The organism is Acidicapsa dinghuensis, from assembly GCF_025685685.1.
GTDB lineage: Bacteria > Acidobacteriota > Terriglobia > Terriglobales > Acidobacteriaceae > Acidicapsa > Acidicapsa dinghuensis.
In genome coordinates this window covers 576,716-634,386 of sequence record NZ_JAGSYH010000001.1, presented here as the reverse complement: position 1 = coordinate 634,386, position 57,671 = coordinate 576,716, and the positions used below count along the sequence as shown (strand labels likewise).

At 57.0% G+C, this 57,671-nt stretch carries 40 protein-coding genes and 1 tRNA gene (2 of these 41 running past the window's edge); 23 read left to right on the top strand and 18 right to left on the bottom strand.

The genetic code is table 11. The features are described 5' to 3' along the window. From lptF to OHL22_RS02440, 6 genes are all read right to left on the bottom strand, one after another. On the bottom strand, positions 1-1,507 hold the 5' portion of the coding sequence (gene lptF, locus OHL22_RS02465; protein WP_263332826.1) for an LPS export ABC transporter permease LptF. It extends 872 nt beyond the left edge of the window; 1,507 of the gene's 2,379 nt are visible here — the first part of the coding sequence; the start codon lies at positions 1,505-1,507; its stop codon lies off the left edge, out of view. Positions 1,508-1,590: 83 nt separating this feature from the next. Next, positions 1,591-3,996 carry a heavy metal translocating P-type ATPase gene (locus OHL22_RS02460; protein WP_263332824.1) on the bottom strand — a complete coding sequence of 802 codons (2,406 nt, stop codon included), beginning with the start codon at positions 3,994-3,996 and terminating at the stop codon, positions 1,591-1,593. After that, on the bottom strand, positions 3,997-4,203 hold the full coding sequence (locus tag OHL22_RS02455; RefSeq protein ID WP_263332822.1) for a heavy-metal-associated domain-containing protein: 207 nt from the start codon (positions 4,201-4,203) through the stop codon (positions 3,997-3,999). A gap of 67 nt (positions 4,204-4,270) precedes the next feature. Continuing rightward, entirely contained in the window at positions 4,271-5,323 is a 1,053-nt protein-coding gene (locus OHL22_RS02450) for a GGDEF domain-containing protein (RefSeq protein WP_263332821.1), read from the bottom strand. Between the two features lie 436 nt (positions 5,324-5,759). Further along, on the bottom strand, positions 5,760-6,632 hold the full coding sequence (locus OHL22_RS02445) for a menaquinone biosynthesis family protein (protein ID WP_263332819.1): 873 nt from the start codon (positions 6,630-6,632) through the stop codon (positions 5,760-5,762). A 92-nt stretch (positions 6,633-6,724) separates the two neighbouring features. Next, positions 6,725-7,312: a biotin transporter BioY gene (locus tag OHL22_RS02440; protein ID WP_263332817.1), complete on the bottom strand. Its 588-nt coding sequence runs from the start codon at positions 7,310-7,312 to the stop codon at positions 6,725-6,727. Between the two features lie 412 nt (positions 7,313-7,724). Between OHL22_RS02440 and OHL22_RS02435 the strand changes: the two genes are divergently transcribed. Together OHL22_RS02435 and OHL22_RS02430 are read left to right on the top strand one after the other, a co-directional pair. Then, positions 7,725-9,131 carry a phosphoglucomutase/phosphomannomutase family protein gene (locus OHL22_RS02435; protein WP_263332815.1) on the top strand — a complete coding sequence of 469 codons (1,407 nt, stop codon included), beginning with the start codon at positions 7,725-7,727 and terminating at the stop codon, positions 9,129-9,131. A gap of 90 nt (positions 9,132-9,221) precedes the next feature. After that, complete coding sequence (locus OHL22_RS02430) at positions 9,222-9,599, top strand: FtsB family cell division protein (protein ID WP_263332813.1); 378 nt, start codon at positions 9,222-9,224, stop codon at positions 9,597-9,599. 58 nt (positions 9,600-9,657) lie between these two features. On the opposite strand, the gene OHL22_RS02425 is transcribed toward OHL22_RS02430, so the two are convergent. Further along, positions 9,658-11,100 (bottom strand): amidohydrolase, encoded by a 1,443-nt coding sequence (locus OHL22_RS02425; RefSeq protein ID WP_263332811.1) that lies wholly within the window; start codon positions 11,098-11,100, stop codon positions 9,658-9,660. Positions 11,101-11,502: 402 nt separating this feature from the next. Between OHL22_RS02425 and OHL22_RS02420 the strand changes: the two genes are divergently transcribed. The 4 genes from OHL22_RS02420 to OHL22_RS02405 all read left to right on the top strand — a co-directional run bounded on the left by OHL22_RS02420 (position 11,503) and on the right by OHL22_RS02405 (position 14,588). Beyond that, entirely contained in the window at positions 11,503-12,480 is a 978-nt protein-coding gene (locus OHL22_RS02420) for a hypothetical protein (RefSeq protein ID WP_263332809.1), read from the top strand. A 2-nt stretch (positions 12,481-12,482) separates the two neighbouring features. Then, a complete protein-coding gene (locus tag OHL22_RS02415; RefSeq protein WP_263332806.1) occupies positions 12,483-13,610 on the top strand; it encodes a hypothetical protein in 1,128 nt (375 codons plus the stop codon). Next, positions 13,607-14,296, top strand: a complete 690-nt coding sequence (locus OHL22_RS02410; RefSeq protein WP_263332804.1) for a hypothetical protein — start codon at positions 13,607-13,609, stop codon at positions 14,294-14,296. The genes OHL22_RS02415 and OHL22_RS02410 overlap by 4 nt, the downstream gene beginning before the upstream one ends. A 202-nt stretch (positions 14,297-14,498) precedes the next feature. Then, positions 14,499-14,588 (top strand) — tRNA-Ser (locus OHL22_RS02405). A gap of 74 nt (positions 14,589-14,662) precedes the next feature. Here the strand turns inward: OHL22_RS02405 and OHL22_RS02400 are convergent. Both OHL22_RS02400 and OHL22_RS02395 read right to left on the bottom strand, forming a co-directional pair. Further along, positions 14,663-15,892: a cation:proton antiporter gene (locus OHL22_RS02400; protein ID WP_263332802.1), complete on the bottom strand. Its 1,230-nt coding sequence runs from the start codon at positions 15,890-15,892 to the stop codon at positions 14,663-14,665. An 891-nt stretch (positions 15,893-16,783) separates the two neighbouring features. After that, the gene (locus OHL22_RS02395; protein ID WP_263332800.1) at positions 16,784-18,142 is read right to left on the bottom strand and encodes a carbohydrate porin; all 1,359 of its coding nucleotides are present in this window, start codon (positions 18,140-18,142) and stop codon (positions 16,784-16,786) included. A 472-nt stretch (positions 18,143-18,614) separates the two neighbouring features. Here OHL22_RS02395 and OHL22_RS02390 point away from each other — a divergent pair, with 472 nt between their 5' ends. The 5 genes from OHL22_RS02390 (at position 18,615) to OHL22_RS02370 (ending at position 21,629) form a co-directional block, all read left to right on the top strand. Next, the gene (locus OHL22_RS02390) at positions 18,615-18,887 is read left to right on the top strand and encodes a metal/formaldehyde-sensitive transcriptional repressor (RefSeq protein ID WP_263332798.1); all 273 of its coding nucleotides are present in this window, start codon (positions 18,615-18,617) and stop codon (positions 18,885-18,887) included. 215 nt (positions 18,888-19,102) lie between these two features. After that, complete coding sequence (locus tag OHL22_RS02385; RefSeq protein ID WP_263332796.1) at positions 19,103-19,381, top strand: hypothetical protein; 279 nt, start codon at positions 19,103-19,105, stop codon at positions 19,379-19,381. A 115-nt stretch (positions 19,382-19,496) separates the two neighbouring features. Further along, a complete protein-coding gene (locus OHL22_RS02380; RefSeq protein ID WP_263332794.1) occupies positions 19,497-20,261 on the top strand; it encodes a helix-turn-helix domain-containing protein in 765 nt (254 codons plus the stop codon). Between the two features lie 439 nt (positions 20,262-20,700). Further along, positions 20,701-21,015 (top strand): hypothetical protein, encoded by a 315-nt coding sequence (locus tag OHL22_RS02375; RefSeq protein WP_263332792.1) that lies wholly within the window; start codon positions 20,701-20,703, stop codon positions 21,013-21,015. A gap of 23 nt (positions 21,016-21,038) precedes the next feature. After that, a complete protein-coding gene (locus OHL22_RS02370; RefSeq protein WP_263332790.1) occupies positions 21,039-21,629 on the top strand; it encodes a hypothetical protein in 591 nt (196 codons plus the stop codon). Here the strand turns inward: OHL22_RS02370 and OHL22_RS02365 are convergent. After that, entirely contained in the window at positions 21,609-22,490 is an 882-nt protein-coding gene (locus tag OHL22_RS02365; RefSeq protein WP_263332789.1) for a hypothetical protein, read from the bottom strand. The genes OHL22_RS02370 and OHL22_RS02365 overlap by 21 nt on opposite strands. A gap of 462 nt (positions 22,491-22,952) precedes the next feature. Here OHL22_RS02365 and OHL22_RS02360 point away from each other — a divergent pair, with 462 nt between their 5' ends. Next, a complete protein-coding gene (locus OHL22_RS02360) occupies positions 22,953-24,362 on the top strand; it encodes an alpha/beta fold hydrolase (RefSeq protein WP_263332787.1) in 1,410 nt (469 codons plus the stop codon). Between the two features lie 287 nt (positions 24,363-24,649). Here OHL22_RS02360 and OHL22_RS02355 read toward each other — a convergent pair whose 3' ends face one another. Then, on the bottom strand, positions 24,650-27,403 hold the full coding sequence (locus OHL22_RS02355) for a hypothetical protein (RefSeq protein WP_263332785.1): 2,754 nt from the start codon (positions 27,401-27,403) through the stop codon (positions 24,650-24,652). Positions 27,404-28,268: 865 nt separating this feature from the next. Between OHL22_RS02355 and OHL22_RS02350 the strand changes: the two genes are divergently transcribed. The 3 genes from OHL22_RS02350 to OHL22_RS02340 are packed head-to-tail and all read left to right on the top strand — an operon-like array spanning position 28,269 to position 32,463. Next, positions 28,269-29,957, top strand: coding sequence for a hypothetical protein (locus OHL22_RS02350; protein WP_263332783.1), 1,689 nt, complete (start codon positions 28,269-28,271; stop codon positions 29,955-29,957). 25 nt (positions 29,958-29,982) lie between these two features. Beyond that, positions 29,983-31,182, top strand: coding sequence for an acyltransferase family protein (locus tag OHL22_RS02345; RefSeq protein WP_263332781.1), 1,200 nt, complete (start codon positions 29,983-29,985; stop codon positions 31,180-31,182). 60 nt (positions 31,183-31,242) lie between these two features. Then, positions 31,243-32,463: an acyltransferase family protein gene (locus OHL22_RS02340; RefSeq protein ID WP_263332779.1), complete on the top strand. Its 1,221-nt coding sequence runs from the start codon at positions 31,243-31,245 to the stop codon at positions 32,461-32,463. 4 nt (positions 32,464-32,467) lie between these two features. On the opposite strand, the gene OHL22_RS02335 is transcribed toward OHL22_RS02340, so the two are convergent. After that, complete coding sequence (locus OHL22_RS02335; protein WP_263332777.1) at positions 32,468-33,676, bottom strand: threonine synthase; 1,209 nt, start codon at positions 33,674-33,676, stop codon at positions 32,468-32,470. Between the two features lie 50 nt (positions 33,677-33,726). On the opposite strand from OHL22_RS02335, the gene OHL22_RS02330 reads away from it, so the two are divergent. The 3 genes from OHL22_RS02330 to OHL22_RS02320 all read left to right on the top strand — a co-directional run bounded on the left by OHL22_RS02330 (position 33,727) and on the right by OHL22_RS02320 (position 38,432). Continuing rightward, positions 33,727-35,121, top strand: coding sequence for a dicarboxylate/amino acid:cation symporter (locus OHL22_RS02330; RefSeq protein ID WP_263332775.1), 1,395 nt, complete (start codon positions 33,727-33,729; stop codon positions 35,119-35,121). A 25-nt stretch (positions 35,122-35,146) separates the two neighbouring features. Beyond that, positions 35,147-35,653, top strand: coding sequence for a DinB family protein (locus OHL22_RS02325; protein ID WP_263332773.1), 507 nt, complete (start codon positions 35,147-35,149; stop codon positions 35,651-35,653). A gap of 136 nt (positions 35,654-35,789) precedes the next feature. Then, on the top strand, positions 35,790-38,432 hold the full coding sequence (locus OHL22_RS02320) for an ABC transporter permease (RefSeq protein ID WP_263332771.1): 2,643 nt from the start codon (positions 35,790-35,792) through the stop codon (positions 38,430-38,432). 56 nt (positions 38,433-38,488) lie between these two features. Here the strand turns inward: OHL22_RS02320 and OHL22_RS02315 are convergent, their stop codons facing one another. Further along, on the bottom strand, positions 38,489-39,037 hold the full coding sequence (locus OHL22_RS02315; RefSeq protein WP_263332769.1) for a carboxymuconolactone decarboxylase family protein: 549 nt from the start codon (positions 39,035-39,037) through the stop codon (positions 38,489-38,491). Between the two features lie 165 nt (positions 39,038-39,202). Between OHL22_RS02315 and OHL22_RS02310 the strand changes: the two genes are divergently transcribed. Further along, complete coding sequence (locus tag OHL22_RS02310) at positions 39,203-39,769, top strand: carboxymuconolactone decarboxylase family protein (protein ID WP_263332767.1); 567 nt, start codon at positions 39,203-39,205, stop codon at positions 39,767-39,769. Positions 39,770-39,914: 145 nt separating this feature from the next. Here OHL22_RS02310 and OHL22_RS02305 read toward each other — a convergent pair whose 3' ends face one another. The 4 genes from OHL22_RS02305 to OHL22_RS02290 all read right to left on the bottom strand — a co-directional run bounded on the left by OHL22_RS02305 (position 39,915) and on the right by OHL22_RS02290 (position 48,121). Then, positions 39,915-42,326, bottom strand: coding sequence for a S8 family serine peptidase (locus OHL22_RS02305; protein WP_263332765.1), 2,412 nt, complete (start codon positions 42,324-42,326; stop codon positions 39,915-39,917). Positions 42,327-42,531: 205 nt separating this feature from the next. Beyond that, positions 42,532-45,228 (bottom strand): [protein-PII] uridylyltransferase family protein, encoded by a 2,697-nt coding sequence (locus OHL22_RS02300; protein ID WP_263332764.1) that lies wholly within the window; start codon positions 45,226-45,228, stop codon positions 42,532-42,534. A 404-nt stretch (positions 45,229-45,632) separates the two neighbouring features. Further along, positions 45,633-47,099 carry an FtsX-like permease family protein gene (locus OHL22_RS02295; RefSeq protein WP_263332762.1) on the bottom strand — a complete coding sequence of 489 codons (1,467 nt, stop codon included), beginning with the start codon at positions 47,097-47,099 and terminating at the stop codon, positions 45,633-45,635. Further along, complete coding sequence (locus OHL22_RS02290; RefSeq protein ID WP_263332760.1) at positions 47,096-48,121, bottom strand: ABC transporter permease; 1,026 nt, start codon at positions 48,119-48,121, stop codon at positions 47,096-47,098. The genes OHL22_RS02295 and OHL22_RS02290 overlap by 4 nt, the downstream gene beginning before the upstream one ends. Positions 48,122-48,307: 186 nt before the next feature. Here OHL22_RS02290 and OHL22_RS02285 point away from each other — a divergent pair, with 186 nt between their 5' ends. Both OHL22_RS02285 and OHL22_RS02280 read left to right on the top strand, forming a co-directional pair. Beyond that, a complete protein-coding gene (locus OHL22_RS02285) occupies positions 48,308-49,696 on the top strand; it encodes a hypothetical protein (protein ID WP_263332758.1) in 1,389 nt (462 codons plus the stop codon). 442 nt (positions 49,697-50,138) lie between these two features. Beyond that, positions 50,139-51,044: a hypothetical protein gene (locus tag OHL22_RS02280; protein WP_263332756.1), complete on the top strand. Its 906-nt coding sequence runs from the start codon at positions 50,139-50,141 to the stop codon at positions 51,042-51,044. 121 nt (positions 51,045-51,165) lie between these two features. On the opposite strand, the gene OHL22_RS02275 is transcribed toward OHL22_RS02280, so the two are convergent. Continuing rightward, positions 51,166-53,607 carry an ABC transporter permease gene (locus OHL22_RS02275; protein ID WP_263332754.1) on the bottom strand — a complete coding sequence of 814 codons (2,442 nt, stop codon included), beginning with the start codon at positions 53,605-53,607 and terminating at the stop codon, positions 51,166-51,168. A gap of 398 nt (positions 53,608-54,005) precedes the next feature. On the opposite strand from OHL22_RS02275, the gene OHL22_RS02270 reads away from it, so the two are divergent. Together OHL22_RS02270 and OHL22_RS02265 are read left to right on the top strand one after the other, a co-directional pair. After that, positions 54,006-55,307: an acetamidase/formamidase family protein gene (locus tag OHL22_RS02270; RefSeq protein WP_263332753.1), complete on the top strand. Its 1,302-nt coding sequence runs from the start codon at positions 54,006-54,008 to the stop codon at positions 55,305-55,307. 251 nt (positions 55,308-55,558) lie between these two features. Then, positions 55,559-57,671, top strand: partial view of an ABC transporter permease gene (locus OHL22_RS02265; protein WP_263332751.1) — the 5' portion only. It continues 323 nt past the right edge of the window; 2,113 of the gene's 2,436 nt are visible here — the first part of the coding sequence; it begins with the start codon at positions 55,559-55,561; its stop codon lies off the right edge, out of view.

Here is a 57,671-nt window from a genome sequence, read left to right as displayed (position 1 = left end):
CAAACGTGACCAGCACGCCAATCAGCACGCTCAGCGGAGTGATCTGGTAGATCATGCTCGGCGCCAGGTTCACGAGGTAGTCGCCCACTGTCATCAACGGTGGATGGTTGCGCAGGATATCACCCATCAACTCGAAGAAAGTGAAGACCAGCATCATCAGCACAAAGCCGGCGAGGATCAGCGAAAACATCTTCAAAAACTCGCGCAGCACATACTCATCCAGAATCAGCGGAAATCCCCGCGGCTTGAATCGCTGCAGCGTCAACGGCTTGCTATAGCGTCTTCTATATCGCTCCTGAACCATCGCCTTGCTGCGCGCTGGCTGCACAGGTTGATCCGCTTCCGCGATCTCATCCTCCTGCGCAGGTTTCCTAGGCCGCGTCCACAAAGCAGATACAGCGCTCAGCACAGTTCCGCCAGAGGCCAGTTGGCTCAGCAGAAACACCCCCACTACAGCAAACACAATATTCGCCAGCCACACCCCCGCAAACGCCGGCAGCCGCCCCTGTTTTGCCCAGGCAAGGCCGACATTCGAGAGCAGATAGTAGACCAGCACCACGCACAGAGCTACTACAAACCCGCCACTCTTGCCGCCACGCCGCGAAGCCGCTCCCAGCGGCACGCCAATCAGCATGAGCACAATACATGCCGCCGGATAAGCAAACCGCCGGTGCAGTTCAATCAGGTATCGCTTCCCATCCGCTCCATGCGACATCGCCAATAGCTGGCTGTTGCTCAACGCAAACAGCGGCGTATCCAGCCGCCCAATCGAAACCTCGCTCTGCGGACTGAATGTCAGCGGTCGATCGGTCACGTCATACGTCGATACGTTGTACTGTCCAGGATCGTTCGGCGACATCTGCTGTTCTGAAGCATCGCGTAACCGGATCATCATGCCCTGGTCTGGATTCGACACGACCGTCGCCGACGCAGCCGTCGTAATCGCCGGCGCGCTCGGGTCCGTCACATCCGCAATAAACAGCTTGCCCCAGCTCGCCACACCAGCCGTCGAGCGCACATTCTGCACATACACCACTGTGTTCTTGAAGTCCTCATAGAACACGCGCGGCTGAATCTCAAACGACCCCTGCGAAGTCTCCAGCGCCTTCCGTAGATCGAGAATCCCCTGATTCGCCGCCGGCTCAATCAGCAGCGAATTCACCAGTCCCAGCGCCGTTCCCAGTATGGCCACCACAGAGCCCACGCGCACGAAATACCAGATGCCAAACCCCGATGCGCGCATCGCCGTAATTTCAGAGTCGGCCGCAAGCCTGCTCAATCCCAGCAGCACTCCAACCAGTACCGCCATCGGAATTGTCACCAGAAAAGTGTTTGGCAGATTGTAGACAAAGAACTCCAGCACCACCGCCGCGCTCGAGCTGTTCCGGACCACCATGTCCAAAACCTCTTCCAGCGGCTTCATCAACAGAATGAAGGTGAAAAGCGCGCAGCCGATCAGCGCATGCGAGGTGATTTCGCCGAGGATGTAACGAGTCAGGATGCGCACAAACAGTATCCAGTCTTGAGTGTATCGTGCAGCGAAAGCCTCTTGGTTGACCTTTGAACTACTCGGATTGCATCTGCGCCGGATTACAACTTCGACATGCCTGAAAAAGGGAAGGGAAGCATCCCGCTTCCCAGCGGCGGTTTCCATCTTCTGAGCCGTAAACTGTTCAGCAGCACGCTCACCGAGCTGAACGCCATCGCCGCAGCCGCAATCCAAGGTGTGAGTAACAAATGAAAGACGGGATACAGCGCTCCTGCGGCGACAGGAATTCCAAGCACGTTGTACAGCGCCGCCCACCCCAGGTTCTGTTTCATCACTGCAACCGTCGAATCCGCCAGCGCCACCGCCGTGCATACCCCCGCCGGATCGCTCCCAAGCAGCAGCACATCACCCGCTTCCTGCGCCAGCGCCGCTCCCGCGCCCATAGCAATTCCCACATCCGCCTGAGCCAGCGCCGCTGCATCGTTGATGCCGTCACCCACCATCGCCACCCGCGTTCCAGCCTTTTGCAGCGCGCGAATATGCTCCAGCTTGTCCATCGGCATCAGCCCCGCATACACCTGCTCAATGCCCGCAGCTTCAGCTATCGCTCCCGCAGCCACGGCCGAGTCACCCGTAAGCATCGTCACCGGCATGCCATGTTCCCTGAGCCATCGCACCACCGCCGGAACCCCATCCCGCAACGCATCCCGCGCGTCAAAGTACCCAGCAACCTCGTAGTCAGCAGACGAACCCAGCGCCACAGCAATCCAAAGCCGCGTCACTCCCGCCTCCGGAAGTTCCTCAGCCCCCTGCGGAATCTTCACACCCCACTCCCGCAGCAGTTCACGATTTCCCAGCAACAGCTTCAGCCCCTCAACCTCACCCAAAAGCCCGCGCCCCGGAAGCACCTGCACCTCCGCAGCCTCAGGCCACGCAATCTCATCCTCACGCGCCCGCTCCACCACCGCATGCGCCAGCGGGTGCGCCGACCGGTCCTCCACCGCAGCCGCCCATCGCAGCAGATCGCCCTCGGCATAGCTGGCCATCGCGTAAATCCCCGTAAGCACCGGCTTCCCCACGCTCAGCGTCCCCGTCTTGTCCATCAGCACCGCGCCCAGCCCAGTCAGCCGTTCCAGCGCCTCACCGCCCTTGATCAGCACCCCAAACTGCGCCCCACGCCCAATCGCCACTGTCAGCGCTGCAGGCACCGCCAGCCCCATCGCGCAAGGACAGGCAATCACCAGCACCGCCACCGTAGCCGCAATCGCCTGCGGCAGATCCTGCGCCACCACCAGCCACACCACAAACGTCACCGCAGCCAGCACCAGCACCACTGGAACAAACACCGCACTCGCCCGGTCAGCCAGTCGCTCCATCGGAGCCCGCGTCCCCTGCGCCTGCTCCACCAACCGCGCAATCTGCCGCAGCGTCGTCTCTGCGCCCGCCGACTCCACCTGCGCCGTTACCGCACCGTCATAGTTCAGCGAACCAGCCAGCACTCGTCCGCCAACAGTCCGCTCCACCGGCGTAGCCTCACCCGTCAGCATCGACTCATCCACCGTCGTGCGCCCAGAAACCACCACTCCATCCGCTGGAATCCGCTCCCCAGGCAAAATCACCACCACGTCGCCAGCCACAATCTCATCCGTCGAAACCGTCACCTCAACCGGCTCGTCCTTGCCCGCAATCGCCCGCAACACCCGCGCCGTCGCCGGCTGCAACTGCGCCAGAGCATCCACCGCTGCAATCGCCTTCTGCCGCGCTCGCCCTTCCAGCCACTTGCCCAGCAACAGAAAACCCAGAATCAGCAGCACCGAATCGAGATACAGATCGCCACCCGCCCTCGGCCACGCCGTCACATACGCCGACCACGCAAACGCCACGCCCGTCCCCAGCGAAACAAGCGTGTTCATATTCGTCTCGCCGTGCAGCACCGCCTTCCACGCGCTGCGATAGATGCCCGCTCCCGCCCACGCCGCCGTCAGCCCTGTAATCACCAGCAGCCCCCAGCGCATCGGCCCTGCATGCATAGCAGCATGGGTCATCGACAACGCCATCACCACCGCGCCAACAATCAGCGCTGCCGCCACCTTCGCGCCGCTCTTCCACTCCGTTTGCCTGTCACCTGTGGCAGCAGCCGCTCTCGGCAATACCGCGTCATATCCCGATCCGCGAACCGCCGTCACCAGCGATTCCGACGTAGCCACCAGCGGATCAAACTCCACCGTAGCCCGATGCCGCATCAGATCCACCCGCGCCGACACCACTCCCGGCGTCTGCGCCAGCGCCGACTGCACATGCGCCTGGCAAGCAGCACACGTCATCCCGAGCACCGGCATCACCAGTGATTCGACATGAGCCTCTCCCGAGCCATCATCTGCGCGGTTCAAATCATCTGTCTTGAAATCCAGCGCCGGAGAACCCGCCGCTCCTGTGTGTACCCCGGCTTCAATCGTTCCGGCATACTTAGCCTTCACGCGAGCCGTCTCGATCTCGGCGCCAGCCAACTACTGCTCCACGTGCGCCGCAAATCCGGCCTTCGCCAGCGCATCCACTGCCAGCTTTGCATCCGGAGCGCCCGCAGCCGCAAAACGGGCCGCGCCTATCCGCACCTCTTCCACCTCAAAAGGCCCCGCGTTCTGAATCGCCTGCGTCACCCTGCGAATGCAGGAACCGCAGTGCATCCCATCGATCTTCAACGTAATCTCAGCCATACGGCGTTACACCACCACATTAGTTAAGATACGCCTCACCCCATGCGGGATTCACCGCAATAGCCGCTCATCCCAGCCAGCGAAACCCCTCTCGTCCCGAATCCTGTACCGGCAGCAGAAACATATTCGCCAGTTTCGCCCCTCTTGGCGGTTCGCAATTGCCCGGCGACGGCAGTGAAGCATTCCGGAAAGATCTCGCCTCATCCAGCAGTTGCTCCACTTCACGCAGCACCACCAGCGGCGATCGTCCCATGCTCGGTGTTACAGCAAAGACCGCATTCAATTCCACCCCAGCACAATCTCCACGCTCATTCCGAACCACAAACAACTTGTCAAACATCTCAATCCGCATGCGCTCAGCCAGCCTCCGCGCATTCGCAGGCGAACACCCCGGCAACGCCGCCAGAAAAGCATGTTGCCCCACGCGTCCCAGCAGGTCGTAACTGCGCAGCGTACGCCCCGCGCGCGCTACCACCTCGCGCAGTAGGCCATCGCATACCTGCCGGCCCAATTCCTCAATCCACAGATCAAACCCCTCTAGCGCAAACGACATCAGGCTCAGCTCGCCCCTCAACCTCTGCACCCGATCCGTTTCGCGAAACAGCAGCCGCAGCATCATCTCCCGGCTGAATGCGTCTGTTACTGGATCGCGCTCCATCTCGGCTTGAGCCGTGGCACGCCGTTCCTCCAGCTCCAGATGCATGCTTCTGCTCCGCTGCATAATACCCAGCCTCGCCCGCCAGGTCGAGGCATCCGCCGTCAGCGGCACAATGTCGTCAATCGCTCCACTCCGCAATCGCTCAACCCACGCATCGTCCGGGCTTGTCGCAATCAATGCGACAGCACCCTGCCGATGCAGACTCCACTCATCAAGCGCCGCGAGCAGACTTCCATCCGCCACCGCAGGCATCCGCACATCCAGCAACACATAACCCACATCGCCCACGGCATAAATCATCGCGACAGCTTCGCGCACACTGTTGACAGGCGTCACCCCAACACCAAATTCCCGCAGCATCGCCTGCAGATCGAGAAACAACAACGCATCCGCCGTCATCAGCAGCGCCGCAACCGTAGATCGATTTCGAGACTCATCCGAGCCGGCAGAAGGCTGAAACATAACCACCTCAGCCCACTCATCGGCTCAAATTAGAAAATCCTTAGATTAACCCGTGCTCTCGTTTTGCACTTGCTCTCGTTTTTGCTTTTGTAGTTGCTCTTGCTTTTCTTTCTGTCATCCCCGAAGGGGATCGGCTTCACCTTCGTGCGCAGCACGAACCCACAGGACTCCTCTAACTCCTGTCCAAATTCGTTCCGTGCCAATCACGCCTCGTCTGCAGCCCAAATGCGCCAAGGGCGCATCTCATACCAGCCCAGGCTGTAACAGCCACATCGAACGCATCAGCGTTCGATGTGCGTGAAGGCCTGGGTTACGTGTAATGAAGAGACCCACGCGGGCTGAAGGCCCGCCTCATCCTCGTCGTATCAGGACACCCCAAACGCAAAAACGCCCCGCATCTCAAAGAGACGCAGGGCGCACAGATAACCGCCGATCGCTAATCCACAAAATCCACCTTAGGCGTAATCGGAATAATCCCTTTCTCATGCCCCAGATCCAGCAACTTCCGGATCGCTTCCTGCCCATCCGGCCCGTAGCTCAGTGTCCGCTCATTCACATACATGCTCACAAAACGGTTCGCCAGATTCGTATCCAGATCGCGCGCAAACTGCATCGCGTACTCCAGCCCCTGCTCGCGATTGTCCAGCCCATGCTGAATGCTGTCCCGCAGCGCCTGCGTCACCGTGTGCAACACCTCCGCCCCAAGCGACCGGCGAATGGCATTCCCACCCAGCGGAAGTACCAGTCCCGTCTGCTCACGCCACCACACACCCAGGTCGATGACCTTGTGCAGCCCGCTGCGCGCGTACGTAAGCTGGCCCTCGTGAATGATCAATCCGGCATCAAAGTTGCCCGCCTTGATCTGCGGAATGATCTGATCGAACGGCACTACCTCCGTTTCGATCTCTGGATTGAAGATCTTCAGCGCCAGATACGCTGTCGTCAACGTTCCGGGCACCGCCACGCGGATCTTTGTAAGATCGTCGGTCGTAAGCTGTTTGCTCGCGACCACCATCGGCCCATATCCCTCGCCCACGCTGCCGCCGCAGCTCATCAGCGTGTAGTTCTCCTGCACGTAGGGATACGCATGGAACGAAATAGCGGTAACGTCATAGAACGCTTCATCCATCGCCCGCCGGTTCAGCGCCTCGATATCGCAAAGCGTGTGAACGAATCGGTACCCAGGCACACGAACCTTGTTCGTGGCCATCCCGTAAAACATAAATGCGTCGTCAGAATCTGGACTATGAGCGATCGTGATCGTGCGCGTATCGCTGGTCTGCGTACTGCTGGCCTGAGTGCTGCTCAAAGGTGTTCCTTTCTAACTTGCAGGCTTCTGCTGAGCCTGCATCTTTCATCCATACCGATTCAAATCCGGGGTGTCCGGTTTCCGGAAGCTTATTAAGCTTTGCGCTTCACGCGCGCAAAGCCTGCGGCAATTCCCGCCGCCGCGCAAACTTTCAGTGCATCGCCCGGCAGAAAGGGAACTACTGCGTGCGCCATAGAAGCGCTAAACGAAATATGCGTCCAGATTCCCAGCCATGTTGCGCCCAGCGCAAGAATCAGCAGATCGCCAATTGCCGCAGCCACCGCTCCGCGAGTAAAACTGCGTGCCCCGTTGCGCCACAGCATCGAAACCAAAGGAGCAACCACCGGATAACTCATCAGGTAGCCTCCCGTCAGGCCCAGAAGCTGAGCAACTCCACCCACTCCCGGCGTGAATACGGGCAATCCTGCCGCGCCTTCGGCCAGATAGGCCACCATCACCCCAAGCGCCACGCCCGGCTCCAGCAGCAAGCCCAGCAATACCACGGCAAAGGGTTGCAGTGTGATCGGCACCGGAGTAAACCACAACGGAATCGACACATGCGCGCAAACCGCCACAAACGCGCTGCCTGCAATCACCAGACCCGCGCCGCGCGTTGCCTTCCACGCAGCACTCTGCGCCGGATGCTGCGCTCCTATCGCCTCAACATGTCCGTTCATCATCTCTTAACCTCGCGGCCGTCAGGCCGCCTGTGATTCTGAATCCAGCTGCACACACACAACAAACGTCTCCGAATTTATTCACCGGAGTCCTTTTATTTCAGCGCCTTATCCAACTCTTCCGCCGCGCTCTTCAAACTCGTTTCATTTCCGGAAGGCAAACTTTCTTCAGCGGCTAGCTTGCGTTGCCGCCAGACATGCCTCGCCGCGGCAATGGCCACAAAAAGCAAGGCGGCCACAGAAACCAGGAGCACGATAACCAGGGCTCGCATCCACACGGCTAAGCCGCAGGATACCAGACGGAGCGGGGGTAATACCTCAGTTGAAAATTCGCTTACCTCTGTTCATTCCCCGCTTGCCGTCCTCACTTCCATGCGGCAAGATGACTGTGCATCGGAAAGGAAAATCTCTCCTCATGGCAACTACAATCAAATTCGGCACTTCCGGCTGGCGCTCCATCGTCGCGGACGAGTTCACCATCGCCAACATTCGCCGCGCCGTCGCCGGTATCGCTGCATACGTCAAGACTCAGCCAGCCCCGCATCGCGTTCTCGTCGGCCGCGATCCTCGCTTCCTCGGCGAGTCCTTCGTAGATGAAGCAGCGCGCATCCTCGCCGCCGCTGGCGTTACCCCCATCGTCATTCCTGACGCAGCTCCCACACCGGCCATCTCTCACGCCGTGCGCACCCTCAAAACCTCCGGTTCCATCAACTTCACCGCCAGCCACAATCCGCCGGAGTATAACGGCATCAAGTTCTCCACCGCCGACGGCGCACCCGCTCTGCCTGAAGTCACCAAGCAGATTGAGGCCGCCATCGTCGCTCTCGGCGACAACCCCACCATCCCCCGCCTCAACGACGAAAAGCCCAACTTCGAGACCACCGACGTCAAGCCCGCCTACCTCGCCCGCATCGCTGAACTAGTGGATCTCAAAGCCATTGCCGCCTCCGGCATCAAAATCGTCTTCGATCCCTTCTGGGGAGCAGGCCGCGGCTATAGCTGCCACCTCCTGCGCAGCGCCGGTGTGCCCGTTGAAACCGTCCATGACTACCGCGACGTCCTCTTCGGCGGCCACGCCCCTGAGCCTGACGACCATCTCCTCGCCGACGCCAAAACCAAAATGCACGAGTTTGGAGCTAGCCTCGTCATCGCCACCGACGGCGACGCCGACCGTTTCGGCATTGTCGATTCCAACTCCACCTTCATCCAGCCCAACTACATCATCGCCCTGCTCTTCGACTACCTCGTCGAAACCCGCGGCTGGCGCAACGGCGTCGCCAAGTCCGTCGCCACCACCAACCTCGTCAACGCCCTCGCCGACCACCACAAGGTGCCCATCTACGAAACCCCCGTAGGCTTCAAATACATCGGCGAGCTCATCAACCAGGACAAGATCGCCATCGGCGGCGAAGAGTCCGCAGGCCTCACTATTCGCGGTCACGTTCCCGAAAAAGACGGCATCATCGCCGGCCTTCTAGTAGCCGAAATGGTCGCCCGCCGCGGCAAATCCCTAACCGACCAGCTCGAAGAGCTTTTTGACAAAGTAGGTTCCTTCTACCCAGTTCGAGAGAACTTCCACTTGACCCCGGAGATCAAAGCCCGCTTCACTGAGAAGTTGAAGACCGATCCAACCGCGCTTGGCGATCGCAAAGTAGTGAGCGTCGTTCGCACCGACGGTCTCAAGCTGATCCTCGACGACGGCTCCTGGGTTTGCTACCGCCTCTCCGGCACGGAACCGGTGGTGCGCGCCTACACCGAAGCCCGCAATCAGGCAGAGATGTCCGACCTGAGCGCCGCCGCCAAGCACTTTGTTCTCTCGTAATTCACCGGCGCGGCCTGCCGATAACCAAAGCAAACCGCGCCAGCAACACAAGAATCAATGCCCGAAACTCCTCAAAACCCGAGCCTGCCCGTGAGCCCAAACACGGGCAAGACCACACCAAAGCAGTCACTCTTCACCAGGGCCAAGGGGAGCTACGCCGCCAACCGCCGCCGCCTCGGCACCGCCCTCGCCGTGGCCTTCGCCATCCTGCTAGCCTGGCACGTAGTCAACGGACGCGACGGCCTCACCAACTGGCAGCATAAGCGCGCCGAAGACAAAGCCCTGGCCGCAGAAATCCAGCGACTCACCGACGAGAATACCCATCTAAGCCAGCACGTAGACCACCTAAAGACCGACCCAGGCGCCATCGAGTTCGAAGCCCGCCAGCGCCTCCACTACGCCCGCCCCAACGAAGTAATCTACGCCCTGCCTAACCAGCCGCAGAAGCAAACCTCTCCCGCTCAATAGCGCAATCCTCTGCTCGCGGATTCCTGATCTCTGACCCCTAATCTCTGATCCCTCTCTTTCACTTCCCCCGATAATCAATCACCGGCTTCTGCCCCTTCGGAATCGGCGAATAATAAGTCTTCCCCTTAACCTCCGCATCAAAGTCCGCCTTAGCCGACTGCACCAGCCCAGCATCCGTAAACAGATCCACCACCGTCAGCGCAATCGCCTTTGAAGCCACCACCATCCCCCGCTGCCCGATCGTCGTTCCCGCCGTTGCCGCCGCCTGCCACGTATGCGCCGCACTCCCCGGCACAAACGTCGCCGTCGTAAACCCAATCGTCGGCACTGCCCAGCTCACGTCTCCCACATCCGTCGACGCCGCCGGAGCATTCGGATCAATCGGCCGCAGCGGTTCCACCTTCTCCGTCTGATCCAGATCCGGCGCCATCCCCGCCGGAAAACTCTTCTGCAGCCGCAGCGCAAAGTCCTTCTCATCCGCGCTCATCGTGTACCCGCCCACTTCCTCCAGATTCCGCTGCGCCACCTTCGCCAGCGCCGCGTTCGGAACGATATTCGCATCGCTCCCGATATCCTCCATCTGCATCGTCGTCCCCGTCATGAGCGCCGCGCCCTGCGCAATATTCTCAATCCACTTCCATATCCCCTGCAGCGTCTCATTCGACGGATTCCTCGCCATCAAATCCATCTGCGCCAGATCCGGCACTATATTCGGAGCCACCCCGCCCTTCGACACAATGTAGTGCACCCGCGAGTTGCTCGGAATATGCTCCCGCATAAACTCAATCCCGTTCCCCATCAGCATCACCGCATCCAGTGCCGACCGCCCCCTATCCGGAGCCATCGCCGCATGCGCCGCAACCCCATGAAACGTGAACTTCGCCGAAATCACCGCCAGCGCCCCGCCATTGATCACCGCATTCCCATCCCCCGGATGCCAGTGCAGCACCACATCCACACCCTTAAACAGCCCATCCCGCACCATGTACACCTTGCCCGAGCCGCCCTCCTCCGCTGGAGTCCCGTAATACCGCAGCGTCCCCGCCACCTTGTGCTCGGCCATGTACTCCTTCACCGCCACCGCGGCCAGCGCCGCCCCCGAGCCCAGCAGATTATGCCCGCACCCATGCCCCGGCGCACCCGCTATTACCGGATCGCGCTCCGGCTCCGTCTTCTGGCTCAACCCCGGCAGCGCATCAAACTCCCCCAGAATCGCAATCACCGGCTTGCCCGACCCATAGCTGGCAATAAACCCCGTAGGCTCATCCGCCACCCCGGCCTCGACGCTAAACCCCGCAGCCTTCAACTCGCGCTGCAACAGCGCCGAACTCTTCTCCTCGTGATACCCCAGCTCCGCATAATTCCAAATCTGCTTCGAAACATCCCTCCACTGCGCCGCATGCGCATCCACCAAAGACTCAATCTGCTTATGATCCGGAGCCTGCGCCAAAGCGCTCAAGCCAGCAGCCAGCACCGCCGTACCTACAATGGCGAAACTCATCACCACCGGTATCACCCGACCCCGCCGACAAAGACACCCCAACCCAAGCATTCCCACAGGCACTCTCCTCAACAGCAGATTTCAAGCAGAATACAGCAGCAGAAAAAGGAATTGGACAATGAATCAAGGAATGAGAAGGAAGGTACTTGGATACGGGTAGTCATTCAATTGAATCTCGGCCTCCCGCGAGCCGATTAAAAGCCACTACCCTAACCCACTACGAAAGTGCTTATCCACCATAGCTGGCAATCTTACCAAAGCCTTGGGTAAACGATAGGTCTTCGCAAAGATCAATAGATCATCCTTCTTCTGTAAGAGTCGGTGACAAACTTTACCGGATTTACGGTAGCAGCCGGATGTGCTAAGCTTTCCGCGTCCAATACTTTAAAAACGAGCAGTGGAATGAGTGAAACCTCAAACGTCGCAAAGATGGCAGAGCTGCTGTCTTCCGAACTTTTCTCGGAATTCTTCTGGAAGAAAAGCGGTCCAGTTGATCAGAACTGGAAGTGTGTCGTGGAATCTCACAACAAAGACACACATCCGTCCGATGTTGTTTTTTACTACGACGAGCCATATAAGCCTGTGAGAACGTATGTCAATTGCGATCTCAAGAGTTATTCTGCAGAAACAATAACGACCGCACAAATTTATGGTGCGGTAAGAAACCTAGCTCTTTCGTTGAGTTGCGCAGAGCAGAGTGAAGAATGGCGCAAGAAGTACCTCCACGACGAGGTGTCAGCATCAGTTGTCGGGTTGTTATTTGTGTATAACCACGATGGTGCTTACAGCCGCAATTTTCGAGAGATATATAAGTCTGTGAAATTCGATGATATTCCTGTGCCGCGTGGTTCAAGGCTGTTTATCTTCGGGCCGGACGAAGTGCAGTGGCTGGATAATGTTCATTATGAAATCAACTTTCTTCGCGGCAAGAGAACTATCCCAGATCAAGAACATTGCAGATTTTTCTACCCTCAACTAGTTCAGAAGAAGAATCTACGTATAGAGACCGCCCGAGCTGCCACTTTGGAAATGTTGTGTGGCCCTTGGATAAGCTTACTTTGCGAAGATCCACAAGGACGAGAAAAGACCCTCTTGGTTTTTTATCGCGATCGTGGTTCTTTGACACAAGAATTCTTGTACTTGATTGATTACTTGATGCATTTCCAGCAAATTACACCTGGTGTGAAGGTCTTGATCAGAACCCTCGATGCAGATTCGACCGCTGCTGCTAATTTTGAACGAGCCATCGAGGAGTACATCATTGAATTTGGCGGTGCCGGAGAAGCTAGAGCCGACCTGAAAAGGATTGAATTTGCGCCAATCCACAAGATTCACACATCGTTTTCCTCCGAAGAAATCGGGATGATGCGAGGTCAATAGTAATGCTTCTTTATACGGCAACAGACAAAGAAATCCACGATCTGCTGATCTCTCAAAGGCAACAATTCACAATGGGCGTTCTGCTGGAACTCGGTCGATCGCGCAATATCTTTTACTCCAGAGAGGAGCAGCGGGATGATCTTGTTAAGAGCCTGTCCGCGCTCACATATGGCTTCAATCAGATAACAGAGCTGCAGAAGTTTAACGATCTCGGTGCTCGCACCGAATCCACTACCACCATTCGGCTGAAAGGAAAGTTCACGGATACTGACGTGCGGGCTATAGTCGATGAGTATCGAAATCAAGAGGCATTGACAAATGACATTCAGATCATTACGGGATCGCCTACCAAAAATAGGGTTAGTGTAGGACTGAAATATACGGAGACTGATTTCTCAAAAACGCGTCTTAGGCAGAGACGGAAGCGTGAAGCGAACATCGATATTGATATCGATTCAGATGGTATTACCGTGACGTTGCCCGTCAACTCCACGGCTATAGCGGTCAGCAAAGGTATCAAGCAAAAATTTGATGCACGTGCAAATGAGACGTTGCCGGAAGAGCGTGTGGATTTCTCACTCCTCACTTCTTCGGGAAGCAGGACGCGTTTTTTTACTGATCTCATCGGCGGGCTGCCAAAATTCGAACTGGCAGACGTGGTTAGTGTCAGAGTCAAAGCCTCTGTAGGTTTTTCGCCTGAAAACGAAGAATCCGACCAAGAGAGCGATCCTCAAGCTCCAGATAACTCTGCGGAAGCAAGCGATGAACTGAAGGCTCTGGTTCGTGAAGTAGCTTTAAGTGGGTCAAGCGTCCTACTGTCCTCTCACTACAAAGATCTAAGAGAAGGCGGTTTTTACATAGTGTCGATCCGATGGCGCTCGAAGCAGATTGAGGCGCCTTACCACCTGTTCGATTTCACGGCTGGAATTGACGAACCGGAACTGGGACAAGGTTTCAAATTTGCCGTTAAGGGAACGTTGATACGTCGGAGTGGAGGCTACGTCAAGACGTGGCGTAATCTTGACGAAGAAGATCGCAAATCCGTTTTGAGAGTACTCGACGTCACCGCTATTCAGGTGTTTAGACGCTTGGTAGTCGAATTGAGCGGAGAAAGTGGGATCCAGCAATGAAACGCGTCAAATGGTTAGCCGGAAGTTGGCCGATTTCCGTGCGTCAATTGGCGCAGAAAATTCGTGCTGATGTTCTCACGCCTGAAAAAATGTCCGGCTTTTTGGTCACACGCGTTCGCGAAAATTCGATAGATGCTCGTTTCATCGAGAAAATCATTTCTGAGGAGATGATTACCGATCCCTTTGGAAATGAAATCAGCTTTGAGAGGACTTCTTACATCGAGACAGCATTTCGTTTCTCAAATGAGTTTCCAGAAGTGGAACTATTGAATCCTCCTCGTTCGATCGGGCCATTCACAAGCCGCATGCTCCAAATTTGCAACTTTGAAGCCGCCTGGTCGAACCTTAATGTAGATGTACTGGAATGGGCAGATAACGTCCAACGAAAAATCGGAGAGCCAATCACGATTGATCGAGCTCATGTAAGAGATGTTGTGTTCGACGACGCGGTAAATTTCGAAGCCACGCTCACAGGGACTAAAGATGTCAGACCATCCATGAGAGCGCTTCTTGGTGCGCGCCAACATACCTTAGACAAACTAAATCTTTCTGCGAGCATTGCCGGCCGCAACGTAAGGGTGCAACTGTCTTCCGACGCCGGAATGCAGGCTCCTAATGGGATTCCTGAGGAGATCATCCTAGCCGTCAGACAGGCGTTGCCAACAAACTCCACCGCAGACAAATGATGAGAGCCAAATTACGTGAAGGCCGGGCGTTCCACCCGAGCTAAAACACCAAATCCCCAAACCACATTCGCGCCCCGCGCGAACCCGGAGGGAGCAGTGGCCTTCAGGCCACTGAAAAAGTCTCCAAAAAGAAGAAGGGCTTAGCCCCGGGCCTTTCACACTCACACCCAATCCCCAAACTGCTATTCTTAAAACATCCCGCGGAGGGATGGGTGAGCGGTTGATACCGGCGGTCTTGAAAACCGTTGTGCCTGAAAGGGTACCGGGGGTTCGAATCCCTCTCCCTCCGCCAGTCATCTTCACTCCTGCCCTAGCACCACCAAACCCAGCAACCTCTCCAGACCTCGCCGAAAACCGAGAATCCTCTCACACCTGCTGTTCGACAAGACTTCTCTTACCAATCAAGACAGTGAGCAATGGTTCCGTCATGGAAGTTGTTACCAAGGCCATCACGACAAGCATCGTAAACAGCGTCGGAGAGAAGATGTGCGCGTTATAGGCAATGTTCAATACCACAAGCTCCACCAGGCCTCGTGTATTCATGAGCGCACCAAGTGTGAAGGAGAAGCGCCAGCCCTGCCCCGTCAGACGCGAGCCCAAAATAGCGCCGGCTATCTTTCCAACGATTGCCACCAGCACAATGAGAGCTGTCCAAAGCCACGCTGCCGAGTTGTTCAAGAGGTCGAGCCGTGTTCTCAGCCCGGTGAGCGCAAAAAACAATGGCAGCAAAACGAGCGAAAGTACAGTACTCAACCGGTTTCTCAGATCCTGCTGCCATGCAGCTATGCGTGGAAAACACAAGCCAGCCAGAAATGCACCAAAGAGAGGGTGGACGCCGACAGCCTCTGTAACTGCCGAGGAAGCGAAAACCACCGCCAGCATCACTCCCAGCACTCCATACGAAAGCGGACCATTCGCTAGCCGGGCCGTCAGCCGGCGGCACAGAGGTCTGACCACGACGAACATCACAATCAGATAGACACCCAGCCATAGATGCCGCATGAGATACGTCGAGACATTGGTATTCGACGAGACCAGCGTCATCGCCGCGGCTAACAACATCCATGCCGCTACATCGTTGACCGCCGCGGACATAAGCGCAATCGTGCCCAGCGGGCTCGCTTGCAGATTTCGCTCTTCCAGCACGCGGGCAAGTACGGGAAAAGCCGTGATGCTCATCGACACACCGAGCAGCAGAGCAAAAGGAAGTATGGGAACGTCGGAGGAAGAAAGGTGTGAGTGCAACAGCGGAGCGATGGCAAATGTTATGCCAAAGGGCAGTGCAATGCTCGCCAGGCTGGAAACTGCCGCAGTCGTCCTCTGTCGGCGCAGATGTTCATAGTCCAGCTCGCTTCCAATCAGGAAGAGAAAAAGAATAAGCCCGATATTACTGAGTAATTCGAGCGAACCGAGCGACTCTGGAGGAAAAAGCTGTGCGGAAAGCTCCGGCGCCAATCGCCCAAAAACCGATGGCCCAATGAGAATCCCCCCAAACATTTCTCCGACCACCTGCGCCTGCCCGATCATGCGTGCAAGACGGCCACACACCAGACTGACAAGGATCACGATAGCGACCTGAAGAATAACGATCGTCAAGCAATCATCCCAGGACCGACAGAATAGAAACGTTGGATTGAAGAATGGAGTGGAGCGATTTTGAACCCGGCATCGGCATTACGCCAATGGGCTATGTGTACTACCTATATTGACACGATCTCTTGCCGGGCGCCGCGAGATCGGGAGCTGTCAGCGCTTTGTCCTTTATTCCGCGTTGCTTTCTCGTCTGTCCTTTGTTTTTGCCGTTGCCTTTTTGTCTGTCATCCCCGCAGGGGATCTGCTTTTCGTCTCAAATCCCAAAACCCCGGGTGCGGGTGCCCCCGGTCTCGATTTTGAGACCGGGGAAAATGGATGCTTCGACCTCACATCTGTCGTCCACCACAAATTCGGGTGCCCCATTCATTTCGCGCTTTTGCGAAATGAGTGGGAAACAGCCTCATTCCGCACACCAACTCCGCCGGGTGCCCCAGGTCTCGCTTCTGAGACCTGGGATCACGACACTCCGAATTCCCACTCCGACCCGCATACCGATTCGCAAACCAAATTCGCGCCAAGCGCGAACCCGGAGGGAGCAGTGGCCTTCAGGCCACTGAAGAAGTCTCCAAAAAGAAGAGGGGCTTCAGCCCCGGGCCTTTCACACTCGCACTCCACACCCAATCTCCCGCTCTCCCACCCTCATCGCGTGTGGAACATACCACAACAGATATAAATTCCCAACAACCCTCCACCCCACGCACAAACGCCCATAATTCCGCGCAAAAACACGTCCAGCAAACGCAGCAACTTGCAGAAAACTTCGCTTGACACGGCTCCCAAGCCCCAACCACCCCAGGCCAGAATGTTCCACGAGGAGCAATCCAACCCCCACACCCAAATTGCTCCACGTGGAACACTGCTTCGACTTCTGAAATTGCTCCACGTGGAGCAATTTCAGAAGTCCACGTGGGCCCTTACTGATCCGACCCACGCTGGGCCGCGATCGCGGTTATACCCAGGATTGTTGATGTGCTGCACATCCAGCGTGTAGAACAGTCCTCGCCACGCGTGCCATGTGTAATAGCTCTCAACGATGTTTTCGCGTCCGTAGTTCAGATTTCCATCGCCGAGTAGAAATCCAAGACCGCCCAGTTTCAGATACTCCTGGTGATCCTTCTTGATAGCGTTCGACACAAATGCAATCGCTACCTTGTCTACCGGCCGATGCCAGCGTTTCCCGGCGTAATCTGCACCAAGCGAAACCGTCTGATCCACTTCGGTGTAGGCGTAGGATTCGTGCTGACCTTCATTCCATCCGAAACGGCCAAATACTCGTAGATTTTCCGTTAGTTCCTGCTCTGTGTTGTAGCCGAATCCGTATTTCAGTGCGCCGAAATGTGCGTGATTGTCGATCACCGGAGTTGCATCCTGTCCGTTCAGGTATGCGTCGATTGCTTCGCGATAGGTGCCCATATGGGCGCGATTCGCGAAAAAGAGTATGCGCGATACACTTTTGCGATCCTTGATCCAGCTATGCCGATATTCAAATTCGCCGTTGTGCCCATGCGCCCGGCTGAATGCCCAGTCGAGGTCGATGCCATTCGCTACTGTGGGCATGGCAAAGATTCCGTAGCGGATCGACCAGTTGCGGTCGTCGTACTCGGCCATGCCGCCAACCGTGTAGCCGCGTGTATCGGCTGCGTAGTCCCATGCGCCGTTGTTGTCGATGGTCCAGTTCATGAACTGGAGGTGGCTATCAGAACCGACAGAGTTGAGATCAAAGAAATCAGGTAATGTGAGCTTGCCGATGCGAAATTCCAGGCGGCGCACTGGTACCTCTTTTGCGAGGGCAAAGGGATTGGTGTCCTGATCGGTTGTTTCATTCGTGAATCCGATGACCTGATGGATTTCGTAGCGTGCGGTGTAAGGCGCTTCGCCAAGATTTGGATTACGTACCACGTCGAGATTGGTGAATCCGGCCAGGCCAAGCGCTTCACTTAATCCACGTCCTTCAGCGGCCTCTTCGTCATAGATGAAGTCGGTGTTGTAGCGAACGGAATGATTGCGTCGTGCAGCCAGATACAGCGTACCTACCATTGAGGTTTTGTACTCAGCGGAATTTCTGAAGCTGTTGACACCCTCGTACAGCGAATGAAAAGGAAGCCGTCCTTGAAAGATGATATTGGCCTGCCCTGAGATCCAATACATGGCTCCTTCAGGATGAGGAGCCATGGTGACGATCTGCGTATCATCCGTGGTTCCGGCCAGATCCGCGCCCTCCCGTTGCGTGGGCGCAGCGGGCAAGTTGGCCATAGATCCGAAAGACTGAGATTGGAGGGACTGGCTGCATGGCGCACAGGCCGCGGAGAACTTGATAGCGGCTACATTAGGAGCGGGCGTGGGCGTTTCGGGTAACTGTGCGAACGAAGTGAATGATGGAGCTAATGCTGCGAACGCGCAGAAGAAAGCACGCAGCGGAAAGCGCCAGCCAAAACCAGTGCGGTCGGAGAGAGGGTTGGCGGCGCGTTGCGTCAAGCGAAAGACTCCAATGTAGAAATGATGCAGATTATGAACGATTCGGTCGCATTGCCATGGTATACCCCGGTAGGGTATATGGCAAGACTATTAAAGAAAGAAACGCGCGCAAGGAGCGGATGGCCGCCTGGCAGTCTGGTGAATGGGCAGGTAAATGGACCATGTTGTGAGGCTTCGAGGCGATTTGGTGAGATTGGGTCCTATGCGCCCGGGACAGGGGTGGAGTAGATAATGAATCGGGAGATGAGCGATGTCGCATGAAGATCGAGAGACGGTAAAGCTGCTGCAGCGGATTCGCAAACTGCGCGGACAATTGGATGCGGTGGAGCGGTCGGTGCTTGGAAACGGGGATTGCGGTGACCTGCTGATGTTGCTGGCGGCTGTGCGAGGCGGGGTGAATAGTCTGATGGGCGAGGTGTTGGAGACCCACATCCGCTTTCACCTGAGCGACAGCGCGAAGGAAAAGATTGCTCCCGAACTGGCTGAGGATTTGATCGATCTTGTCCGGGCCTATCTGAAGTAGCAGGCCGAAGCCGGACTTTGAGACAGAGGATACCGTTCAAAGATGAATGCGCGATGAAATGCCGGATTCGGGAGATGAGGCCAACGTTCGTTGAGCCCTACTCTCGCTTGCCAAAGCTGTCCTTTCTGTTGCCGGTGTCGGTAGTGTCCTAAAAGTGCGTTGAACGGAAACAGCAACCGCTTGCAATCCTGATCTGGCGCTCATATCGTTGAATCATGCCAACGCAGCGCAATCAACTACTCACTCTCAAGCGTCTCATCTCTCAGGCCGAACTTGCGTTGCCTTCGGACAGTAGCGGAGCGCGATCCCGCGAATTGTTGAGCGCGTCCTCTGCGCTTGTCTCCGATCTGCTGAAAGAGCAGAAAATGCCAGCCGCCGCGCTGTTGGGCGCAAAGGGCGGCTCTGTTACTGCCAAGCGGGGCAGCGAGTATTTTCGAGAGCTGGCAGCCAAGCGCAAGACTCGTGCTGGCGGAAGACCGCGCAAAGAATCCTAAACCGCGTAAAATAAAGCCCATTACAAACGAAAGCCCGGCGCGAGGCCGGGGCATTTCGATGATGCGGCTGGTTACCCTCATCGTAACGCTCTCTCGTGCCTGAAGCAAGGGAGCAATGTCGAAATCTGCCTCCGGGGTCACGCTTCCACATTTGACGCCACAAGAACTGATCGATAGAGATTCCGAAGAGAATCTCTTAAAGACGCGGTTGCGTGCGTGCTTGGATCGGGAGGACTTCGACTCAGAACGGGCAATGCATGTGCTGCACAGTGGTGCCATAGATATTTTCAAGGTAATGAACTTGGCATATTTGAGACGTCCACAATACAAGCCCGAATGGAAAGAAGAGATCATTTCCACCGCGGTGTTTAGAGCGCTTTACTCTTCATTTGATTACGTCAGTAAGTATGCTCACCAAGAGTACCGGGACAGTGACGATCCAACGTTGGAAGTAGCTGAAGAATTGAAGCAAGCAATTCGCGAGCATGTTGAAGCGACAGCCTCACATTTCAAGCCTGCTTTTACGTCTTCCGATACGAAAAAGCATCCTTCAGTTTTTGAGTCGCTCACAGGAAAGGAGGCAGCCAGTTATGCCCGAGCGGGAATCGATATTGCTTCCGCTTCCCCACTCCTGCTAATGGCCCACGCCGCCCTAGATCATCCAGCGTCAGAGACAGCATCTCCTATCGGGGACCAACTTCGCATATTGCGTCAGGAGAGCGGCTTTACGACTGAAGAGATCGCAGAAAAAATTGGCATCAATGTTCGCCATGTATACAAGCACCTAGCGGGTACAGTTCCCCGAGCAAAACACATCAGAGCCTATGAAGAGGTTTTTACAGCTGCCCTCGGACGAACCGTCAAATTGAAACGTCAGTAAAACGTCACTGACGTTGGCATGACGTTTTCAAAACATACAGCCCAAAGTCATCCATAAGACATTCCTTAAGTCATTTCGCAACAAACACATACCCAATAGATTGTGGGTATGAAGTTGCTATTCAGAATCCGAGGCCCACCAGACCACCACTCCCCAGAGACAGCAAAGGGGAGAGCATTTTCCACGATGCTTTCCCCGGTCCTAGCTGTGCGAATGTGGCGGAACTGGAATACGCAGTGGTCTTTAAAACCACGGTCCTTGGCCGGAATTGTGGGTTCGAATCCCACCGTCCGCACTACCAAAAGTATCGGCAAGCATTCGGAAAGTAAAGGCTCACGGCTTATTTTCTGCGTTGACATACAGCAAGCGCTTGCTGTATTATGTATGCATGATGAGCGATACGCAAACCGCAACCGCCATGATCTGTAAGACGTGCAAGATGGACTGTCAGCGATTCGGAAAACACCGCAACGGTCTGCGCCGCTTCCGTTGCCCTGGCTGCCGGAAGACGTACACGGAAGCCCACAAGCGCGTTCTCGATACCATGTACATCGCGCCTGAGAAAGCGGTGCTCGCTCTGCGATTGCTCTTGGAAGGCAACTCGATTCGCTCGACAGAAAGAATCACTGGCACAGATCGCAACACGATTATGAGCCTCTTGCTCAAAGCCGGTGAGCGCTGCCAAAAACTCATGGATGAAAAGATCGTATCCCTTGGCGTGAAAGACGTAGAAGCCGATGAGCTGTGGGGCTAGGTCGGGAAGAAAGAGAATCACAAATGAAATCCGAAAAGAACGACCCGATAATCGGGACGGCTTATGGCTTCGTAGGGATGGAACGAAACACAAAGTTGGTACTATGCCATCACTTGGGCAAGCGCGATGCAAACTCAACTGACAAGTTCATGCACAAGCTCTCAATCGCCACATCGAAGCAAAAATTTCAACTCACAGTAGATGGCTTCCCGCCGTATCCCACTGCCGTCAAAATCTTCCTTCCGGGGCAGGTTCACTTCGCGACGTTGACGAAAGTTTACGGCGCTGCGAGCGATGGCGAAGGCCGCTACAGCCCGGCTGAGGTTGTGGATTCTGTCCCATACATCGTTTCAGGGAATCCCGTTCGCAGCCGTATCTGCACGAGCCACATTGAAAGAGTCAACCTTAGTATTCGCATGGGAATGCGTCGCATGACGCGCCTCACAAACGCATTTTCTAAGCGCTGGTCGCATTTGGAAGCGGCATACTCGCTGTTCTTCGCTTATTACAACTTCTGCCGCGTACACAAGACGTTCCGCGTCACTCCGCCGATGGAGTCCGGTTTGACGGGTCACGTTTGGACGATAGGAGAACTACTCTGTTTGGTCGGGTAGATCAAGCCTAAGTTGCACGCGTTCTACATTCTTTATGTCTAGATGGACTGGTATCAAATACTCGTCAAATGTCACATCCGCTCTGACTTTTACTTGTCCCTTCAGAGAAAAATCTCTATGAAATCGGTCTTTATCTTCTCCAATGAACAAGTAGCGGGCCGTCTTGCCATTGCCAAATTCGAAGGTTCCTCGATTTGTCTTCTTATTGAGCGAAATTAAGGTTCCGGAAACCTCCAATTCGCGGCTGGTGGTATCAGATTTTTGAGCAAAATACCCTTTCTCTGAACTTTCAATTCGAACCTTAGAATCTTCGACGCCATCTTGTTTTAGCTCTGCGATATCAACGTGACCGCCGCGAAGAGGGTCTACTATTTTGGAAATATCCTCATCGATTCTTTTAGACACGAATGTCTCGAAGACTTTGACGGGAATCGATATCTCTACTTTTCCTATATTGAGTACGTTAACGGTATTGTTTTTCCCGTTTATGTTGAACTCGTAAGGCTGGCCTTCAGTGTGTTTCTTAAGAGAAATTACGCCCGTTATGACTTCGAAGGCCGCTTTCGCAGCCTCTAAAGCGGATTTAATTGTCTCCAGCCCTCCGGCTTGCGAAATATACATACCCGCCGCAATGAGAAGGTCGAATGATCCTTCGCGAACGGCAGTAACTTTGAGTTGGTGGTAAGCGTCTGGCGCTATGTCCGACGCTACCTTTGCGTACGCCCCGGAAAATCCCTGCAAGGCGGAGACAACCTCTGCAACGTCCATTTCTCCGGCAGCAACATCTGGTCCGTCGTACCGCAGACTAATGGGTATAGCATCTTCCATTGGGATGCGCGCCATTATCCAAGGAATGGGCATCCATTGGCAATGCAACTTTGCCGGGAGGGAGTTAAAATCGCCAACGCACATTTCAGACACTACCCGGTGTGTCGATGGCGTATTTCTCTTTATCAGAGGGGTGCAGCGAGGTCATGAAGAAGGCGAATTCTCGATCTCAGCCGAAGGACTTCAATGGCGAGAGGCAGACTTCCGATTGCCGATGATTGCTCAACGAGTGCATTGGGGATCAGGCGCTCATCGAGAAGCGGGTTACTCCTCCCCGTCCATTTTCGGATCACCATGTTCGATTCTGGACATCCCTGGATACTTTCAAGCGCGGGCCTGATCTCCTCGCTGCGCAGAAATTCTGCTGTCTGATCAGCGAATAGCCCGCTTTTGCCGCAATGATCTCCCCTTTTGGCGAACGATATTCAATTGGGCACCGTTGTGCATGCGTGGACCGAGGTGATCCACCCCTCCAAGAGAGTACAGAAGAAAACAATGATCAGACTCCTTTTTCTCAGTTTGCTTCTTATAGCGCCGTTTGCCGCCGTTGCACAGCAGGGTAATGTTCCTCGCATCGAATCGAGTGACTGTATCTATAAGGCCGACAGCCTCCACAAGACCCGGTGCGGGTTTCTGATCGTACCGGAAAATCGCCAACATCCGCAGGGCCGGACAATCAAGCTGCCATTCATCTACGTGGAGAGCAATAACCCGGACAAGAGCCCTGACCCCGTCCTGTACACGGGCGGTGGCCCCGGTGTCAGTTCGCTGCATCCCGTCACTTCGATTGCCCGGAGGTCTCTGCTGCGTAATCGGGACTATATCGCATTCGAACAACGTGGAACTCATTTCGCACAGCCGAACCTCGAATGTGAAGGCCAAGGGAACGCGATTCAAAACGCTTACCTGGAACATCGGTCCTTAGACGACGCAGGGCTTTCATCAGTCAGAGAGTGCCGGGAAAAGCTGATCAAGGAAGGTATCGATCTCTCCGCCTACAACACGGACGAGAGTGCAGCAGACATCGAAGACCTTCGCCGTCTGCTGCACATCGACTCGCTGAATCTTATGGGTATTTCTTACAGCGGCGGTCTGATGATGGCTGTTCTGCAAAAGTATCCCGAGCACATCCGCTCGTTGATTTTGGACTCGCCCCTCCCAGAGTTTGTAAACATTGATGAACAGGAGCTGGCCAATTTCAATGAAGCGCTGACATCCGTGCTGGGCAGCAACGACAGCACACTGCTCGACCGATTTCACACATACTTCAGCGGTCTCGGCGGCAAGGTGTTCACGATCAATTATCAGTTGAAAGATGGCAAGACTGTGACCATGGATTATGGCCGCAGCGAACTGCTGAGCATTCTCCACGACAAGGTAGAAGACTACGACGGGATCAAAGAGATGCCTCAGATCATCAGCGATATGATCGATGGGCGGCAGGAGTCGTACGTTAAGGCGTATTTCGATGGGGTGTTCTCGGGAAGCGGCTCGATATCGGGCATGCGATTGTCAGTCTATTGCTCAGACAAGATGGCCTTTGAAGATCCAGCCATCATCAAGCAGCAGGAAACGGTTATGCCCTGGCTGGCTGGCTTTCACGTCAATGATGTTTACGGCGCGGTGTGTGACGCCTGGCGAGTGAAGCCAATAGACGCGGCTACCAAAAAGCCGTACTACAGCGACGTACCTGTACTACTTGGCGCAGGCGGATTGGATGACGCATGCAGGCCCCTGTACAACGATATGATCCATCACTATTTTCCGAACAGCCAGCGACTGCTTTTCACCAAACGTGTTCACGGACCACTGCTGAATTCTTTGGAAGGTGACCTGTACATCGGAGAGTTCCTAAACAAGCCGCGTGAGCGTCTCCAGGGGCAGCAGGATATCGAGGCGTATTGATTGCCGAGCGGTCCTTGTAATGCGAATGCAAGAATCCGAGGGCGCTTTGATCGCTTCGCTCCCGCGCCAATTGACGCGTACAGGCCGAGTCACTCATCCACTCCAATGTGCGTGGCCCAGGGGTCATGCTCCTGAGTCATGCTGAGTGCTTGGGCCACCATTTTCACGACAATGATTTTGCCGGTATAGCCGGTAGTCTTATTGCAAACTGCGCGGACAATTGGATGCGGTGGAGCGGTCGGTGCTTGGAAACGGGGATTGGAGGCCCTGCGATGCACTGCGTTCCCTTACGGCATCCGGGCATAACGGTCGTCGATTTCTTTGAGTCTTCGTTGTAGTTCTTCACGATCGACCACTTCTCTGATCGGATTATCTCCATAAACACGGCAGTTGTAGTCTTCGTGGCAGCTGCCCGAGTTACGGTCTCCCGTCAGCACGTGCTCCCTCTTCATCGGAGGATCGTTGATTACCTTCTGACGTTCCTGATCGCGCAGCCAATCGAGATCGTCTGAAAGATAACGATGGATAATTCTGAGCTGGTCATCGTTCCAGGAGTTTGCGATCTGGTTGGCCTTGTTCGGATCGTTGGGGAAATCTTTGGCATCTCCAAAAACGCCGGCATAACAACCTGACAGGATGAATTGTGCCCATAGATCCTTACCCGCGTTCGATTCCATCCGTTTGCAGCCACCGGTTTGATCTTCATGGCCGTTCCAACCCACGATCATGGCGAGGGCGAGCAGTGTTTCTCCTTCGGCATTGTTGAGTGCGACAGCGCGCGCGCTCCAGCAATTGCCACGCGGCAGTTCGTCTGCACGGTAAGCGTACTTGACGATTTCGAGCGCGGCATCTCCGTTGGTAACGGAAGACGTTTGCGCGCAGGGCTTGAGCATATCTGCATGAGAAAGCAATGAAGAGTGGTCTTCCATCATGACGGCGCGGACGCGGCCATCATAAGCTGCGTATTTTTCTGAAGCATAGGGTGGGACCTCGATGCTGGGAAACATTTTTGAGCGACGCGTCATGCCATCATCGTTGTGTGTATTGCCCCAGACGGCGCCGAATGACACCGGGTCTGACGGGTACTGAAGCAGTATTCCCCATTGCGTGTGGTCCCCGGAAGGAGCTACGCGCCCGCGGAATTCGGTATTGAAGGTCACACCGTCTTTCGTGGTCTGGTGCGTTGGCGCAAGAATGAAATTGGCCCCTTCCCACTTCGTGATGGTCCAATCAAACGGATTGTCCGGCTGGCCGTCGTAGTAGCCAATGTACCTATTTCCATTGCGAGTAGCGCTGACACAAAGGTTGAAAGCGCAGACGATTATCTTTTGTGGCGCATCGGTCTTTTTCATTGCCGCGGCAGAAGGTTCTTCGGGCGCATTCATAGCGACTTCCGGCATGAAGTTATCGCGGAGTTTGCCGAACCACGCGCCAGCCCTAGGTTGATCGAGATGCTCACGATCAAAGTAGAGAACGCCACCGTTGACAGTGCGGCCTTTCACTTCGCCGAAGTAGTAAGCTGTCATGCCGTTAGCAGATTCAAAGCGACGCACGAGGAAATAGTTGGAGTGAAAGTCTTCGACGATGAGAGGACGCGGATGATTGTTAACCCAGCCCTGACCATCTTTTGACGGAAATGTCCAGATAGTGGAGAAGTCTGCGTCTCCCCAGTCGCAGCGCCTGCCTTCGCAGTCATTCAGCGTAAAAGGATATTGCAGAGACGGTGCAGGAGATGAAGTGAACGCGGCGAGTGAGCCCCTGGTGATGGTACCGTTCCAGGCGGAAGCGGCTGGTTCGCCTTGGTATCCGGGCTGATAGATGAGCGAGACGCCAGTGATGTTTTTGCCGTCGATGCGGCCCATGTAAAGAACGCTTAGTCCGCGCTCGTCGCTCTGACTGGTAACGCGAAAGGCGATGAGTTCGGGATCGACGTGTTCGATCTGAACCTGCATGGTGCTGGAGTGATAGTGACCGACGCCGTTGCGGCCAGTGAATTCGAAAGTTGGGTGCGCACCGTTGAAAGAACAGAGCGGGTCGTCAAGATCGCATTCGGCGATTTCAAGATTGGCTGACGATGCGGATGCGGGAATTGCAGGCGCAGTTGGTGCGGTGCTGGAGACGACGGCAGGTGCATTGTTGGGCACGGTTGATGGTGCAGTTGCGCGAGCGGGAGTTGCGGGAGGGTTGGGCGTTGGCGAGTTGTTTGGTTGTGCGGAGAACATGGCCTGCTCCGGCACGAAAGTGGGTTGAAGCTGGCCGTACCACGAATCTGAACGCGGCTGGTTTGGACGGTTTGCATCGATATATAGGACGCTGCCAATAATTTGATTGCCGGAGATTTCGCCAAAGTAGTAAGCGACGAGGCCGCCAAGTGCAGCAGTATCATCGCGACGGGCGACGATAAATCCTGGGGTAAGTGTTTCGAGCGTCACAGGGCGCGGTGAGTCGTTGAGCCAGCCTTGGCCGTCGCGGCTGGGAAATGTCCACGTTATGGGGTACTGCGTGCCGGGTTGAAGGCAGCGATTGCTTTCGCATTCGCGCAGCGTAAAAGGATACGTGAGAATGGGGCCTGCAGATGTTGGCTTAAGTGCAGCAAGCGAGCCCTGGATCATTCCGTTCCAGACGCCGGTTTGCGGAACATTGGGATTGTTTGCGGCGTAATAGAGGACGCTGCCAAAGATGCGGTTGCCCTGAATGACCCCGGTGTAGAGCGCTTTTAAACCACTTGAGTCGACGCGACGGACGGCGATGGCGGAAGCGGTGATGTGCTCGACGGCAAGCTGCTGGTTGCCGGTGCCGAACTGCCCCATCCCCGCAGTGCCGTTGAGGTGCCAGATGGCCGAGTCGCTCTTGCCAGGAGTACATCCGGGAGATTCACACTCAACAATTTGCACAGCGTACTGCTGTTGCGCTGACTGCGATTGCTTCTGGCCCTTCGGCGTGGGCACGTGGATGGTAATGCGCTGGGCAATGATGTTCGTGGCGACGGAAATAACAACGATGCAAGCTGCCAGAGCTCTGGAAAATCCAGTTAATTTCATGAGCAACTGCCCTCTGATGGAATATGCGCAGGAATGGAAACTTTTATGCAACTTTACATTAAAAAATAGATGAATTCCGGGTGGAATCGGCTTATGTCTACTAACCATCGGTTCACCTGTCGAGAACAGGTTGAGTCGCCCTGCTCATTTTCATGATGGGGCCGTTCTTCATGGCTTTCCGAATTCGATAAGGCACATTAGGGTCCTTCCGGCGATGGAAAAGCGTTAACGATTTTAGGCGGTTCTTTATGTATTTTTTAGTTGGTTTTCTAAGTCTGACGAGATAGGGTTTTATAAATTCAGCAATTTGAATTCAGCATTTGTTAAGTGCCCATGAAGTAATCCTTGTTTTATTACCTAAGTGGGACGCGGAATCTTTTGCTGGAAGTAGTTGTGCTTTATCCATTTCGGCGAGGCCCGTTTGGGGACGACGGATGGCATTTGTATTGAAGCTGGGCGGCGAAAACGACATACCTCTTTTGCGGAATGGCGGCTTCCAGGTCCAGTTATCTAGGCTTGAAAGTGGCAGGAGTGCCGTTTTGCTGCTTTGATTTGCGGTATTTCATTTCCTCGTTTTTATCGTGTTTCGTTAAGAACGAACGGAAACTTTCTCTTTCGGCTTTCTGTAGCTCGGTGCGAATCGCATGAAGGGATTCGCTTAAAAGTGCAATGGTTCTATTCATGCCGTGTTGGTTCGATGCAGGGGAGGCGGAGTGTCTCTCTGCGAGTAAGCCGGCTTGCTATCCAACTCATTCAATGATTTTGTAAACGGTTTATTCATCTGACCGGCGGGCAGCGATGCTGCATTGACGTGCGATGAAGATCTCACCGGTAGACAACAGAGAGCGCGGATAAAGGGAAAATAATGCAGCGGTGGATTCAGCGATCAATTGTGTTGTGCCTGTTACTTGCGATCGCGTTCCTGTTGCTGCGGCATCCGATGGCCACAAACGATGGGCCGGTGCATCTGGCCTTTACGAACCAGATTGTCCATCAGCATGACCCAGGGTTTCCGCTGCAGCACAAGGCATACCTGGTGGAGATGAGGCCCGATCCTAACCTGGCGGTTTATCTGCTGATGGCGGGCTTGATGAAACTGTTTTCCGCGGGAATAGCTGAAGCCATCATCCAGTTCCTATGCCTGGCTGGCCCGATGTGCGCCGCCTATTTCGCCATTCACATGGTTGAACCAAAGAACACATGGCTGGCGATCTTTGTGTTTCCGATTTCGCTGAACCAGATGTTCTTTTTGGGTTTGTATAACCACTGCATGTCTACGGCGGCCTTCTTTATAGCAATTGGGACGTACATCTGGATGATGAAGGCGCCAAGCGTCAAGCGGGCATTGTGTCTTGCCGGGAGCCTGGTGCTGGCATTCTTTTGCCATGCCAGCGGTTTCCTGATGTCAGTGCTTGGGATACAGGCGCTGATCTTTACGGAGATTGCTCTTTGCTGGTATCGGGAGCAGCATCTGCTGCCTACACTGCGAAAACACCTTCACGCGTGGATCGCCATGCTGGCTCCGCTGCCGCTCGTTGCGTTGTATCTGATGACGGATGAAAAGGGCGCCACAGTTTATGGAGTGCCGTTGCGGGAGAGGATTACCGACTTCCTGAAGCTGCATGAACTGGCTGTGAATTATCCGATGGTGGACCGGTTTACAGCATTGGGCGTGAGCATTCCGCTGCTGCTGGGAGCGGTGGTTGTCGGCGTGCGAGTATTGCGGCGTCGGGCGGACCTGAGCCCAGAGCGCCGCGATGAAGCGATTGGCATGATGGCAGGATTTGCGATGGCTGTGATCTTCATGCTGGCTTTTCCCGACATCATGGGAGGCGGATGGACGCATTTTCGCCGGTTTGTGATTTTTCCTTATTTCTGGGCGATATTACTGATGGCCTTCGATCACTATCGTCCTGTGTGGGCGAGGACGATCATGGCGGTTGGCACGTCGGCTGCGGTGGCTTTGCTGGTCTCGACGGTGATGGGCCAGCAGATGATCCGGGCACAGATGGAGCAACTGGCTGATGCGGACCGGCTGATCGGCAATCACTGCACGGTGCTTCCAATCGTTCCCCAGTCGAGGCCGCTGAATTCATACGGTGGGCAGGCGTGGATGCAGTACGAGCCCTTCTTTGAATCGGCTAGTCTGCTGGAGCTGACGGAAGACCGGGTGGTCCTGTTTAACTATCTGGCTCGTCTGCCTGCCTATCCGGTTCATTTCAGATCCTCGATGGAGCCGCAGGAGAAGATCTTTTTGTGGAAGAAGCTGGAACGCAGCGTACAGATCCGGTATGTCGATATTCCCGGCTTCGAGCGCAGCTCTGGATTGCGCGTAGACTACATACTGCTGTGGGGGAAACCGGACGATAAGCAGACAGTGCTGACGCAGCAGATACAAAATGCGATCCAGTCATATCGCGAGATTTACCAGTCGCCGAATGCGCGCGTGATTCTATATCAACGCAAGGGAGAGTTGAACGATTCTTGCGATGCAACACCGGCGGCAACCCCGCTGACAGGCGGCAGCCATGGGGAGCTGGGAACGGACCGATGATGGTTTCACATCGGGGAGAATAGAGATGGCGAAGTCGAGTCACGTGATTCTTGAGCCGGGCCAGATTACCTATCGAAGCTATATCTCCGAGTTCGATGGCGTGCGCGCGCTGGGTGTGGGATCGGTGTTGCTGGGGCATTTCTGGCAACCGAGCATTTCAAAGCTGGTGTTTCAGTTTGGTGAGCTTGCGTGGATTGCGGTGGACGGATTTTTCGTCCTTAGCGGATTTTTGATTGCAGGCATATTGCTGGATCGCATCGGCAGGCCACGGTATTTCAGCACCTTTTACTTCCGCCGCACGCTCCGCATCTTTCCGGTGTATTACCTTGCGCTGCTGCTTGGCTGGACACTGTTGCGGTTTACGAACGGAGGCTATGGCTATCACTACCTGATCCAGCATTGGGGATCGCCGATGTGGTTCGCGTTTTACGTGGGCAATATTCGCACGGCAATGGTAGGCGCGTGGCCTCCATCGGCGGTTTACGATCCGCTTTGGAGCCTTCAGATCGAGGAACAGTTTTATCTGCTGTTTCCGCTGGCGGTGGCGTTTCTGCGCAGGGAGCATCTTCGGAATCTGTTGATTGGCGCGATTGTGCTGGCGCCGGTGCTGCGATTGATCTGCTACTTTGTGCGGCCCGGCAATGTGTTTCTGCAATACACGCTGCTGCCATGCCATTGCGAAGGGCTGGCTATGGGAGCGCTGATAGCGTTGCGTGTGCGCAGCGGGCGATGGGAGATTTCGAAATCAAAGATCAGAACGCTTACTCTGGTGCTGATTGGCGTCTCCGCTATCTGTTCGGCGATGAGCACATGGAAGACGCTGGAGCCATCGCCGTTGACACTGTTTGCACGGCTGCCGGGATATACGCTGGCTTCGGCGGGGTTTGCGTGCCTGCTGATCTGGATTGTTATGTACAGGGGGTCGAGCTATACGGCGTGGCTGCGCCTGCCTCCGCTGCAATACATCGGGAAGATTTCTTATGGCTTGTATATTCTGCATCCGATTGCGCTGATGGTGATGTTGGAAGCAGCACGCAAGGGATGGTGGAGATTTCATAGTCCGCTGCTGTTTTTTGCCGCGTGCGTTTGCCTGAGCCTAGCTTTGGCCGTGTGCTCGTGGCACTGTATGGAATTGCCGATTCTGCAATTAAGAAGCCGGTTTGGAAGGAAGCAGGCGCAACCGGCGATGACGGCAGAGCCTTTGCTGAGTGAGTCTTCGCAATGAGGCGCGAGGAGATGAGGGAGCGTCGCGCGGTGAACGATGAGCCGCGAAGGCAGGGAATCTGTGGCTGATCGTGAGGGCAAAGCCGAGAGCGCGGCGCCGGTGTACTTTCGCGGGTACATTGAAGAGCTGGATGGGCTGCGGGCTGTGGGATTGAGCCTGGTGCTGATCAATCACTTTACGCTCACTACGTTTCCGCAATGGCTGTATCAACTGGGCAATCTGGGATGGATTGCCATGGACTCATTCTTTGTGATGAGCGGGTTTCTGATTACCGGCATTCTGCTGGACAGTCACAACAAGCCTCATTTTTTCGGCAAGTATTATCTGCGGCGCGCGCTGCGTATTTTCCCTTTGTATTATGCGGTGTTGCTGTTCTGGTATGTGATTTTGACGCGCACCAATTATGGCAGCGATTACCACAATATGCGGCAGTATTGGGGCTCGCCGGGGTGGTTTGCGTTTTACCTGGGTAATCTGCGCGAGGCGGTGGTTTCGCTTTCGTCTGGGAAGCTCAGTTCAACGGTGAAGTGGGCTTATGGGCCGCTGTGGTCACTACAGATCGAGGAGCAGTTTTACCTGCTGTTTCCGCTGGCTGTGGCGTTCCTGAAGAAAGATCACCTGCGCAACGTTTTGATTGCGGCGGCGTGTTTGAGCCCGCTGTTACGGATTCTGCTGTATTGCTGGAATCCGGCGAACCCCGATCTGCAATATACGCTGCTGCCTTGCCACTGCGAAGGAATTGCGCTGGGGGCGCTGATTGCGATTCGTTTTCGCAGTGGACCGTGGCGGATTTCGCGAGACAAGTTGGGATGGTGGACTTGCGGTTTAATGGCCGCGGCTGTTGCTGGATCTGTGCTGACGACGTGGGGAACACGGAATGAGGCGTGGCAAACGGTGTGGAACCGGCTGGCGGGGTATTCGATCTCTTCGCTTGCGTGCGCGTGCCTGGTGCTGTGGCTGATATGCAGTCGGGGATCGGCTGAGACGATGTTGTTACGCCTGCCGCCGGTGCGGTTCATCGGAAAGATTTGTTACGGGATTTATCTGCTGCACCCAGTGGGTCACTGGATGGTGCTGGAGGCGAATAAGAAGGGTTGGATTCGCCTGAAGAACAATGACCCGATGTATGTGGTGTATGGCGTTGGATTGAGTGTCGTGCTGGCTTTGATCTCCTGGTACTGCTTTGAGGGGTTGTTTTTGCGGCTCAAGGACAAGATCCCTTACGGACGGCCGGTTGGGTCGTCCGCAAAGGTGGTGCCGATTACGGGCACGGGTGGCTGAGCCGTTACGCGTGGGTGAGGCCCAGAGCGTGGCCGATCACATCGGTGTACTTGTTGCCGCTGCCGGTGTTGAAGAGGACCACCCGTTCGCTGGGCTTGAGGAAGCCGGTGGCGATGAGGTGGTCATAGGCCGCGGTTGAGGCTGCGCCCTCGGGTGAGAGGAAGATGCCTTCGTTGCTGGCCCAGTCGCGCAGGGACTGGAAGATGGCTTCGTCAGAGAGAGCGACGACGGTTCCTCTTGATTGGCGGACGGCGTCGAGGATGATGTAGTCGCCGTAGGGCTTGGGAACGCGGAGGCCAGCGGCGAAGGTGTGCGCGTTTTGCCACATCTGGCTTGCGGATTCGCCTGCATCGTAAGCGCGGGCAACGGGAGCGCAGCCGGCGGCCTGGACGGCGATCATCTTAGGGCGACGCCAGCCGTTGCCGTTGTTTTTGGCGACCCAGCCTAGCTGCTCCATTTCTTCGAAGGCTTTCCACATGCCGATGAGTCCGACGCCGCCGCCGGTGGGGTAGAAGACTGCGTCGGGGTAGGTCCAGCCGGATTGCTCGACTAGTTCGTAGCCCATGGTTTTTTTGCCTTCGACGCGGAAGGGTTCTTTGAGGGTGGAGAGGTCGAACCAGCCTTCGGCTTGCTTGCGCTCGTTGACGATGCGGGCGCAGTCGGAGATGAGCCCGTCGACGAGGGTCATGTTCGCGCCGTAGGAGAGGCACTCGACCTGGTTGGCGAGCGGGACGTCTTTGGGCATGAAGATGTGGGCTTCGATGCCCGCGGCTGCGGCGTAGGCTGCGGCTGCTCCACCGGCGTTGCCTGCGGAGGGGACGGCGATCTTCCTGATGCCGTAATGACGGATCATGGACATGGCCATCGACATGCCGCGGGCCTTGAAGGTCCCGGTGGGATTGGCGCCTTCTTCTTTGAGGAAGACGTTGGGGTTGCGGCGGCTGAGAAGCATGGGTGTCCAACCCTCCGCGAGGGTGACGGGAGGGACCTCGGGCAAGACGGATTGATAGCGCCACATGCCGGGCGACGGACGTGACGGATCGATTGCGCCGATCTTGTTGCGGGCCTCAAGGCCCTGGGCTGCGGAGAGATCGTAGCGGACGTAGAGCGTGCCTGCGGGGCTGTCTGGGCATTGGGTGCAGACTGTTTGGGGAGTTGAGGGATCGAGGTGAGCGTGGCAGCGGGAGCACTCTAAGAACGCGATAGACGGCATAGAACTTAGAATAGCGAAGACATTTGGGGTGTTGGTGCGTAGGAGGGTGTTTGCGCGAGACGGGAGCAGGGAAGGCTAGCAGTCGCGGGTGGTTGCTGGCCGCGGTTATTGGCTTGCTGGTTTATGGTGCCGGGGTATTGCTGGCAGGGAACCCGGCGGTGGGAATGGCGCTGCGGGTGGCGGCTGTTTTGTTGCTGCTGGTGGTGACGGCGCGACGGCGGTCGCTTACGGCCTGGACGTTCTTTGCGATGCTGGCGGGGGCTGAGGTTGGAGTGGATTGGCCTGCGGTGGGATTGCACCTGCATGCTCTGGCGGAGATATTTCTAAGGCTGGTGCGGCTGATTGTGGCTCCGCTGATCATTGGGACGATGACGACGGGGATTGTAGGCCATGGTGAGCTGAAAAGCCTCGGACGGCTTGCGCTGAAGACACTGATCTATTTCGAAGTGGTGACGACGCTGGCGCTGCTGGTGGGGGTGGTGGCTATCGATCTGTCGCGCGCAGGTGAGGGCGTGAATGCGCCGGTGGTGGCAGCGCAGCAGAGTGTGGGTGGGGTGGGTACGCCGCAGGCTCATCAGGGAGTTGAGGAGTTTCTGGTGCACATCTTCCCAGAGAATCTGGTGACGGCGGTGGGTGAGAACCAGATTCTGCAGGTGGCGGTGTTCTCGATTTTGCTGGGTGTTTCGCTGGCGCAGATTGCGGAGGATAAGCGTGCGCCGCTGATGCGCGTGCTGGAGTCGATGACTGCCGCGATGTTTCAGATGACGAAGATCATCATGTACATGGCTCCGCTGGCGGCGGGCGCAGCGCTGGCGTTTTCGGTGGCGAGCATGGGGGTGAGCTCGCTGCTGCCGCTGGCGAAGCTGGTGGCTACGTTCTATGTCGCTGCGGTGGCTATGGTGCTGCTGGTGTTTGTGCCGATTATGCTGATTGCGCGCGTGCCGGTTGGGAAGTTCTTTGCAGCGGCCAGCGAGCCGGCGGCGATTGGGTTCGCTACGAGCGCATCGCAGAGTGCGCTGCCGATTGCGATGGAGCGGATGGAAGAGTTTGGAGTGCCGCGATGGGTGGTTTCGTTTGTGATTCCGTCGGGGTACACGTTCAACATGGATGGGGCGAGTCTCTACTTATCGGTTGGCTCGATCTTTGCTGCGCAGGCAGCGGGGATGCATCTGACGGCGTGGCAGCAGGCGGTGATGGTGCTGACACTGATGCTGACGAGCAAGGGGATTGCGGGGGTTCCGCGGGCGACGCTCATGATTCTGCTGGCAACGGCGGGGCAGTTTCATTTGCCGAGCGGGCCGATCTGGATGCTGTTGGGCGTGGATGCGCTGATTGATATGGGGCGGACGGCGCTGAATGTGACAGGAAATTGTTTGGCGGCGGCAGTAGTTGGCAGGGGAGAGAGTGGGAGGATGGAGGCAGATACGATTCTCGAATCTCATTGATTGAATCTCGTGAAAGGAATGCAGAGTGGATCTGAAGCAGTTTTTTCTGGAGAAGCTGGAGCGGGAGATTGCGGTAACGCGCAAGGCGATTGAACGGGTGCCGGAAGGTAAGAACGACTGGAAACCGCATCCGCGATCGATGGAACTGGGATATCTGGCGGCGCTGGTGGCGGAGATGTTGGGATGGATCGCGTTTATGGTGGAACGGGATTCGCTCGATCTTGGAGATCCCGCAAGTGAAGGATTCAAGACGCGCGCCAGGGAGAGCAAGGCTGAACTGCTGGAGGCGCTTGATAAAGGCGTGGCGCGGTCGCGCGCTGCTCTGGAAGCAACGACCGAGGAGCACCTGAAGAAGAACTGGCAGTTCAAGATGGGTGGGCAGGTGATCAGCGATCTGCCGCGATATGTGATGCTGACCGATGCGGTGTTCAGCCATCTGGCGCATCATCGCGGGCAGTTGACGGTGTATCTGCGGTTGAATGAGGAGAAAGTGCCGGCGATGTATGGGCCTTCGGCGGATGAGTTTCACTAAAGAAGGACGGCACACGCTGGCCACCAACGCTGTTCCTATTGACATTCTGCAGGTGTAAAGTGCATGCTTCCTATCAAGCATCGATAGGAGAGTGCGTCGTGCTTCGGCGCACTCCTTTTCTTGCCTCAGACTGTCCATGAGTTTCTGGTTGCGCATGCGAAGTGTGGCTCGCCGTCTCTCTCAACGAGAGCGGATCGAGAGGGATCTCGACGAAGAGCTGCGCTCGTATGTCGATATGACGGCGGACGAGAAGATTGCGCGAGGCTTATCGGAAACAGAAGCGCGCCGCAGGGCCATGGTGGAGCTTGGCGGCGTGGAGCAGGTGAAACAGCTTGTGCGAGAGCACCGGGCAGACGTTGGGCTTGAGGTGCTCTGGCAGGATGTGCGGTACAGCGTGCGGCGGCTCAGGCGCAGTCCTGGCTTTGCGCTGACTACCGTCCTGACGCTTGCTATCGGCATCGCTTCCGTTACGACGGTCTTCAGCATTCTGGACGCTGTGCTGCTGCAGCCGCTACCTTTCCGGCAGCCGGATCGGCTTGTTGCAATTACTGGTGTTCCTGACGAGACCATGTCTGATCCGACGATTCGGGACTGGCAGGAGCGCGGCAATAGCTTTGAATCCATTGCGGCTTACCGGGGCTGGTCGCCTGAAGTGCGTACTCCTCTGGGCTCAGGCGGCGATGTGCTGGAGGTTTCACAGAACTTCTTTTCCACGCTCGGAGTGGTCTTTGCGGTTGGCCGCGATCTTCCGCAGACCGGCAATGAACAGGACTGCACGCGGCAGGCGGTGATCAGCGGAGGGTTGTGGAAGCAACTGGGCGGCGGCGATCTGAGCCGCAGGACTCTTGAGATCGACCATCATACGTTTCAGATCAGCGGCGTGCTACCCATCGCGCAGACGATTGAAGGCTCGGATGCGCTGAACCATCCGGATATTTTTGTGCCGATCGGGTGCGATCCCAATGAGCGCGTTCTTTCGCGAGGCGATGAAGATTTTGCCGCCCTTGCGCGTCTGCGGCCCGGCGTCTCGATATCCGCGGCGACGACCGATCTTGCGCGAGTGAGCGCGACCCTGAGGCATGACTTTCCGAACTATTACGGCGGCGTTCTCGGGCAGCCTCCGGTGATTGAGCCATGGATTGCGAAGCTTACCGGAACGGCTGCGCGCACGGGATTGTTCGCGACTTTTGGAGCATGTGGACTGCTGCTGCTCATCACATGCGCCAACCTTGCCAATCTGCTGCTTGCGCGCAATGTTCGGCGCAGCCGGGAATTTGCTATCCGTGCAACGTTAGGAGCAAGCTTCCGGCATCTGCTGCGGCAACTGCTGGCGGAGAGCGCTGTTCTTACTCTCGCAGGCTCGGTTATTGGAATGGCGCTTAGTTATGGCGTGCTCCACCTGCTGATGCGCGAGCGTGCTTTGCGCCTGCCACGTCTTGCTCATGCTTCGATCAACGTGCCGGTGCTCGCATTTGTGGTATGCCTTGCAATCGCGATTGCTGTCTTTCTGGCGCTGGCGCCTGCTTTGAGGACGCTGCGGCCCACGCTTCAACCCGATCTGGCCAATGCAGGCCGGACGTCTTCGGACGCTGGTCTTCACCGCTTTGGCAGGATGCTGGTTGCCGCGCAGATTGCGCTTTCGCTTGTGCTGGTGGCCTGCGCCGGATGGATGATTGCGGGTGTGTACCAACTGCTGCACCAGCCGCTTGGTTTTCGATCCGATCATCTGCTGATGGTGGGAGTCAACATAGAACACAGCAGTGTTCTTCCGCGCTACGATGCTACCCAGACGAGACTCTATTTCAACCAGCTTGTTGCTTCGCTGCGGGCGCTGCCGGGAGTGACGGCTGCGGCGGCGGTGAAGAATCCACCGCTGGGAAGCGCAGTGAATCGCTATGGTTTTTGTTCAGATGCTCATCCGAATCAATGCCGGAACCCGGTCAGCGTGAATCCCGATTCTTATGACGTTACGACGGGTTATTTCGCGGCTATTGAACAGCCTGTGCTTAAGGGACGGACTTTCACAGATGCGGACGGCTCAGGTCAGCATGTTGTTATGGTGAACCGGCTGCTTGCCGCTCGCGAATGGCCTGGGCAGAGCGCGATTGGTCATCGCATCTGGACTGGAGAACTCCAAGGGTGGGCTACGGTGATTGGCGTGGTGGGGAATGTGCACAGCTATGATCTGGATACGCCGCCGGGGCCGGACCTATATCTGCCAGCTGCATACCAGCCGCCGTCGCGCATGGTTGTGATGATGCGCACGACGGGCGATCCGCGGCTGCTGGAGAAGACAGTGCGCAACATGATTCGCGGCCAGCATGCGGACCTGTCTCTCTATCACTTGCGCAGCATGGACGAGGAGATGGCGAACGAGGTGGAGCTGCGCAGCTTTCTGATGCAGGTGGCTGCTGCATTTGGGGCGCTGGCACTGATGATTGCTGTGCTCGGTACATACGGCTTGCTGGCGTACGAAGTTACGCTGCGCGAGAAGGAGATTGGAATCCGCCTGGCGCTTGGGTCTTCGCGTGCGGAGATTGTACGGCTGCTACTTTCGCAGGAGTTTCGCTGGGCGACGGCGGGCGCAGCATTGGGCATGGTAGCCGCGACGCTGAGTGGATATATTTTGCGAGCGCAGTTTTATCAGATGCAAGTTACATTTGCGCCTGTGCTTGTTGTGTCGATGATGATGCTGCTGATGCCGGCGACGATCGCTATCGTGTTGCCGGCGCGGCGGGCGGCGTCTCTTGATCCTGTGGTGACGCTGCGGCATGAATAGCAGCGCGGACGGCACAGAGGTTCAGCCCATGCCCGTGTTGTGCCGCATTGAGGTGCTTATCCGTCAGCGCGGCGGTAGCCATTTTCGGCCATCATTTTTCCCATGTCGCGGTACATTTCTTCGCCGCGTGGCTGCACTGTAGCGAGGCCATCGACGTAGCGGTTGTACATACAGAAGGCTGCGGCGATGAGTACGGTGTCGTGGATGTCGTGATCGGTGGCACCTTGTGCGCGTGCTTCCGCGACGAGTTCTGGAGTGACGCGCTTGCCATCGATCTGCACTTCGGCGGCGATGGCGAGCAGCGCTTTGAGCTTAGGTGAGACTGGTGCGCTTACATAGTCGCGAACGATGTGATTGGAGAGGCTGGCGTCGCCGCCGTTGAGGTGATTGGCCGCGGCTGCATGGCTGGTCTGGCAGAAGTAGCAGGTGTTGCGTGAGGAGACGAAAGCGGCGATCAGTTCGCGATCGCGTGAGCTGAGTCCTTCGTTGCCTGACTCGTGCAGGAGCACGTGTGCGAGGTCGCGCATGGGTTTGGCTGTCTCAGGGCGAAAGGCAAATCCTGCGGTGATTCCGGGCATGTTTTCAGGCAAAGCGATGTGCGGCATGGGAGGCTCCTTGGAGAATGGCGGGTACGAAGCGAATGATAGGGAGCGATGCGAGAGCGCGTCCTCATCCGAAGGTTTGAGATTTGTCTCCAACTGTTCGCAGCGATGGATATCGCGTATGCTTTTCGCTCGAAGAGCAACGGCTCACAGGAGAAGAGTCATTTTATGCCACATATCAAACTGCCGGCGGATTTGCCGGGTATCCGGAGCGCGATGGCGTTTCGCCCTGAAACGGCGAAGCCACTTAATGAACTTGCAGAGATTTTGCTGCATCGGCCGAACTCACTGCCGCAGGGCGACCGCGAGTTGATTGCAACCTATGTCTCGTATCTCAATGACTGCTATTTTTGCCAGACAGTGCATGGCGCGATTGCGGCTGCCTGCCTGAACGACGATCACGATCTGGTGATACGTGTGAAGGCGGATTTTCATGTGGCGGAGATTTCAGAGAAGCTCAAGACGCTGCTGGTGATTGCCGCCAAGGTGCAGAAGGGCGGCAAGAGCGTAACGGCTACGGATGTGGAAGCAGCGCGTGCGCATGGAGCTACGGATATGGAGATTCACGATACGGTGCTGATTGCCGCTGCTTTTTGTATGTACAACCGTTACGTGGATGGGCTGGATGCGTGGCAGCCGCGCACGGAAGAGGCTTACCGCGAGCGAGGCAAGAGGACGGCGCGCGAGGGATATGTGCAGATGAGCAAGGAGTTTCTGCCGCAGGCTGTGCGCTGAGTTTGCGGCTTTTTTAGCGGCCGATCGTATAAGTGGCGCCCATCCATTCCGCAAACAGCGCGGAATGGATGGGATACCCAGATTTGTGGTGATGCGGGTGGGGAGATTGGCCGGACTACCCGCCGTCGCCGTGTTGAGAGGTGTTCTACCGGACCAGACTCACCGCCTTAACGGCGTTGATGAGACCATGTCCGTCGTAAATGGAATATCCGTCCTCGGAGCGAACGGTCATGGTTCCACTGGCCGTGGAACCATCGCTGAAGGTGGCGGTGTACGTCGTTCCATTCAGGCGATCGGCGGTATCGTCGAAGTAACCCACCACGTTATCGATACGGTCGAGTCCGAACGAGAAGTAATCTCCTGACTTAAAGCCGGAGAAGTTGAGTTGGAAGCTGTTAGAAAAGACCAGTGAGTTGACATCCGAAGGGACTGTCGAGGTCAGTGTGACGCCGGGGCTCTCGGGTCCCTGGACCAGAGGATTGTAATAGCCGAGCGGGATGTCCTGAGGCTGAGAGTCGAGATAGAAGAGCGCTTCGGCCTGCGTAGGCAGAGTCATGGTGAGGCTTGTCAGCTTGACGCCTGGACGATTGAAGGTGAGAAAGAACTGGTTTGGCGCCTGAGTGCTGAAGTAGCTGGCGCCCGTAACGACGATTTCGAGACCGTGGTTGTCTGAAACGAGCTGGAATGGATTGAGCGGGCGCGCGGTGCCGGCCTCTTCCAGATCGCGGCGCATCTCCACAGGAGTAAGCGTGCTGGGGCCATGCGAACGCTCCGCCTTCTCAATCATCAGAGCACCGATACCGGCCGCACATGGGGCTGCAGCGCTGGTACCGAAGAAGCGCGGGAACGTGTCGGTGGTGAGCCATTGCGATCCGAAAAACGTAGTAAAGACGCCGTCAACGCAAGCGACGTTCGGTTTCTTGCGTATCTCGAACGTGTGCAGCCGTCTTCCATTCGCATCGAAGGCGATCTGCGCAGGGCCAGCCGAGGAGAAATACTCGTTCTGCGGGGTGTAGGGAGGATCGGCATTGTAGGGAGCGCGGCTTACGTCGTAAGCGGCCACGGCAATGGCATGCTCGGCCGCCGGATGACCAAAAATGATTGGAGCTCCCTGGCCGCCGAGAAACGAACCGGTCATTGATCCGCTGCCGTCGCTGAAGTTGATGTACTTGAGGTGTTTTGCCTCTCCAGAGCCCTCTCCGGTTTTGGCGATAACCAGATAGTAGGTTGTATTCGAGTTATTTTCGAAATGGATAAACTGGTAGCCTTCATCGATGGCGAAGCTATCGTTCGTCGAGGAAAGCTTCGCGTCGTAATTGCCGTTACTGTCGAAGACAAGCAGGTTGTAATTGGTCGTAATGGCGTGCTGGTCGAAAAGATCATCCCACTGCAACTCGATCGGATTGCTGCCAATGACTTGAATCTGCTGATAGATGACCGGAGTGCCGCCTGCTGGAGCATTGAAGTTGTGGAAGCCCCCCGAAACATCGACAGAGCTCGGGATGCTGGAGAGATTGATCGGAAGTCCTTTGAGCTTCTCTGCCGCTGACGGCTTGACGGGGCTAAATTCGCCAGCATAGGTGCCGGCATCGGCATCGTTGCCGGCGGCACTGAAATAGCTCACCGGTTTGCCGGGCAGGGACTTGCTGGTTGACACCAGATTGACCGCTTGAGCAATGACGCCGTCTGAGAAATAAGGCTCATCGAGATAAAATTCATCGTCGACGAGGATATCCGCGGCGCAACCGGGATTGGTGCGAAGAGTGACGATCGATTCGGCATACTGCAGTTCTCCGTAGGAGGCCGACGCAAAGCAAAGACTCGCGCCAGGCGCCATATCGTGGAGGATTTGAGCCATGGCTCGCCCTTCATCCGAGCCGACAAAGTTAGCATCCATGGCGAACTTCAGCCCCTCTTCGTGAGGAATCGCGGTAGTATCCGGCAGATCGCCGGAAAGCACGTCGTCGAGGGCAGTGTCAGCGCTGCCGGAGGTGTTGTAACTATCGGAAAAAATACCGATGGTGGTCCCTTTCCCGCTGTACCCAAGGTTGAAGACATCGTTCACATTGAGCGCGACGACGCCTTGCGAAGTAACCGCACCCACACGTAGTTGCGGTGCACCCTCCAGCACGACTGCCCTGACACCGGTGATCGAGGCCGATGACCGAATCTCGGAGACCGGCAGATAGGCGGAGATGAGGCCTGGATGGATCTGCTGATCGGTCGCGACAGTCTTGCCGCCAAGCGAGCCGATTTGCTTTCCGACGTCCGTGGCGCTTCCTGGCGCATCCAGGACCAGGCGGACCATCACCCTGCGTTGGTCGTCCACGAGGAGATTCCGCTTGCCGGTTGTCAGCACATACTCGTGAGAAACGGCATTGTAGGCGAGACGGGAATGTGCAGCATCGGGAAGAACCCCCCGCGCTTCCGTTGCCTGTAAGAGCCGTTGGAGGCGGACGTCGATGTTATTTTCGGTGCCGGATTGCGCCTGGGCCACGGCGCATAGGCCGATTGCCAAGGCTACTGCATTCCACGCACGAGCGTAGCTGCCAATCATGTGGATTCCCCCAAAGAGTGAAATAGAAGTCGAGCGAGTATAGAGGCAGGATTGCCTGCTCAGGAACAAAAATCTTTTGGACGATTTGAGGCAGGCTGTTTAGCCGCCCAATTGAGCGATTGCAGTGGGCGCCTTGCGCTCAGAGATGGATGCAGCGTGGGCGGTGCTTACGCTCTTGTTTAGAAATGACGACAGCCAGCGCGGTTTATGTATGGTTTGCGGGCAGCACGGAGGCTAGAGCCGATTGCAGGTTTGCTGCAAGAGATTGCTGCAAATTTTGCTCCAGCTTGTTTTGGTTCTGGGTGAGATAGAAGACGTCGATGGCGGTTTCGCCTTCTGTGTCGACGAGGGCTACTTCGATATTGCACTGGTGTTCGTGGAGGACGAGGGCGATCTGGCGGAGCAGTCCTGGTGTGTCCTGGGCGACGACCTGCAGCAGCGTGGAGTGGGTGCTGGATTCGGAGTCGAATTCGAGCCGAGTGGGGATATCGACTTTGACGCTGCCGTTGCGCGGGGTGTTGCGACGGGAGGCGAGGAGGGTTTCTACCTGAACATTTTGCGCGAGGATGTCCTGGATGTTGGCGAGGAAGCGGTCTTTCTCTGTCGGGTTGAGCTCGAGGGTACGGAAGGTGTCAGTGAACTGGAAGCTATCGACGATGATGCCGTCGTCGTTGGCGAAGGCGTCGGCTTTGACGATGTTCATGCCCCAGGCGGCGAGCGCACCGGAGACGTCGGCGAAGAGGCGGCTGCGGTCGCGGGCGATGACGGTTAAGTCGAGTAGCTGGCGGTGCGGACGAAGCTCTAACTGGATGGGTTCTAGCTCTAACTGGGCGGCTAACAGATAGTGGTTGCGGATCTGCTCGGGTGAGCGGGTTTGCAGATAGCGCTGCGGCAGCCCTTCGAGAAACTTGCGGATGGAGGATTCGCGGCTGGAGGCAAGCTGTTTTTGTTTCGCCTGCGAGCCGCGATTCTGGGGCAGCATGGACTCGATGCGGTAGAGCAGCGTGGGGTCGATGGCGGAGTGGTAACGGACTTCATCAACGCTGCGGTCCATGAAATTGGCGGTGGCCATGTAGAGCTGCCAGAGGTTTTCAGCCTTCCATGGAGTGAGGGCGTCGGGGTGGACGGCCTTGATGTCCGCGTAGGTCATCAGGGTGAGCATCTTGAGGATCTGCGGGCTGCCGAGTTTTTCGCTTAGGGTGTGCACGTTGTCCGTGTCGAAGATGTCGCGGCGCAGGGCATTGGACATTTCGAGATGGCTGCGGATGAGCTTGCGGACGGTTTCGCGGGCCTCGTCTTCGAAGTCGAGGCGGGCGAGGAAGCTGTCGGCCAGCTCGACGGACTGGACGGCGTGATCGCCGGTGCGGCGGGCCTTGCCGGTGTCATGCAGCAGAAGCGCGAGGAGCAGCAGGTCGAGGCGGTCGATTTCTGGAAGGATGGTGGCGAGGCGTTGGGCTTGCTCGCGGAATGGCTCGTGGGCGGGCTGGCGCAGGGCGTGGATGTTGTCGATGGTGAGGAAGGTGTGCTCGTCGACGGTGTAGCGGTGGTAGCTGTCGCGGATGACGAGGGAATCGATGCCGTGAAACTCGGGGATGAGCATCTCCAGGACGCCGAGAGCGTGCATGGTGCGCAGGGCGTGCGCGGCGTGGGGTCCGAGCAGGACTTCGCGGAGGTGGTTCCAGAGGTAGGGGCCTTCGGGAAGATGGATGGCGAGGACTGGGAGGGCGTCGGTGATGCGGTCTTCGGCGGCCTGGGTTAGGGTGTAGCCGTGGTTGGCGATGAGGGCGAAGACGCGCAGGATGCCTTCGGTGTCGTTGAACTGGGCGGTGGGCGAGATGTCGATGCGGCCCTGGGCGGACTGGAAGTCGAGGATGAAATCGGAGCCGGCGATGGGCTGGCGGCGCTTGCGGAACTGTTTGTAGAAGCTGACTGGATTGGGCAGGTGCTCCATAAGCAGCGTAGCGCGGCGGTAGATGGTGCGGGCGTGCCGGTAATAGGTGCGCATCCAGTAGGCGGGGTCGGCGGTGCCGCGAGTTTCGAGGCCAATGGAGAGCGCGGCGGCTTCATCCTGGGATTGCCAGTCGAGCGTGTTGTCGTCGCGGCCGTGGCGGAAGTGGAGAAAGCAGCGGGTAGCGGCGAGGAAGTCGAAGGCGGATTCGGCTTCTCCGTGGGGTGAGGACCAGGAGGGTGAGGCGGAGCCGGTGGAGCGGGGCTGCGGCCACTGCCTGGTCTCTTTGAGGGTGAAGAGCAGGGAAAACCAGGGAGCGAGGTTGAAGTCGCGCAGGCCGCCGGGACATTCCTTCAGGTTCGGCTCGAGGTGAAAGATGGTATTGCCGTATTTGGCGTGGCGGACACGCGCGAGCTCGCCTAGCTTCTGGGCGATGCCGTTCCAGTCGCTGAGGATGACGCCGGGGAAGATTTCATTGTGGAGCTTTTGATAGAGAGGGAAGTTGCCGGCGAGGAAGCGGTGGTCGAAGGTTGAGAGGGTGTACTCGAGGTTGTCGGGGTCGAAGCGGGTACATTCCTTGGCGGTGCGGGTGGTGGGGCTGGCCCGGAGACCGATGTCCCACATGGCCTGAATGATGGCACGGAAGGCGGGACGGGCAGTTTTTTCAGTGTCCTCGTCGGCGGCGACGAAGAGGACGTCGATGTCAGAGCAGGGAAAGAGATCTTTGCGTCCGTAGCCGCCGAGGGCCAGCATAGAGGCCTTGAGATTGGGATCGAGCGCGCCGGAGGTAAAGACGCGACGCCAGAGCTCGACAAGGACGCGGTCGACAATGGAGGCGCGGCGACGGATGGCCGCGGTGCCGTCGCCGGTGCGGTCGTAGGTCTGGCGCAGCACCGTCATCTGCTGGGTGTACTGCTGTCTCAGGTCGTCGATGACGAGATTGGTAATGTCCATGTATGTCGTGGTGACCCGGGGGGTGCGAGACGCAAGGAAGAAATGAACGGGTCACTTTGAGGATAAGCGATCACAGGGCGCAACGGGAGCTTGATTTGTCGGAGGGATGGTGGGTCAATTTGAACCCGCATTGCTGATTGTGGACGACAAATCAGAAATTGAGCGACGAGGGGCGCGTTTGCCGGGATTAATCATAGCGATAGCGGCATTCTGGTTGTCGCTGAAGAACTGCCTCCGTCGTGTACTGAGGAGTAACTTCCGCATGGCCGACAATCTGGCAGACGCCCAGAAGATGGGCGTTCAACTAACTCGGCCTGTGCGGAACGAATGCAGACATGCTGGCTGATCAATCGCGAAGCTTCGATCGCGATAGCCTGCATGGAACCGACGTAAACGAAGCCAGCTTATTGTTCTCGCAGCGCCTGTATTGGATTGACGGAAGCGGCGCGAAGGGCGGGGAGGGCCGAGGCCGCCAGAGCCAGGACAAAAACGGCCATCGCTGTCAGAGCCATCACCACCGGGTCGAAGGGGCTGACGTGAAAGAGGAAGGAGCGCAGCACACTGGACGCGGCGGCCGCGCCGGCCAGCCCGAGAATGGCGCCGATGGCGGCCAGCTTGAGGCCGGAGGCGAGAATGAGGCGCACAATGTCCGCGCGCTGAGAACCGAGGGCCATGCGGATCGCCATCTCCTGGACGCGCGAAGCCACCGAAAATGCAATCACACTGTAGATACCAAGCACGGCCAGCAGAACCGCAGCCAGGGCGAAGCTGGAAATGATGACCGTGTTGAAGCGACGCGGGGCTTCGCTCTGCGACACCACCTGTTCCATGGTTTGTACCTGGGCCAGCGGCAACTGCGGGTCGATGGAGCGGACCACCGCGCGCACGGAGTTCTCCATCTGCTCGGGTGGCAGCGTAGAGCGCACGACAATGTTGCCGCTGTTGCCCCACATGTCATTGGAGGAAAAAGGGCCACCGAGGTCCTTGTCCACTTGGGCTACTGGCTGATAGAACTCTGCGGCCGTGCCGGTGTCGGGCCCGTAAACCTTCACGTTGGCCACTTCGCCCACCACCGTCATCCATGGCGCTCGCGACTTTGGATTGCCAATGTGCATATGTTTCCCAATGGGATTCTGATTCGGCCAGTAGTGCTCCGCGAACTCCTGATTGACGATGACGACGAGCTGGGTGTTCGCGTTGTCGTCGTCGGTGAAGTATCGTCCACGCCGCAGCGGAATGCCCATGGCGCGGAAAAAGTTGCCGGAGATCTCAGAATGCGCGCCTCTCGCCTGGCTCGGGCCGCCAGGATCCACGTAGCCGTCCACAACAAAGAACTCGCAACAGTCGCCTTGGGTGGGGAGGGCGCTCGTCGAGCCTACGGATGGAACGCCCGGCAGTTGGCTCAACCGTAGAAGTACCTGATGATTGAAAGAATCGATCCGCGCCTGCGACGGGTATTCCTTGTTTGACAGCGTGTAAGCGGCCGTGGTTACGTGGTCAGGCCGGAAGCCGAGATCCACCTCGCTCATATTCAGGTAGCTGCGCAGAAGCAGCCCCGAGGCGCACAGTAGAATCAGCGCAATCGCGATCTCTGCCACCACCAGCCCTGAGCGCAAGCGCGTGTGGGCGCTGCTCGCCGAACCGCTGCGTGCGCCTTCTTTCAAGGAGTCGTTTACATTGGTGCGCAGGGCCACGAAGCCCGGCGTCAGCCCGCACAGCACGCCCGTCAGCAGCGCCAACAGGAGCGCGAAACTCGCAACCGTCCAGTTCAGAGTGATCTGGCTGGTCAGCGGCAGGTCGGCCGGCAAAAAATTCCTTCCCGCAGCGAGGGCCAGGCCGGCGAGGCCGAGGCCGAGCACGCCTCCAGTCACGCTGATGACGAGACCTTCGAGAATGGTCTGCCCCAGTAGCGTGCCGGCGCTCCCAAGGCCAGGCGCACGGCCATCTCCCGCTGCCTGCGAATGGCCCTCACCAGCAACAGCCCCGCGAGGTTAGCGCAGGCGATGAGCAGCATCACTGCCACAGCTAGAAAAAGCATGTGCAGCAGCGGACGGATCTGCTCTACCGTGATCTCGTGCAGTGGATAGACCACGGGCCGGATGTGTATGGTCGATAGGTCGGGCGGATAGTTGCGCACAACCTGCGCGGCCACCCGCCGCGCATCGTCTTGCGCTTGCGCCATAGTAATGCCGGGCTTAAGCCGCCCGACCATGAGGAAATTCCAGTTCCCCTCCTGCTCCAGCGAAAGCTCATCAGCGCTGAAGCTCATGGGAACCCAGAGCTCGCAGCGGTTGAGACGGCCGGCATTGATAGGAAACTCGAAGTTCCTGGGCATGACGCCGACGACGATATATGGTCTTCGATTGAGGTCGATTCTGGTTCCAATCACGTCGGGATTGGCGTTGAACCGGCTCTTCCATGTGGCGTAGCTCAACACCACAACCTGGGTCTTTTGCGTATCTTCTTGCGGGGTGAACACGCGGCCCATGAGCGGAGCAACGCCCAGCACGGAGAAAACGGATGGCGTCATGCGCGCAGCAATGATCTGGGCAGGCTTGCCAGTTCCAGAAAGCTCGTCTTGTTCGAGGCCAAAACCGCCGAGGCTCTGAAAGGAGTGTGTGTCGCGCTGGTAAGTCACCACCTCGGGCGAGGTCACCCATCCGGGATCGCCGTGCTCCCCCATATGCCCCCCGCTTAACTGGTCGCCCAGGGTCACCAGGCGGCTGGCGTCGGGAAATGGCAGCGGGCTCAAAAGCACACCGTCGACAATGGAGAAGATGGCGGTTGTGACGCCAATCCCGAAGGCAAGGAGCAGCACCGCCGTCGCCGTGAACCCAGGGGACTTGTATAACTGGCGAAATACCGGCTTCAGGGCGGAAAGGATCCTCGGCATTTTGACTCCTTGAATCTCAACTAAGCGTTAGACGCCGTGGCTTGGTAACGTCCTCAAATGAGCGACGGACCTGGTGCAGCGAGGGCTGGCCTGCCGAACTTCACATAAGATTTTCTTTCGATGATTCCAAACTTGCCCGCCACCGGAATCGTCCATCATTCAGTATCATCTGCAAGCGAGGTACCTTTGGAGCCTTCAGGCATTTCCATCTCCTCCGCTAGTCCGCCGCCATCCTGGAGCCCCGCTACTCGCCTTGGCTTCCGCATCGCTTTCCTGTACTTCTTCTGCTTCATCGTCGTTGGCGCCAACGGAACCCTTTTGGAAGCATTTCCGGTTGTCGGCGGCTGGATTCAGGACAAGCTCAACTGGCCCCTCAATCATCTGTCGGAGTTTGCCGGGCAGTACGTGTTTCATCTGAGCGGGATCGCAGCCCACTGGCACCCCAGCGACTCCGGCGACACTGCGATGAACTGGATTCACGATGGCCTCGCGCTCGCCCTCGCCCTGGCTGGTGGCATTCTTTGGACCGTGATCGCCCATCTGCGGAAGAGCCCTCGCACCGAATACCGCACCCTGCACGCGTGGCTTCGCTTTTTTCTCCGACTTACATGCGGCATGTTCATGATCGGCTACGGCCTGGTCAAAGTCTTCCCGTTTCAAATGCCGCCCCCTTCTGTCGCGATCCTCACCGAGCCTGCCGGCAATATGGCTCCCATGACCTTTCTCTGGAACCTTATCGGACTCAGCCCTGTTTACGAGATCATTTGTGGTTCAGCGGAGGTCCTTGGTGGCGTTCTTCTCCTCTACCGACGCACCGCGCTCGCGGGAGCCCTCTTCTCCACCTTCGTCGTCACCAACGTGGTCCTCTACAACTACTGCTACGACGTTCCCGTTAAGCTCTTCGCGACCAACCTGCTCCTCGGCTGCGTCTTCCTCGCCTTGCCCGACTTCCTCTCCCTTTGCCGTTACTTCTGGAGCCATAGACCTGCTGCGCCTACCGGCGTCTGGATTCCTCCCATTAGCCGCCGAGCCGGGTGCATCGCCATCCTCGTCACCGAGATCGTCTTCGCCGTCGCCTTTCTTGTCGTCCGACCGATCTTCATGACCATCGGCTGGCGCCATCTTCAAGTCGCGCTCCGCACGCCATCTCCACTGGTGGGCGCCTGGCATCTTGACGACGCCCACGCTGCCTCAGGCGCTTTCATCGACCCCGAAGGCATTCCTGTCACCGACCTTTACGTTGCCCAATCCGGCCGCGCTTACACGCGCTCCGCTGACGGCGAGCTCTGGCTTACCGGTGTCGATCTTGACCAGAAGGGACACACCGTCCGGATCGATTGCTACTTCATCAACCCACCGACCAACTACGCCTGGCAACTCTCCGATCCCAACCATCTCATTCTCACTTCGATACTGCCCAACCCATCCAAAATCACACCTGAGAATAAGCCTGCCAAGCCGGCTCCTCCCATCAAGCCCGCCATTCTCACCCTCACCCGAACGCCGACGCCTGACCACTATCCGTTGCTTGAACGTGGCTTTCACTTCATCAGCGAATGGCGCTATGAGCGCTAGAGCAAAACCAGAGTTATTGCGTCCTGCTAAGCAGCGAGATCGGTCCGCTATCTCGCTCTAATTAGAACTCCGATAAGCGATTGCGATGATAACTCAATATTTGTAAAACCACGCTGAGATCAAGGCTGAATCGCGTCGGGTCGAATACCAGTTCGCTGCCGGACATAATTACGAGTGTCCGTTTGTGGGCGCTAGCTTTCGATTTCGGACGGATAATTCCTGCGGTGATACCACATAGCACTGATAATGCTGAGACAGGCAATGAAACCTTTGGTGCACTTCCAGAGCGAAACCAGAGTTCCTGTGTCCTGGCGATCTTCTACGATGATTAGCCGCTCTCGCAGTTCGGTCGCGTCGAGTTGAGAGCAGCGGTTTCGGGATATCAACTCTGGTTTCGCTGTAACGAGGAATTGATCTTTTCCCGACCAAGGAGGAGTGAAACGTGCGTCTGAGACTTATTGCCGTGTGGTTGATTGCGGTTGGCTATCTGGCTGTGGCTGCTGAAGCACAGGAAAGTTTCTGGGATAGTCCGCAGGCGTATCTTGGGCAGGCGCGCCCGTCAAACACGCCTCAGGTTTTTGCGCCCGGCCTGCTGACCGAGCCAGGGACGATGGCGATGGATCGCATCACGTTCTCGCGAGATGGACGAGAGATCTATTACTACCAGGCCGACGACTGGGGTACGCTGAAAACCGCTAAGATCAAATCCTTGCACTACGACGGCCATCGGTGGATTGGGCCGAAGGTGCTGAACGAACATCTGTTCGATGTGACGATGTCGCCGGACGATAACGTGCTCTACTTCGAGGACGCCAATCCGAATCATGTGTTGAGATCGAGACGGACCAAAGATGGCTGGACTGCCCCAGAGGTAGCGTACGAGGAACCTTTCAGCTTGTATGACTTTACGCCGACGAAGAGTGGGACTTTTTATATTGCGACAGATAGCGGCGCAGAGGATAAGAAGGCCGGGATAACGAATTCATTTTCCACCCTGAAGATTTCCGCGGCTGGTGCTAAGGTGCAAAATCTCGGGGCACCGCTGAACGAGCCGGGGCGGAACAGTGATTTCTTTGTAGCACCGGATGAGTCTTACATGATTGTGAGCGCAAAGGAAACGAAGACAGCGGAGTGCGAGCTCTACATTTCATTTCGCAGACCTGATTTGAGCTGGACGACGCCAGTCAGCCTGGGGCCAAAGATTAACGATGGTCTGGCTCATCGATGGGGCCAGTACGTGACGCCCGACGGCAAGTACCTGTTCTATACAAGAGGCACGAGCGCAAAGGACTCTGCGATTTATTGGGTGAGATTCGACACTCTGTTGGCTAGCCTGAGACCAAAGTAGCGTTGAGTCGGTGTTTTGCGAAGACGCCTCCTCACTGTTGCGACCCTTTTAACGACCCGCGAAAACGTGAACGGCTTGGCTTAGGCTTGGCGAAACTGCCGGAAAGCAGCGATGTGTGATGTTATTCCTCTCGCAGCGCTACAATCGGGTCCACATTGGTGGCCCGCCACGCTGGGATGACTGTGGCTGCGAAGGCCACCGCGGCCAGCAACGCAGGTACAGCCAAGAACGTAGCGACATCCGTGGTGCTTACACCGAACAAGAGGCTGGCGATCACCCGAGTGAGCGCGGCCGCTCCAATGATTCCAATGACAATGCCGGCAATGGTTAATCGCATCCCCTGCCGGACAACCAGACTGATAATATTTCCGGGCCGCGCACCCAATGCCACCAGAATGCCGATATCGTGCGTGCTTTGCGAGACCAGATACGAGATCACGCCGTACAAGCCAACGGCCGCCAGCAGCATTGCGAAGCCCGCAAATGCACCCAGCATGACGCTCGAGAAACGTTGGCGCGCAAGCGAATCATACAAGCGGTCCTGCATGGTGCGCGTGCCATACACAACAGCAGAGGGATCGACAGAGTGTATTTCGCTGACAACAGCGCTAGAGAGCCCAGTGTCATCCGATGAGGAGCGAACCGCCAGGAACATACCGCGACCCGTGTCCTGCAGCAGCGGGAAATACGCTGCGATCTTGCCATCGGTCTCCAAACCGTATTGCTTGACGGTTCCGACAACGCCGACTATCGTTATGGGCTTCTTCGGATCAAACCACACATGTTTGCCGACAGCGTCGTTGTGCGGCCAGAAACGCTGTGCGAAATTTTTGTCGATGATCGCGACCGGCGGCATATCCGCGGTGTCCTGCTCTGAGAAAAAGCGGCCTGCGGTTAGAGGAATCTGCATGGTGCGAAAGTAGTCGGTGCTTGCTGTTCGCTGATCGACTTGCAACTCCTGGCCCGGCGGGGGATTGTACCCCTCCACCTGAATGCCTCCCCATCCAACCGTCCCGGTGAGCGGGAGCGCTGAGACCTCGCCTTCGGCTACGACGCCTGGCATGTGGGCAACGCGGGTGTCGATTTCACGCCAGAAGCCAGCGACAGCATTATGCTGGCGGTACTTCGGGTCGTTGGCTGCGACCTCCATGGTCAATACGTGTTCCGTTGTGAAGCCCGGAGGCACGCTCTGCAAACGGATAAAGCTTCGGATGAGCAGTCCTGCCCCGATCAGCAGCATCAGTGAAAACGCAAGTTCTGAAACAACCAGCAAGCTGCGCAAATAGTGCCGTGTCATGTGCAGGCCGCCCTCGGACTGTCCGCTGCGGCCGCCGGCCTTCAGCGAAGAGTTCACGTCAACCTTGATGGCTCGCCATGCCGGGGCGAGTCCGAAGAGAATGCCGGTGGCGAGCGAAAGTATGAACGTGAAGGCCAGGACCGAACCGTTGATTCCGATGTCATCAAGCCGGGGAATGTTGCCGGGGTTCATCGTGCGCACTATAAAAAGGCTCAATCGAGCTACAGCGAGTCCGGCGGCTCCACCGATGAGTGCCAAAAGAATGCTCTCGGTCATCAGTTGCCGCATCAGACGATGCCAGCCCGCTCCCATCGCGGTGCGGATGGCAACTTCTTTCTCGCGGCCCGCCGCTCGCGCAAGCAGAAGATTTGCCACGTTGGCACAGGCGATCAGCAAGACGAGCGCAACGGACCCAAGGAGCACCAGCAGAGCACGTCGTACATCTCCGACCACCTGCTCTTGCAGGCCGACGACATCCATGCCGAAAGTAACGTCGCGCTTGTCCTTCTGGCGGATTTGGCTGGCGATGACGTTGATGTCGGCCTGTGCCTGTTGCAACGAAACCCCCGGCTTGAGGCGCACCATGATGTTGTAGTTTTCGTCGCCCCGGCGTTGTGCGGCATCGGCTCCCAATGGCAAGGGGAGAAACATGTCCACCTTGTCCATTGGCCCTTCCGAGGGCATCACTTCGGCATTCAGCATGAAGCTGCGCGGAAGTACGCCCGCCACAGTGAATGCATTCCCATCAAGCATGATGCTCTTGCCGACGATGGCCGGGTCCGAGTTGAACAAGCGCGTCCAGACGCCGTTGCTCAGAATTGCGACAGGTGGTTTGCCCGGTTTGTCCTCTTCCGGTAAGAAAGTACGCCCAAGTAGAGCTTTTGCGCCAAGCATCGTCAGGAGGCTCGACTGTGTGCGCAGCACATCAACTCTCTCCGGCTGATCGCGCCCCGTCAGCGTAAAGGTGCGGCTCTGCGCAAGCGCCATCTGCTCGAACGAATGGTTCTGGTTCTGAACGTCGATGAACTCGCCTGGAGACGGCCAGTCGCGCAGGATGCCAATTCCGGGGGAATGCAGCCACACAGCCGCCAAGCGGTTGGCATTCGGATATGGGAGCGGGCGCAACAGCAGTGCGTCGACCACGCTAAAGATGGCCGAATTAGCGCCGATTCCGATTGCCAGAGAAGCCACTATCACCATCGTCATGACCGCGTTCTTGCGAAGCGTGCGAATTGCATAACGAAAATCCTGTAACCAAAGGTCCATGAATTCTCCCCTTAAGTCGAATGGCAATCACCCGGAAAAATAGAGGCGCTTCCTGAATCCGTCTACTGCGACTTGAATATCTGTATCGGATCTACGGCAACGGATCGTCTTGACGGCGCCGGAGGATTCGATCTTGCCAACTCTGCATCACGTACCTGCAGCACGTCCCTCGCCACATTTTCTTTATTCAACCGTTGATATTGCGTAGCTTGCCGGTGGTACTTGTTTGGCATCGTCCAAATTCAAGAATATGTGTCCAATGCCGGACAGTGATGGCGCCACGCCGAACCATTAAAAACGTGCCGAACCAGGACTCGTTTCTCTACGTACAATCGTTGAGAGCCGGTGCACAGTCATTGCGGCTCAGCATTTCAATCCTGCTCTTAGGAGAAATGTCCATGGCTCACATCAAGCTCCTACCCATGCTCTTAAGCCTATCTTTTTGGGCCTCTGCTCAGACACCCTCAGTCACAGGCCGTTGGATTGTTTCGACCAACTATCTGGGCACTCCTCTGACTCCTCTTCTCAATCTTGAACAGACGGGCGACAAGGTGACGGGTACAGGCCGGGGCTACAAGTATGCCGGTACTCTTCACGGGACTGACCTGCATCTGATGGCTACGGATGAACAGGGCAACACTGATGAAATCACTGCGACGCTCGCCGACGGCAAGATGGAAGGAATGGATACAGAAACGGACGCCAGTGATAAGGCGCACCCGATGATTCTTAAATTCACGGCAATGCTGGCGCCTGCTCTGGAACATCCGCAGCCCAGGACTCATGAATTCACGCCGACGGTCTTCTATCGTCAAGTGTCTCCCTTCAATAAACCGGTGCTCACGATCAATCCTGGAGATACCATTCACACCACTACGGTGGATGCGGGCGGGACGGATATGAACGGGGTCAGGTGGTCCCTCGGCGGCAATCCTCAGACCGGTCCCTTTTACATAACGGGAGCGATGCCGGGAGACGTGCTCGTTGTCCACATTAAGAAACTCACCCTCAATCGTGATTGGGCGGAGAGCGACGATGGGCTTGATGAGCGTGCCTTGAACAGCGATCTCGCCGTCAAGGTCAAGGACAACGGTAAATCCATTCGGTGGCATCTCGATCGGACGGCGGGAACCGCAACGCCTGAGACCCCTTCGGAACACCTCAAGCACTACACAATCCCGCTCAAGCCGATGCTCGGTTGCATCTCTGCTGCTCCGGGTCCTGCGCAGGCCCCGCCGGGCACAGGTGACTCGGGATACTACGGCGGAAACATGGACTTTAACGAAATCAGGGAAGGCGCAACAGTCTATCTTCACGTAGCCAACCCCGGCGGGCTGCTCTATTTCGGCGACGCTCATGCAGCGCAAGGAGACGGCGAGCTGAATGGCAACGCATTGGAAACCTCTATGGACGTGGAAGTGACTGTTGACGTCCTCCCCAACAAACGCATTGGAGATCCTCGAGTGGAGACGGCCGCCGACGTTATTACCATGGGGCTTGATGGTTCGCTCGATGACGCTTTCAAAGAAGCCACAAGCGATATGGCTTCATGGCTTGCGGAAGATTACAAGCTTACGCCTTCAGAGATTGCACAGGTGCTTGGAACTGCCGCCGAATACCACGTCAGTGAAGTTGCTGACAGGAATGCCGGTATGGTGTTGAAGATCAGCAAAGATCGTCTCGCCACGCTTGTGAAGTAGGTGATCTTGACAGCGGTGAAACGCGACAACGGTATCGGATTCAGGATTTATGCCAAATCGCCAAGCCATTCACCGACCCGATAAGTAACGACAAGTCCGCTTGGGGAAGTGATGACGGGGCCGGGTAACAGGTAGCCGTAAATGAAAAAATTTTAAATTGGCCCACTGCCGTCGAAGTTCAGGACGAGGCAGAACAAAAAATCTGAGAACCAATAGCGGCTGGATTGCGTAGCAGCCAGAGGAGGTGCGGAATGGCGGGTAGGTCTGGGGATCTTCGGTATGCGCTACGGCAGCTTTGGCGGGCGCGGATGTTTACGGCGATCACGATTGTGACACTGGCGCTGGGCGTGGGCGCGAATACGGCGATCTTCAGTGTGATTCAAGCGGTGCTGTTGCAGCCGGCAGGGGTCAAGGACCCGGCTAGTGTGGCGTCGTTCCATGCGCGGTATGTGCAGCTGAATCTGCCGAGTATTGGAGTTTCTGCACCGGATTTTCAGGATGCTGTGTCGCTTAGCCCGATTGTGGAGTCGGGCGCGATAGTGCAGCAGACTAGCTTCAACGCGACATTTCAGGGCAGGACGCAGCATCTGCGGGCGGGGCTGGTGACCTGGCAGTGGTTTCATGTCTATGGAGCGGAGCCGATTGTAGGGCGGGTGTTTCGCCCTGAGGAGGATCAGAAGGGTGCTAACCGCGAGGTGATTCTCAGCTATGCGCTGTGGCAGGAGATGTTTGGCGGGCAGCGGGATGCGGTGGGGCAATCGGTGCTGCTGGATGATCAGTCGTACCGCGTTGTGGGCGTGATGCGTAGCGATTTTGACTGGCCGCGCAATGAGCAGCTCTGGATTCCGCTGGGGCTGGCGCCGACCGACTATGCCGCGGACAATCGGTTCAATGAGAGCTATGACTCAGTGGTGCGGCTGAGGCCGGGGGCGAGTGTGGCGCAGCTGAATGCGGCCCTGGATCGGAAGCGGCAGGAAGAGATTCGGCGCGAAGGGACGGGGAGTTTTGCGCAGAGTGCTGGCTGGAGCATGTTTGCGCAGCCGTGGACGCAGGATGCGGCGGGCGATCTACGCAAGCCGCTGTTTGCACTGTTTGCCGTGGCGGGGATGATTCTGCTGATTGCGTGCGCGAATATCTCGGGGCTGATGTTGGCAAGAGCTTCGTCGCGGACGAGAGAGCTGGCTATACGCACGGCGCTGGGGGCTTCGGTTTCGCAGCTTACGAAACAGTTTGTGGTGGAGACGGTGCTGTTGGCTGGGATAGCAACGGGCATTGCGATTCTGGCTGGGCCATTTCTGGGGAGATTGCTGCTGCTGGCGATTCCGCATGATCTGGCAGCGGGGTTTGTGGTGGAAGGGAACTGGAAGCTGATGCTGGCGGCGGCTGGATTTGGGCTGGCTACTTCGTTGTTTGCGGGGCTGGCTCCGGTGCTGCAAGTGGCGCGGTCGTACAAGGACTTGCGGCTGGCTGAGTATGGCAAGGGATCGACGGCGGCTCCGGCACGGCAGCGGTTTCGCAGCGTACTGGTAGTGGGCGAGGTGGCGTTGGCTTTTCTGCTGGTGGCTGGGACGGGGATGTTTCTGAGCAGCTTGCGGCAGTTGCAGCATGTCGACACTGGATTTACGAGCGAAGGAGTGCTGGCTGGAAGTGTGACGCTGAATGCTTCGAACTATCGCGGGCAGCCGGTGAAGGTGCAGAACTTTCTCGATAACGTGATGTCGCGGCTGAGCCAGCAACCGGGAGTGGTGGCGGCTGGGGCTGTCTCTTCGCTGCCGTTTGGCAAGAATGGACATCCCTCGGCGAGTTTTCAGATTGAGAATCAACCCCTGGGGCCGGGTGATCCTGGTCCGCACAGCGACAGGGTGACGGCGACGCCTGGGTATCGCGCGGCGATGGAGATTCCGCTTCTGAAGGGGCGGTGGTTTACGGAGGAGGACCGTGCGGATCATCCACGAGTGGCTGTGATTGACGATGTACTGGCGCAGGCGTACTGGCCGGGGCAGAATCCGATAGGGCAGCATGTGCGCAACGGGTCGAATTCACCATGGAAAGAGATTGTCGGAGTAGTGGGGCATGTGCGGAAGGACTCGTTGGAGGTGGATGAGAACAAGGGCCTGATCTACGAGTCGATGGCGCAGAATGCTTCGGATGGCGCGGCGATTGTGGTGCGGACGAAGGTCGCTCCGGATGCACTGCGCGGGACGCTGGCAGAGGCCGTGAAGGCTGCGGACTCGACGGAGGCGGTGTACGACGTGCATCCTCTGTCGAGCCTGGTGAGCGAGTCGCTGGCGGCGCGGCGGCTGCTGGTGCTGCTGCTGACGCTCTTTGGTGGTCTGGCACTGCTGCTGGCTGGAATCGGTATCT

What these genes read in the sequence shown, in the direction of transcription:
- OHL22_RS02425 (WP_263332811.1), bottom strand. Translation starts at nt 11,100, where the DNA reads ATGAGTTTCGCCATTGTAGGTACGGCGGTGCTGGCTGCTGGCTTGAGC.
- OHL22_RS02380 (WP_263332794.1), top strand. Translation starts at nt 19,497, where the DNA reads ATGTCGAAATCTGCCTCCGGGGTCACGCTTCCACATTTGACGCCACAA.
- OHL22_RS02450 (WP_263332821.1), bottom strand. Translation starts at nt 5,323, where the DNA reads ATGTTTCAGCCTTCTGCCGGCTCGGATGAGTCTCGAAATCGATCTACG.
- OHL22_RS02350 (WP_263332783.1), top strand. Translation starts at nt 28,269, where the DNA reads ATGCAGCGGTGGATTCAGCGATCAATTGTGTTGTGCCTGTTACTTGCG.
- OHL22_RS02410 (WP_263332804.1), top strand. Translation starts at nt 13,607, where the DNA reads ATGAAACGCGTCAAATGGTTAGCCGGAAGTTGGCCGATTTCCGTGCGT.
- OHL22_RS02370 (WP_263332790.1), top strand. Translation starts at nt 21,039, where the DNA reads ATGAAATCCGAAAAGAACGACCCGATAATCGGGACGGCTTATGGCTTC.
- OHL22_RS02435 (WP_263332815.1), top strand. Translation starts at nt 7,725, where the DNA reads ATGGCAACTACAATCAAATTCGGCACTTCCGGCTGGCGCTCCATCGTC.
- OHL22_RS02420 (WP_263332809.1), top strand. Translation starts at nt 11,503, where the DNA reads ATGAGTGAAACCTCAAACGTCGCAAAGATGGCAGAGCTGCTGTCTTCC.
- OHL22_RS02395 (WP_263332800.1), bottom strand. Translation starts at nt 18,142, where the DNA reads ATGGCCAACTTGCCCGCTGCGCCCACGCAACGGGAGGGCGCGGATCTG.
- OHL22_RS02455 (WP_263332822.1), bottom strand. Translation starts at nt 4,203, where the DNA reads ATGGCTGAGATTACGTTGAAGATCGATGGGATGCACTGCGGTTCCTGC.
- OHL22_RS02345 (WP_263332781.1), top strand. Translation starts at nt 29,983, where the DNA reads ATGGCGAAGTCGAGTCACGTGATTCTTGAGCCGGGCCAGATTACCTAT.
- OHL22_RS02310 (WP_263332767.1), top strand. Translation starts at nt 39,203, where the DNA reads ATGCCACATATCAAACTGCCGGCGGATTTGCCGGGTATCCGGAGCGCG.
- OHL22_RS02355 (WP_263332785.1), bottom strand. Translation starts at nt 27,403, where the DNA reads ATGAAATTAACTGGATTTTCCAGAGCTCTGGCAGCTTGCATCGTTGTT.
- OHL22_RS02305 (WP_263332765.1), bottom strand. Translation starts at nt 42,326, where the DNA reads ATGATTGGCAGCTACGCTCGTGCGTGGAATGCAGTAGCCTTGGCAATC.
- OHL22_RS02415 (WP_263332806.1), top strand. Translation starts at nt 12,483, where the DNA reads ATGCTTCTTTATACGGCAACAGACAAAGAAATCCACGATCTGCTGATC.
- OHL22_RS02390 (WP_263332798.1), top strand. Translation starts at nt 18,615, where the DNA reads ATGTCGCATGAAGATCGAGAGACGGTAAAGCTGCTGCAGCGGATTCGC.
- OHL22_RS02270 (WP_263332753.1), top strand. Translation starts at nt 54,006, where the DNA reads ATGGCTCACATCAAGCTCCTACCCATGCTCTTAAGCCTATCTTTTTGG.
- OHL22_RS02360 (WP_263332787.1), top strand. Translation starts at nt 22,953, where the DNA reads ATGATCAGACTCCTTTTTCTCAGTTTGCTTCTTATAGCGCCGTTTGCC.
- OHL22_RS02440 (WP_263332817.1), bottom strand. Translation starts at nt 7,312, where the DNA reads ATGATGAACGGACATGTTGAGGCGATAGGAGCGCAGCATCCGGCGCAG.
- OHL22_RS02335 (WP_263332777.1), bottom strand. Translation starts at nt 33,676, where the DNA reads ATGCCGTCTATCGCGTTCTTAGAGTGCTCCCGCTGCCACGCTCACCTC.
- OHL22_RS02385 (WP_263332796.1), top strand. Translation starts at nt 19,103, where the DNA reads ATGCCAACGCAGCGCAATCAACTACTCACTCTCAAGCGTCTCATCTCT.
- OHL22_RS02300 (WP_263332764.1), bottom strand. Translation starts at nt 45,228, where the DNA reads ATGGACATTACCAATCTCGTCATCGACGACCTGAGACAGCAGTACACC.
- OHL22_RS02315 (WP_263332769.1), bottom strand. Translation starts at nt 39,037, where the DNA reads ATGCCGCACATCGCTTTGCCTGAAAACATGCCCGGAATCACCGCAGGA.
- OHL22_RS02365 (WP_263332789.1), bottom strand. Translation starts at nt 22,490, where the DNA reads ATGCCCATTCCTTGGATAATGGCGCGCATCCCAATGGAAGATGCTATA.
- OHL22_RS02275 (WP_263332754.1), bottom strand. Translation starts at nt 53,607, where the DNA reads ATGGACCTTTGGTTACAGGATTTTCGTTATGCAATTCGCACGCTTCGC.
- OHL22_RS02290 (WP_263332760.1), bottom strand. Translation starts at nt 48,121, where the DNA reads ATGCCGAGGATCCTTTCCGCCCTGAAGCCGGTATTTCGCCAGTTATAC.
- OHL22_RS02375 (WP_263332792.1), top strand. Translation starts at nt 20,701, where the DNA reads ATGGACTGTCAGCGATTCGGAAAACACCGCAACGGTCTGCGCCGCTTC.
- OHL22_RS02320 (WP_263332771.1), top strand. Translation starts at nt 35,790, where the DNA reads ATGAGTTTCTGGTTGCGCATGCGAAGTGTGGCTCGCCGTCTCTCTCAA.